Raw genomic sequence first — 55,917 nt, forward strand, 5'->3', positions numbered from 1 at the left:
CGTGAAACCCGCCCTCGCCGCCCTCGCCGCCCTCGCACTCACCGCCCTACTCCTCCCCGCCGCCGCCCGCGCCGCCGACGGCTTCGAGACCGAACGGCTCGAACGATCCTGCGCCCTGCAACGCGAATCCCTGCTGCGCGAACGCAACGGCACACCCGCCTGCGACGCGCTCAAACGCGCCAAAACGGCCAAGGCCAAACGGCAGGCCGAAGCGTCCGACAGGCCGTCTGAAAAAAGCAGACGCGGCGGTTCGCGCAAGAAACCGCGCTGACACGCAGCACGGGTTTCAGAAACGTCATTCCCGCGCAGGCGGGAACGGCCTCCGTGCTAAAATCTGCCGCTTCCACATACCGCATTCCGCACACCGCAAAGGAACACAACATGGCAGGCAACACTTTCGGACAACTCTTCACCGTAACCACTTTCGGCGAGAGCCACGGCGCGGGCTTGGGCTGCATCATCGACGGCTGCCCGCCCAATCTCGCATTAAGCGAAGCCGACATCCAGGCCGACCTCGACCGGCGCAAACCCGGCACCAGCCGCCACGTTACCCAGCGGCGCGAAGCCGACCAGGTGGAAATCGTCTCGGGCGTGTTTGAGGGAAAAACCACCGGCACGCCCATCATGCTGCTTATCCGCAACACCGACCAGCGCAGCAAAGACTACGGCAACATCGCCGAACAGTTCCGCCCCGGCCACGCCGATTACACCTATTGGCACAAATACGGCATCCGCGACTATCGCGGCGGCGGCCGCTCCTCCGCTCGCGAAACCGCCGCGCGCGTGGCGGCAGGTGCGGTGGCGAAAAAATGGCTGCGCGAGCAGTTTGGCACGCACATCACCGCCTACGTTACCCAAGTCGGCGAAAAAGAAATCGCCTTTGAAGGCTACGAATTTATCGCGCAAAACCCGTTTTTCGCCGCCAACCAATCGCAAATCGCCGATTTGGAACGCTATATGGACAGCGTACGCAAATCGCTGGATTCCGTTGGCGCGAAATTGAGCATCGAAGCGCGTAATGTGCCGGTGGGCTTGGGCGAACCGGTGTTCGACCGCCTCGATGCCGACATCGCCCACGCCATGATGGGTATCAACGCCGTGAAAGGCGTGGAAATCGGCGACGGCTTCGACGCGGTGGCGCAGCGCGGCAGCGTGCACGGCGACGAGCTGACGCCGCAGGGATTTTTGTCCAACCATGCGGGCGGCATCCTAGGCGGCATCAGCACCGGGCAGGACATTCGCGTCAACATCGCCATCAAGCCCACCAGCTCCATCGCCACGCCGCGCCGCAGCATCGACATCCACGGCAACGCGGTGGAAATCGCCACCCACGGCCGCCACGACCCCTGCGTCGGCCTGCGTGCCGCGCCGATTGCCGAAGCCATGCTTGCGCTGGTACTCATCGACCACGCCCTGCGCCAGCGGGCGCAAAATGCCGACGTGAGCGTGGATACACCCGACATCGCGCGGCGTTAGAGATTAGAGGCCGTCTGAAAACCTTTTCAGGCGGTCTTTTCTTGTCCCCCGCCGCCGAAGAAATTAATATCCCGCCTTTCTTTCCACCTCACGAAAGCCCAATATGAACAACGATCTCATCTGCTACAAACAAATGCCCGTGTGGAGTGCCGACACCGTACCGCCCGCCTTCCTCGCCCGCCACAACACGCAGGAAGGCACATGGGGCAAACTGCGCGTCTTGTCAGGCCGTCTGAAATTCTACGAACTGGACGAAGCGGACAATGTGTTGTCCGCCGTCGAAATTACCCCCGAAAGCGGCGTGCACACCATCGAGCCGCAGCAGTGGCACAAAATCGAACCTTTGGGCGGCGATTTGTCGGTGCAGCTCGAATTTCATTGCGACAAGGCCGACTATTTCCGCAAAAAATACGGCATGACCGCCACCCACTCCGCCGTGAAAGCCGCCGCCGCGCACGTTCCGCCCGGCAAAGCGCTGGACTTGGGCTGCGGCCAGGGGCGCAACGCGCTGTATCTCGCCCTCAAAGGCTTCGACGTCACCGCCGTCGACCAAAACCCCAACCCGCTCTACGCGCTCTCCGACATGGCGGCACAGGAAAACCTGCCCGTGCTGGCGGCGGGCTACGATATCAACGCCGCCGCCCTCGACGAGCCTTACGACTTTATCGTCGCTACCGTCGTATTCATGTTCCTGCGCCCCGACCGCGTCCCCGCCGTGATTGCCAACATGCAGGAGCACACCGCACGCGGCGGCTACAACCTCATCGTCTCGGCGATGGACACCGCCGACTACCCCTGCCCCATGCCCTTTCCCTTCAAATTCCGCGAAAACGAGTTGCGCGAATATTACGCAGGCTGGGAGCTGGTCGAATACAAGGAAGAACCCGGCGCCATGCACGCCACCGACGACGCGGGCAACCCGATACGCTTCAAATTCGTCACCATGCTGGCGAAAAAGCCCGAATAAGGCCGCCGGCAAAAGGCCGTCTGAAAGCACGTTTTCCCGTTTTCAGACGGCCTTTTGCTTTTCACCGCGCTTTCAGACGGCCGCAAGCGCATCAGGCCGTCTGAACAGAAACACCCCGCCCGTTCGGCTATAATCGCCCGTCTTTTCCTTTTCAGACGGCCTCCCCATGAGCATCTACGCCCTCAAACCCCGATTCCAAAACCTGCTGCGCCCGCTGGTGCGCCGCCTGCACGCGCGCGGCATCACCGCCAACCAAGTCACCCTCGCCGCCTGCGCCGCCTCCGTCCTGCTCGGCCTGCTGCTGGCCGCCGCCGCGCAACACCGCATCCACGCCCTCTTCTGGCTGCTGCCCGTATGGCTAATCGTACGCATGGCGCTCAACGCCGCCGACGGCATGCTGGCGCGCGAATTCGGCCAACAATCGGCGCTGGGCGGCTATCTCAACGAAATCACCGACGTCGCCGCCGACGCCGCACTCTACCTGCCCTTCGCCTTCGTTGCCCCCTTCGGCGGCCTCGAAACCGCCCTCTTTGTCTGGCTCGCGGCACTGAGCGAACTGTGCGGCGTACTCGGCCAGGTACACGGCAGCGGCCGCCGCTACGACGGCCCGCTGGGCAAAAGCGACCGCGCCTTCCTCACCGGCCTTCTGGCCGTGTGGTATGCCGCCGCCGGCAGCCTGCCCGCCGCCTGCTACTGGCTGATGTGGCTCGCCTGCGCCCTGCTCGTCCTCACCTGCCTGCGCCGCGTGAAAAGCGGCCTGGCCGACGCAGACGAATCCTGAACATCCGTTCCGCCAACCCGCCCACACCATAAGGAAACCCGCATGACCCTCACAGCCGCCATCATCGGCGCCACCGGCGCCACCGGCCGCGAACTCACCGCCCTCCTGCTCGACGATCCGCGTTTTGGCGAAGTGCACATCTTCGTGCGCCGCGAACCCCGAATCAGCCACGACAAACTGCGCGTGCACATCATCGACTTCGCCCGCCCCGCCGACTGGGCAGCGCAAGTGCGCGGCGACATTCTCTTTTCCTGCCTCGGCACAACGCTGAAAGACGCGGGCAGCCAAGAGGCGCAGCGCCAAATCGACTATCAGGCCGTTATCGACACCGCCCGCGCCGCCCGCGCCAACGGCGTGCCGACCTTTGCCCTGCTCTCCGCCGCAGGCGCCGACCCGCAGTCGCGCATCTTTTATTCACGCCTCAAAGGCGAACTCGAACGCGACAGCGCCGCGCTCGCTTTCCCGCAACTGCTCGTCTTCCGAGCGCCCCTGCTGCTGCGCCCCGACAGCAAGCGCCCCGCCGAAGTGTGGAGCGCACGCCTGCTTAGCGCCCTCAACGCCATCGGCATCCTGAAAAGCCAGCAACCCCTGCCCGTCGCCGACCTCGCCCGCGCCATGGCCGACGCCGCCGTGCAGGCGCACACGCAGGCAGAGCACGGCGAAACCGTTTTCCCACCCGCCGACATCCGCCGCCTGCTCGGACGAAACTGAGGCCGTCTGAAAACCCAAAGGCCGTCTGAAACCCGATTCGGGGTTTTCAGACGGCCTCTTGTTTGTCTGCCCTTACCTGTCTCCCGCCCCAAACAGGAAAACGCCGTCCCGATTTGCGGGGCAACGGCACAGAGACCGTCTGAAAACAGAGTTGCAAACGAAGCGGCAAATTTCTTCCGTTAATCAAGAAAGGCCGTCTGAAAACCCCGAATCGGATTTTCAGACGGCCTCTCGTTTTGCCAAACCTGCCCATTCGGGAATTTCCACCTGCGCCATCGGGAATCACGCCGCCAGCCGGCTGGGCGGGGCAGGGGGTTTCGGTTTTAAATCGCGCTTCCCGCAACAGCAAGGAGTGCCGCGATGAAGCGTTTTTTCCCGACCGCCTGCGCCCTGGCGCTGGCCGCCTGTCTGCCCGCCGAGCAGGCGCAGGATGTTCCGCCTGCCGCAGCAAATGCCGCATCCGCCGCCGCAAGCGCGGACACGCTCGCCGTGCCAACCGTGCGCGGCGAAATTGTCGTGCCCAGGCAGCCTGAAAGAGTGGCGGTGTACGACTGGGCGGCTTTGGATGCCTTGAACCAATTGGGCGTGAACGTGGACGCGACCACCGCGCCGATGCAGATTGATTACCTGTAACCCGTGTTTGCCCGCGCGATAACCGTAGGCACGGTGTTCGAACCCGATTACGAAGCGCTAAACGCCTACCGCCCGCAGCTCGTCATCACCGGCGGGCCGAACGCAGAAGCCTATCCCAAGCTCGCCAATATTGCGCCGACCGTCGATCTGACGGTGGACAACGCCAATATCCGCGAAAGCGGCGGGCAGCAGATGGACGCGCTGGCGCGGATTTTCGGCCGCGAAGCCCAAGCGGCCAAGCTCAAAGCCGAAATCGACGCGCTGTTTGCCCAAACCCGCACCGCCGCCAAAGGCCAAGGGCGCTGCCTGGTGCTTTCCATACCCTGCTGGCCGCCGCGCTGCTGCCGTTTTACGCGCAGGCCGATACCGTTGCGCCGGGCGATAGCGCCGAGCTGGAAACCGTTACCGTAACCGCCGTGCGCGGCGGCGCGGTGTCGGCTTCGCCGCTGGGTCTGCCGATGACGCTGCGCGAGCTGCCGCAGAGCACCAGTATCATTGGACAACGTCAGATGCGCGAGCAGAACATCCGCACGCTTGACGATGCGCTGGTACAGGCCAACGGCGTCAGCCGCCAGATTTACGGCTCCAACCGCGCGGGCTACAACTATCTGTTTGCACGCGGCAGCCGCATCACCAATTTCAGCATCGACGGCCTGAACGCGGGCGACTCGCTGCAAGACGCGGGCAATGCCGCCACCGCCGCCTACGAGCGCGTGGAAGTGGTGCGCGGCGCCAACGGCCTGCTTTACGGCGCGGGCGAGCCGTCGGCTTCGGTGAACTTGGTACGCAAACGGCCGACGCGCACGCCGCAGGCGCAAATCGCGCTCCATGCTGGCAGCTACCGCCAAAACGGCGCGTCGGCCGACGTTTCAGGCAGCCTGAACGATGCCGGCACGCTGCGCGGCCGCGCCGTGGCCGATTTCCACCACGGCCGCACGTGGCGTGAGCGCGAAAAAAGCCGCGATTTCTCGCTCTATGGCATCGCCGAATACGACGTAACGCCCGCTACCCGCCTGCATGCGGGCGCGCATTACCAGCAGGCCAGAGAAACCGCCGCCTCTTCGCACAGCACCGTTACCTATGACAACGCAGGTTATGCCACCCCGCTGGGCGTGCATTACAACCCGTCGGCAGACTGGGCATACAGCCGCACGCGCACACTGAACCTGTTTGCGGGCGTACAGCATCAGTTCCGAAACGGCGTGCAGGGCAAAGTGGAATACAGCTACACAAAACGCGATTGGGATCATCCCTACGGCGTGGCGGGCATACTCGGCATCAACCACAACACCGGTGCCGCCGACATGATTACCGGCTACTGGCGCGACCGCCCGCACACCCACAGCCTTAACGCATCGCTCAACGGCAGCTACCGCCTGTTCGGCCGCGAACACGACTGGACGGCGGGCATCGGCGGCAGCCGCAGCAAAAGCAGCCGCCACGGCGCGCGCAATATCGCATTCAATGCCGTTGCCAATCTTGATGATTTCTCGCGCAGCGGCAGCTATCCCGAGCCTGCGTCCTAGTCCTATATGCAGCAGATACACGGCGAAAGCGACAAACGCCAAAGCGGCGGCTACCTCGCCACCCGTATCAGAGCAACAGACAAACTCTCGCTTATCGCCGGCGCGCGCTACAGCCGCTACCGTGCAGGCAGCTACAACACCCGCAGCCAAAGCATCGAACACGTATCCGGCGGCCGTCTCACCCCCTACACCGGCATCGTTTACGACTTCCATCCCAACTTCAGCGCCTACGCCTCCTACAGTAGCCTGTTCGTGCCGCAAACCCAGAAAGACCGAGACGGCGGCTACCTCAAACCCCTTACCGGCAGCCATCTCGAAGCCGGCATCAAAGCCAGCTGGCTGCAAGGCCGTCTGAATGCCTCCGCCGCCCTCTACCGCGCCCGCAAAAACCACCTGGCCGTAGCCGCAGGCCGCGACGCCAACGGCGACACCTACTACCAAGCCGCCGATCAAGCCGCCCACCACGGCTGGGAAGCCGAAATCAGCGGCCGCCTCACGGAAAGCTGGCAATTACAGGCAGGCTACAGCCAAAGCCGCACCCGCGACCGGCAAGGCAAACGGCTCAACAGCGACAGCATCCCCGAGCGCAGCTTCAAACTCTACACCTCCTACACCACGCAGCCTGAAAACCCGCGCGGCTGGACAATCGGCGGCGGCCTGCGCTGGCAGAGCGAAACCCATACCGACCCCGACACCATCCGCATGGACGACCCCGCCGCCAAAGCGCGCGCCGCCGCCAACAGCCGCCAAAAAGCCTACGCCGTAGCCGACCTGTTCGCCCGCTACCGCATCAGCCCGCAGGCCGAAGCCGTCAACGCACATTTCCAGCGCCAAATGCCGCTGCCGAGCGCCCGAGCGCAGACGGCGGCCGTCTTCGCCCAGCTGCCAGCCCGAGCCGGCGGCTTGGAAGTAGTTGCGGTATTGGTGGTAAAGGGTGTCGGTGTTCATAAAACGCTCCTGCGGATGAGATTTTTCCGACCTGTGATTAAGGCCGTCTGAAATCAATAAAACAGATTTCAGACGGCCTTTTAAGCCTTTTCAGGCTGCCTATTTCTTCAGCCGCCGATGCAACTCCTGCACGCTGTACACGCCTAGGTGGTCGCGGCTTTTTGCGCCTTCGCTCATGGCTTCGCCGCCGGCGATGGTGGTGTATTGCGGCACACGTTGGGTGAGGGAGGTGCGGCGGATGCTGTGGCTGTCGGTGATGGATTGCGCCGAGCTGCTGACGGTGTTCACCACCAGCGCGATTTCGCCGTTTTTAATCGCGTCCACGATGTGCGGGCGGCCTTCCTGCACTTTGTTTACCGCCTGCACGATGATGCCGTGCTCTTTCAGGTATTCGGCGGTGCCGCGTGTGGCGCAGACGCCGTAGCCGAGTGCTTGGAAGTTTTGCGCGGTTTTGACGATAAGCGGTTTGTCTTCGTCGCGTACGGCGAGGAAGATTTTGCCGGTCGGGTTCAGGCGTTCGCCTGCGCCGAGTTGGGCTTTGTAGTAGGCTTCGCCGAAGCTTGCGCCCACGCCCATCACTTCGCCGGTGGAGCGCATTTCGGGGCCGAGAATGGTGTCCACGCCGGGGAATTTGATGAAGGGGAACACGGCTTCTTTAACGGCATAGAAATCGGGGACGACTTCTTTTTCCACGCCTTGCTCTTGCAGGGAAATGCCCGCCATGCAGCGCGCGCCGACTTTGGCGAGCGGCACGCCGGTGGCTTTGGAGACGAAGGGAACGGTACGGCTGGCGCGCGGGTTCACTTCCAATACGAACACCACGCCGTCTTGCACGGCAAACTGTACGTTCATCAGACCGACCACGCCCAGCGCGTAGGCCATGGCTTTGGTTTGGCGGCGGATTTCGTCTTGGATTTCTTCGCTGAGCGAGTAGGGCGGCAGCGAGCAGCCGGAGTCGCCGGAGTGGATGCCTGCCTGTTCGACGTGCTGCATGATGCCGCCGATAACCACGTCTTTGCCGTCTGAAACGCAGTCCACATCCACTTCAATCGCGTTGTTCAGGAAGAAATCGAGCAACACGGGGCTGTCTTCGGATACCTGCACGGCTTCGCGCATGTATTTTTGCAACTCTTCGGCGGAATGGACGACCTGCATGGCGCGGCCGCCGAGGACGTAAGACGGGCGCACGACCAGCGGATAGCCGATTTCTTCGGCTTTGACGAGCGCTTCTTCTTCGTTGTGGGCGATGCGGTTGGGCGGTTGGCGCAGGCCTAAGTCGTTCAACACTTTTTGGAAACGTTCGCGGTCTTCGGCGGCGTCGATGCTGTCGGCGGACGTGCCGATGATGCTCACGCCGTTTTCAACCAATGCGTTGGCGAGTTTGAGCGGGGTTTGGCCGCCGTAATGCACAATCACGCCCCACGGGTTTTCGGTGCGGACGATTTCCAACACGTCTTCCAGCGTCAGCGGTTCGAAATACAGGCGGTCGCTGGTGTCGAAGTCGGTGGACACGGTTTCTGGGTTGCAGTTGACCATGATGGTTTCAAAGCCCGATTCGCGCAGGGCGAGCGCGGCGTGAACGCAGCAGTAGTCAAACTCGATGCCTTGACCGATACGGTTCGGGCCGCCGCCGAGAATCATCACTTTTTTACGGTCGGAAGGACGCGCTTCGCATTCCTCTTCGTAAGTGGAATAGAGGTAGGCGGTTTCGGTGGCGAACTCGGCGGCGCAGGTATCGACGCGTTTATAGACGGGATGCAGCTTCAGCGCGTAGCGGTGTTCGCGCACTTCTTTTTCTTTTACGCCTAAAAGCTGCGCGATGCGTTTGTCGGAGAAGCCTTTGCGTTTCAGACGACGTAAGGCGGCGAAATCCAAATCTTGCAGGCAGCCTGCACTTACTCGTTGCTCTTCTTTCACCAAGTCTTCGATTTGTGCCAAGAACCAAGGGTCGATGGCGCAGATTTCGTGGATTTCTTCCAGCGTGAAGCCCGCGCGGAACGCGTCTGCCACAAACAGCATGCGCTCAGGGCCCGGGTTTGCCAGTTCGCGGCGGATTTCCGCTTTGTCTTCGCTGCGCGGATTGAAGCCGCACAAGCCCGTTTCCAAGCCGCGCAGGGCTTTTTGGAAACTTTCCTGAATGGTGCGGCCCATCGCCATCACTTCGCCCACCGATTTCATCTGTGTGGTCAGGCGGTCGTCTGCGGCGGGGAATTTTTCAAACGCAAAACGCGGGATTTTGGTCACGACATAGTCGATGGAAGGCTCGAACGACGCGGGCGTGCGGCCGCCGGTGATGTCGTTGCGCAACTCGTCCAGCGTAAAGCCGACCGCCAGCTTCGCCGCCACCTTCGCAATCGGGAAGCCCGTTGCTTTGGAAGCCAGCGCGGACGAACGGCTCACGCGCGGGTTCATCTCAATCACAATCATCTCGCCGTTTTCAGGGTTTACTGCAAACTGCACGTTCGAGCCGCCCGTGTCCACGCCGATTTCGCGCAATACCGCCAAGCTTGCGTTGCGCATGATTTGGTATTCCTTGTCAGTCAATGTTTGTGCAGGCGCAACCGTAATCGAGTCGCCCGTATGCACACCCATCGGGTCGAAGTTTTCAATCGAGCAAATAATGATGCAGTTGTCGGCCTTATCGCGCACGACTTCCATCTCGTACTCTTTCCAGCCGAGAACGGACTGCTCAATCAGCAGCTCATGCGTGGGCGACGCATCGAAACCGCGTTCGCAAATCGCCAAAAACTCGTCTTTATTGTAGGCAATGCCGCCGCCCGAACCGCCCATCGTGAAAGACGGGCGAATCAGCGTCGGAAAGCCGACCTGTTCCTGCGCCGCCAAGGCTTCGTTCATCGTGTGGCAGACAAAAGATTTCGGGCAGGAGAGGCCGATTTTTTCCATCGCTTCCTTAAAGCGGCCGCGGTCTTCCGCCTTGTCGATCGCGTCTTCCGTCGCGCCGATCAGCTCGACATTGTATTTCGCCAGCACGCCGTTGCGCGCCAAATCCAGCGCACAGTTCAGCGCGGTCTGGCCGCCCATCGTGGGCAGAATCGCATCGGGCCGCTCCTTGGCGATAATCTTCTCCACCGTCTGCCACATAATCGGCTCGATGTAGGTAACATCCGCCATTTCAGGGTCGGTCATAATCGTGGCGGGGTTGGAATTCACCAGAATGACTTTATAGCCTTCTTCACGCAAAGCTTTGCAGGCCTGTGCGCCCGAATAGTCAAATTCGCAGGCCTGACCGATAACGATAGGGCCGGCGCCGATGATAAGGATGGATTTTAGGTCGGTACGTTTGGGCATGGGTGGGTCTTTCGTTTCGAGTTTATCTTGAAGAAATAAAAAATTAATGTAGTAGTTACCAATGAATAGTTTCTAGATCTAATTCAAATACGCTGGGTTCATACTCTTCAAAATTAACTGTTCTATCGGAAAAATAAGGGGAGAATGATTGAATCGTTCGTAATAATGCGGAAGTGCGCTTAGTTTTATTGTTTAATTTTAAAAAATAATTAACTCTACTAGGGAGTATTTCTGGAATTATGGAGGAATTTAAATAGGGCAAGCTTTGCATACTAGCTAAAATATCAACAGAAGTTTTGGGAAATACTTTATGCAAACAAGATTCTAAATAATACTCTAGAAGATACATGTATGATTGCTCTTTTTTAGAAGTATCTACATAGGCCATACAGAATCTCATAAATGAAATATCTAACAATAAATCAATCCAATTAATATGCACTCCATAAATAGGAATATGTTGGTTATGAAAGTCTATTAACTTATTACTTTCTCTTTTATTTTCATAACATTTTCGAACATCATATGAGAAAGACATTAAACATTCTCGAAGATCCTCGTCAGCAATAACAGAACTTTGCCATAGTTTATGACTTAATTCATGTATTGATTGCAAGGTAATTGTATCTCCCCATAAAATGACTCCAGCACTTTTAGGGGTATTCTCCATAAATAACATACAGATATTCTCCAAAATTATAATTTAGCAAGCGTAGGTTGGGGCGCGACCCAACAAAAAACCGTTAAATCATCTGCTCCATGCTGGGTTTGCAACCCAACCTACCCTACTGCTCCCGCTCGGGCTGGACGGCGGTTTCCCGCTCCGCCATAAAATCTTCGCTGACGCCGGCGGCGTTAAAGAAGCTGTCCCATGTTTGCGCGGCAGGGCTGATGATGCGCTCGTTGCCGACCACGCGCACGCTCACGGTTTTCACATGGCTGCCAAACTGCGCCTGCTCGGGCAGTCTGACGCTTTGGCCGTCGGCGGCGAATGACAAACTGACTCGTGTCATGGTGCCCTCCTTAATGTTGGTGCGGATTCGGGAATCCGGTTTGTCGGCCAAAGGCCGTCTGAAAACCTCAACTCCATCCCGCCGCTTTTCACTTCCCCGCCAACGACCCGAAGTTCTGCACCCAATAGACACCGTATTTGGAATGCCGGTTGGCGGCGTAGGCCATGCCGACTTCGGTGTAGGCGGTGTCCATGATGTTTTTGCAGTGGCCGGGGGCGGCCAGCCAGGTGTCGAGGCGGCGCGGGCGGTGGGTTCGCCGGCGAGGATGTTTTCGCCGACGGCGCGGTAGCGGTAGCCTGCTTGTTCGACGCGCCCGGCCATGTCGCGGCCGTCGGGGCTTTCGTGGCGGAAGTAGTTTTTGTCGGCCATGTCCTGCGCGTGGGCGGCGGCGGCTTTCTCAAGCAAGGGATTCCATTTCAGCGGCGGCGCGGCGGGGTGGTAGGTTTTGCCGCAGGTTCTGCCGAGGGTACGGGCTTGGCTGATTAAGTCGGCCATTTGCTGCGCGGTGGCCGGTTCGGCGGCGGGCGGCGCGGCGCAGGCAGCCGCCGACAATGCGGCGGCCAAGAGTGCGGTGTGGCACGTGTTCACGGTTTTCCCTTTTGTTTTATCTGCGCAACCGTCGAAAGGATTTTCAGACGGCCTCTACCCTTTGCGCTTTCTGCGGGCAAACGGGCGCGATTATACTGCAAACCGTTTGCACGGGTGCGGGTTTTGCCGCTCGGCTGCGGCAATAAAGAGGCCGTCTGAAACGCCTTGGCGGGGTTTCAGACGGCCTCTTGCGCGGCTCACAGGTTCTTACAGAGGCAGCAGCGGCATAACAATCACGGCCATCACGGCGGCGATGATGCCGTAGATGAACATGGGCACGACGGTTTTTTTGATGATCGCGCCTTCGGCGTTGTTGACGTTCAACACGGAGCAGACGGCGATGATGTTGTTGATGCAGACCATATTGCCCATTGCGCCGCCGACGGATTGCAGGGCGAGGATGAGGGTGACGGAGAGGCCGGTATCGACGGCAATCTGCTGCTGGATGGCGCCGAAGGTGAGGTTGGACACGGTGTTCGAGCCCGAGAAGAAGGCTCCGATGGCACCGAGGTAGGAGGAGAAATAAACCCAGTGCTGCCCGGCCATGTCGGCGAATTCTTTGCCGATGGTTTTCACCATGGAGTTGTCGCCGCCCACCATCATGAGTTTGACCATGATGAGGGCGCCCATCAGGGCGAGCAGGGGTTTTTTGGTTTGGTTGAAGGTGGCGACGTAGAAGCTCCAGGCGTCTTTGAATTTGGTTTTGTAGAGCAGGATGCAGATCCAAACGGTAATGACGAAGGGTATCCACGCGGGCACGTAGAGGGTTTGGTATTTTTCCGTTACGCCCGTGCCGAAGATGTTGCCGAAGACAAAGGTCAGCGATTGGGTGACGGTAATGTCGGACAGGCCGAAGGGCAGGGAGAAGGAAAACCAGGGTTCGGTGCTAGTCATCAGGCCTTTGAGGCCGATTTGTTTGATGCGGGTGACGACGAGCATGCCGATCAGCATGCCCAGCGGGGCAAGGGCTTTGGCGACCTGGCCTGCGGACACTTTTTCCGCGTTCGGGTCTTTGGCGTGTTCTTTGCTCAAGCCCCAGCCGTGGTTGGCGGCGAACACGGAAACCAAGAGGCCGATGGCGCCGGCGACAAGCGAGGGAAACTCTTCGTTCACCTGCGCCAAAATGACGTAGGGGATGGTGCAGGAAAGGATGGCGATGTAGATGAAGCCGAGGTTTTTGCGGATTTCCTGCCATGACACGATAAAGCTGAGGCCGATCAGCGGGATGATGAAACCGGCAACGAAGTGGATGATGCCGGTTTGGCGGCCGATGGCGAGGATGTCTTCATGCGGCAGGTCGAGCTGGCCGAAGCCGAACCATGTGGGCGTGCCGACCGCGCCGAAGGACACGGGCACGGAGTTCATCACCAGCGTGAAGATGGCGACGCGCAGCGGATTGAAGCCGAGGCTCATCAGAATCGGGGCGGCGATGGCGGCGGGCGTGCCGAAGCCCGATGCGCCTTCAATCATAAAGGCAAACGACCAGCCGATAATCATCAGCTGGGCGACGGGGTTGGGGCTGATGGTGGCCAGCCATTTGCGGATGACGTCGATGCAGCCGGTGGTTTCCATCATGCGGTTGAACATAATCGCGCCGAAAATCACGGTAATCGGCGTCAGCGTAGCGACAAGGCCGGCGGCCACGTTGGCGTTGAGCAGGACGAACGGGTTGTCGAAATAACTGATTTGCAAAACGTAAATCAGCAGCGCAGTGGCCGGCAGGGCGATATACGAAGGAACGCTGTTTTTCTTCACCATCAGCCAGATAAGCAGCACGATGGGGAAAATGCTTAAAAATAAAGCCATTTTTCAATCCTTTGCGGACGGGTTGTTGTGAAGGGTATGCTCGTGCATACGGTTTTTTTGCCGGCGCTCTGTCGCACGGCTTTTTTCAGACGGCCTCACGGTATCGCTGGGGCGTGTTGGCACTCAGCTTGCGAGGCGGTTTTTTGAGGAAAAATCCACGTTTGCAAGAAAAAAAGCACAGCAAGATTGGACATCTTGCGGGCATTTTTGACGCAGCAGGCGTGGATTTTTACCAAAAATACCGCCGCAAGGCTGAATATCAACACGCCCAGAGCCGTCTGAAAAATCGGAGTCGGCCGCCTGTGTGTTTCAGACGGCCTTCGATATGGTTTCTGCATCAGGGGGCAAACCCGCCCTGCCCTGCGCCTGTTTTGAGGCCGTCTGAAAGCGGGGCTTCGGCGAAGTCAAAACACGGCGACCGTGTTTGGCGGCCGACGGTTTCGCCGCAGCGGGTTTGAACGTGCGCCGCAACTCTGCTTTCAGACGGTCTCGCGGCAGGAAAACACGCGGCAGGCCGCCCATGTTCACTTCGTTGAAGCTGCATTTTCAGACGGCCTTGATGCTGCGGCGGGAAGTTTTCTGTCTGCCTCCCGCCCGCAGGCGTTTTCCAAACAGGCCGTCTGAAAGCGGGGTTTTACGCCTGTGGCGGCAAAACGGGTTTTCAGACGGCCGCAAAGGCAGGCGGCGCTATTTGCGCTTTTCCCTTTCCTTCATCAGCTCGTGCAGCGTTTTGGCGGCGGGCTTCATCGGCTTGCGGTGATCCGTCCAGCCCAGCTGCGAGGGCGGCGTGAGGGCGCGGAAGGTGGTGGCCGCCCAACCGAAGGCGCGGTAGGCTTTTTTGCCGCTGAAAATGCCGTTGTAGGTGCGCCAGGCCAGCGTTTCGCCCAAGGTGTGCGACGCGCCCTGCCCGCGGATCGGGTGCGGCACTTTTTCGTCGCGCGGGCGCTGCGCCTCTTCGCGCAGGCGGCGCATCTGCGCGGTGATGGGAATGCGCACGGGGCAGACTTCGTCGCAGGCGCCGCACATGGTGCAGGCGGTGGGCAGATCGCGCGTGGCATCGAGGCCGAGCAGGTGCGGCGAGACGATTTCGCCGATGGGGCCGGGATAGGTCGTGCCGTAGGCCGCGCCGCCGATGCGGGTGTAGACGGGGCAGTGGTTCATGCACGCGCCGCAGCGGATGCATTGCAGGGTGCGGCGCATCTGTTCTTCGGCATAGGCCTGGCTGCGGCCGTTGTCCAAAAGGACGAGGTGCATTTCCTGCGGGCCGTCGAGTTCTTCGCCGCGGCGCGGGCCGGTAATCATATTGAAATAGGTGGTTATCGGCTGGCCGATGGCGCTGCGCGGCAGCAGGCTGTACAGCGGCGGGATGTCCGACAGTTTGGCCACGACTTTTTCAATGCCGGTGATGGCGATGTGCACGGGCGGCACGGTGGTGGAAAGGCGGCCGTTGCCTTCGTTTTCCACCAGACAGAGCGTGCCGGTTTCGGCAACGGCGAAGTTCACACCGGAGAGGCCGACGTCGGCCGTGCGGTAGACGTCGCGCAGCGCCTGACGGGCGATGCCGGTGAGCTCGTCCACATCGTCGGTGAGCGGCGTGCCGAGGTTTTTGTGGAACAGCTCGCTCACCTGCTCTTTGGTTTTGTGGATGGCGGGCATCACGATGTGGGTAGGCTTTTCGCCTGCCATCTGCACAATAAATTCGCCCAAATCGCTTTCCACGGCCTTCACGCCCTGCTCTTCCAAATAATGGTTCAGCTCGATTTCCTCGCTGACCATCGATTTGCCTTTCACCATCAGCTTGCCGTTTTTGGCGGTAATGATGTTGTGGATGATTTGACAGGCTTCGGCCGGGGTTTCCGCCCAATGCACTTTCACACCCAAGCGGGTCAGGTTGGCTTCAAGCTGTTCGAGCAGCTCGGGCAGACGGGCGAGCGAGCGCTGGCGGATGTGTTCGCACAGGGTACGCAAGAGTTGCAGCTCTTCTTCGTCGGACAACACGCTTTTGCGGCGGGTCATCAGCATATCCATGGCCGTGCGCAGGCTTTTGCGCAGCGGCTTGTCGGCCAGCGCCTCGCGGGCGTTTTGCTTGAAGGTTTCGGGTTTCGGGTGGAAATGTACAGTTTGCGTGCTCATGCGGCGTCCTCCAAGTCGGCGGGGGCGATGTGCTCGGGCAGGACGGCCAGCACCACCAAATCGCGCGGGCCGTGTGCGCCGTAGGCCAGCGTGAGCTGGATGTCGGCGGTTTTCGACGGGCCGGACACCAGCACCACGTTGGTGGGCATCCCGGCGGCCATGTTTTCGCCGTGCATGGCGTGGTGAAAGGTGTCGTACATTTTCGCCGTGTCAAACAGGCAGAAATGCACGGGCGGCACCAGGCTCTGGCTGCGCGGCTCTTGCGGCGTCGGCCACAGCATCAGCGTGCCGGTGTGGGCGATGCCGCAGCGGGCGGAGGTGAAGCCCGCGTCGATATCCGCAAAATACTCGTCTTTCCAATCTTCTATCGGCTTGTCGAAGCCTTTGGTTTCTATGTTTGAGGCCGTCTGAAAAACCCGGGCGGCAGCGCGGCCGTGTTCGGTTTGCAGCGGCAGCAGGATGTTTTTCAGCCCTTTGCCTTCGGCCGCTTCGAGCATGACCTGCGGCCAGTTGTCGCGCGTCACCCAATAAATTTCCGTTTTCACCGCCCGCATGGCCTTCGCCCAATGTTTCAGGCGTTCGGTTTCGCTGTCCCATACGGGCGACATTTCACGGTAAAACTCTTCGACGCGCGGCTCCATCATCGGATAGGCGTCGGCCTTTTTCAGTTTGGCCAAAATGTTTTCGCGCGCGCTCATGCCTTGCCTCCCGTGCGTTCCAGAAGGAAGGTGGCGATGTGCTTGGGACGCGGCATCTGCGGCTCGTCTTTGGCGATTTTGCCGCCGATGTTCATCATGCAGCCGGCGTCGGCGCTGACGATTTCCACCGCTTCCGTGGCTTTGAGCGAAGCCACTTTGTCGGCCACCATCGCGCCCGAAATGTCGGGCTGCTTCACGGAAAACGTGCCGCCGAAACCGCAGCATTCGCTTTCGTGGTCATGCACCACGCGTTCGACGTTTTTCAGGCTGTCCACCAGCTTCCAGCCCGTGAGGTGCACGCCCATTTCGCGCCGCGCGCCGCAGGAAGTGTGCACCGCCACCCTGATGCTGTCGCCCTTGTCTTCAGGCGCATAGCCGATGTCGAGCAGGAAATGCGTAAATTCCACCACCCTGTCCGCCACCTCGCAGGCTTTTTCCTCATGGGCGCTGCCGGCAAAAAGCTGCGGCCAGTGGTGTTTCATCATGCCGCCGCACGAGCCCGAGGGCACGACAATCGGCCAGTTTTCGGGAAACAGATCAAGCTGGGCGGCGGCGATGTCGGACGCTTCCTGCGGATGGCCGGAAGTGTAGGCCGGCTGGCCGCAGCAGCTCTGTCCCATCGGAAAATGCACGCGGATGCCCTGCTGCTCGATCAGCGTCACGGCATCCAAACCCGCTTCGGGCATGAAAATGTCGAGCAGGCAGGTGCCGAAAAAATACACATCGGCGGGTTTGCCGCCGATGTCGGATTCGGAGTTTGTGTTCATAAATTGGCTTTTGGTTTGTGTTTTGCTTGTTTTTTATGCAAACCGTGCTAACGGTTGCGGGGCGGCACTTTAAGTAATCTGATGTAAGCGGTCAAGGAAAAAATGACAAACACACCTGTTTAACCGCATCAAAAATAAGGTTTTTCCCATACGGAAAGTAAAATTGGCGACAATCTGTCCGAACAGCGGCTGCGGCGGCAAAAAACGGCGTTTTCCCCGCCGCACAGCAGGAAAACGCCGCCTGCAAGAACAAAACAAACGCGCCTGCCCTACCCTGCCAGCGCAACATACCTGCCCGTCAGCCGTGCCACGGGGAGGCTGTCTGAAAAGCCCTCCACCGCCAAATCGATTTTGCCCTTGCCGCGCTGCGCCAGCATTTCGCGGCAGCGCGTCCACCCGGCGGCGGGACTTTTGGCAGACAGCAGCAAATCGCCGTGCGCGGGGGCGGTGTAACGGATTTCGCTGCTTTGTATCACGATGTTGCCCGCCGCTTCGGGGCAGTTCAGGTGCACCAGCGCCCAGCCGCACACGGTCGCGCCCAGCGCGCTGCTGCCACCGAACACGGTGTTTTTGTGGTTGCGGTTGGGTGCGTGCGGCATCAAGAGTTCCACGCCGTCTGTGCCGCAGGAAAGCACGCGGATGTGCAGCGCGGCGGTGGCGGGGATGCAGCGGTGTAGGAAGTCTTGCAGTTCTTGCGCGGTCATGGTTCGGTCTCCTTGGTTGGCTTGGATAAAAGGCCGTCTGAAAAAACGGGCTCGCCGCTTTCAGACGGCCTTAAGATTGACACGGGAGGCCGTCTGAAAAGGTTTCGGCTTCGCTTGTTTTAACCTCGTTGCAGCTGCGCTTTCAGACGGCCTTTCCGTTGCTCACGTCCATTCCTGCATTATCAGCGCGGTGCGGCTTGCGGGTTCGTAGAACAGAATCAGCCAGTTCGCGCCGTTGCAGCCGTAGTGGTAGGCGGGGACGGCAGCGGCCTGGAAGAAGGGTTTGCCGTCGCGGCTGATGCGGATGTTGCCATTGGGGTCGCTGTCGTCGGTCACGGTTTGTCAAAATCCAGCGCGTAGGCGGCAGGAGCGGTTAAGCCGTCCGTCCAGTTGCCGTACCAGCAGGCGCCGCCGAGTTGTTCGATAAAGCTGTAAGTGCCGCTGTAATTGGGCGGTTTGTGCAGGCTTGCAAAAGCGTGCGCGGTTTGCAGGTTTTTCAGATGCGGAAAACGTGCGATGTCGATTTCCCTGTCCGGAAGCCAGCGCAGGCTGTGCAGGTTTTCCAGCGCGTAAACGGGCGACAGGTCGGTTTGCGGGTGCAGGCGGCAGCACAGTTCCAATTCGCGTATCTGCGCAAAGCGCGCCAGAGAAGACAGGTCTAAGCGGTAGGCTTTGCCGTCTTCGGCGGCAATACCGAGTTTTTGCTGCTTGGGATGGCAGCGGATAAAGGTTTCAACCGCTGCGGGCAGTTGGGCGGCGTTTAAGGTCAGCACGCCGTCGGCACGCTTGAACAGTCCGTTGGGGTCGAATAAAGCCATTTTGTTTTCCTGTTGTGTTCAAGGCAGCCATTGGCTTTCAGACGGCCTTTATCGCGCCGCATCAGTCTTCAAACGCAAACTCCCCGCAGTAATACAGCCGCCCGCCCTTATCCTTGCCGTATTGCGCCGTCAGCGCCGCCAAGGCTTCGCGGGTGCGTTTTTGTTCGCAGAAAATATCGGCGCGTTGCAGGGTGGGGTTTTGCAGCGAGGGGGTGTAGATTTGGATGTCGGGCGGGGTGAAGTTGTTGTTTTCAATCAGAAGCTGGCGCAGCGCGGGCGCGTGTTGCAGCCCGCGAAAATCGGTGATGTTTTTGCAGGCGACGATGTCTATGCGGCGCAGTTTGGCGGCGCGGGAAAAATCGGGCAGCGCACTGATGCCGTTCATGGTTTCGATAAACAGGTATTGCAGGTTCGGCAGCGCGGCGATGGGGCTCAGGCTGCTGATTTTGGGCGTGCGCCACAGTTGCACATAGCGCAGGCGGGGCAGACGGGCGAGCGCGTCAAGATTGCCGACGCCGCACAGTTGCAGGGTGAGGCTTTGCAGTTTTTCGGATTGGGCAAGGAAATCCAGATTGCTGATTTTGTTGGAAATGCTGCGAAGATGCAGGGTTTCCAGCCCGGGCAGTCGGGGAATCAGCTCGGGCAGGCCTTTTTCGCAGTTGCCGATGCTGAGGAATTTGAGTTTTTGCAATCGGGCAACGGGGGCAAGGTTGAATTTGGCTTTGTGATAGTCGCACCGCAGCAGGAGTTTTTCCAAATCGGGGCTGACGTGCTGCAAGAAATCCAAGTTGTCCAAGCCGTCGGCCGTGAGCACGAGGCTTTTGAGCTTGGGCAGGCGGGCGAGTGCTTCAAGGTGGGTGGCGGGGTGTTCGTTGTCGTTTTCCACCCAAAGGTTTTGCAAATCGGGCAGATGGCGCAACAGGGTAAGGTTGGGCTTTTTTTGCCAATACAGGCGCAGGGCAATATGGGGGTGTTTGGCGAAAATCCGCTCGTTGAGTTTTTTCAGGTTATCCGCGCCGATTTTGGCAAGGCTGCGCGCGGTCTGCACATAGGCGCATTCGGCAAGCTGCGTTTCCCATTCGGCAAATTCTTGTTCGCTGAATTCGGCATCGCTCAAATCAATGGATTCTTGGTAAGTGATGTATGAGCCCATTGGTTCTCCTTAATGGAAATTGAAAATAAAAGGCTGTCTTGGTACCCGCAGCCGCGTCGGCCGTATTTGTCGTAGCCAATCAGGATAGCGGGCTGCCGGGTTTTCGTCCAACGGGTGTCGGTTTTGACGTGTTTGGCGCGTACCGGTTTGCAGAGGCCGTCTGAAAGGCGTGTCCGCTATGGAACAGGCTTTTCAGACGGCCTTTTGTCTGTTTTCAGACGGCCTTTTTTCAGACGGCCTATCTGCGGGCGAGGATGGCGACGGAGAGGTAGGCTTTCACGCCTGCGGTGATGGCGTCGGCGCATTGGTGGCGGAAGGTCATGCCGCTGAGTTTGCGCTCTTCTTCGGGGTTGGAGAGGAAGGCGGTTTCGACGAGGATGGAGGGGATGTCGGGCGCGCGCAAAACGGCGAAGTTGGCCTGGTCGAGACTGCCTTTGTGCAGCTTGTTGTATTTGCCCAGTTCGACGAGGACGCGTTTGCCGAGGATTTCGCTGTCTTTGTTGGTAACGGTCTGGGTCATGTCGAGGATGGCGCTGTCGACGTCTTTGTTGCCGACGGTGCGCACGCCGCCGATGGCGTCGGCGTTGTTTTGCGTTTGGGCGAGGAATTTGGCGGCCGCGCTGCTGGCGCCGCGGGTGCTGAGGGTGTACACGCCGGTGCCGCGCGCGCTGGGGCTGGTGAAGGCGTCGGCGTGGATGGAGATGAAGAGGTCGGCACGCAGTTTGCGCGCTTTGGCCACGCGCACGCCCAGCGGGATGAAGACGTCTTCGTTGCGCGTCATGTGGACTTTGTAGCCGAGGCTTTCCATGCGTTTTTTGGTTTCGCGGGCGATGGAGAGGACGACGTCTTTTTCGCGCAGGCCGCTTTTGCCGATGGCGCCCGGGTCTTCGCCGCCGTGGCCGGGGTCGAGCACGATAACGGGCTGGCGGCTGTGCCTGCGGTCGGGCGCGGCCGGCGGGGTGTTGTCGGCGCGGGCGGGCGGTTCGGGCGGTTTTTTGACGGGCGGGGTGTCGGCTCCCGTGCCCCTGCTGCTGATTTTGCCGTTGGAGTAGTCTTCGAGCAGCGCCATCAGGGGGTCGTTGGCGTCCTGCGCGTGCATGGGGTAGAGGTCGGCGACAAGGCGGTGTTTGAAGTTGGCGACGGGCGCGAGGGTGAAGAGCTGCGGGTTGACGTCGGTTTTCAGGTCGATAACGATGCGCACGGTGTCGGCGGTGTTTTGGCCGACGCGGATGGTGCCGATGTAGGGGTCGCTGCGCTGGACTTTGCTGTTGATTTCCTGCAAAACGGAATTGAGCTGCACGCCTTTGAGATCGAGCACGAGGCGGCGCGGATTGTCGAGGGTGAAGTAGTTGTATTGCAGCTTTTCGGTGGATTCCAGCGTGATGCGGCTGTAGGCGCTGGCCGGCCAGATGCGCACGGCGACAAACTGCGGCACGCCTTTGGCAAAGGCGGCGGGGGTGACGGTAAACAGCAGGCCGGCGGCGGCGCTGCGGATTATTTGGCGGCGGGTAAATTTCTTATCCATGCTTCTAAACTTTTTCTGCCGTGGGTGGTGTGGGAATACAGGCGGGCGTTGCGCCCGCCGTCGGCGTGTCCGAGTGCGAGGGTGATGTCGGGCGGCGGCGTGTATGCGCCGCCCTTATCCGGCCATTCGATGAGGCAGATTGCGCCGTCGGATGCCAAATCGTCCAAGCCCGCGTCTTCCCATTCTTCGGGCGAAGAGAAGCGGTAGAGGTCGAAATGGTGGAGGGGAAACTGCGGCAGCGGATAGGATTCGGCGATGGCGTAGGTCGGACTTTTCACCGCGCCGGCAAAACCTAGCGCGCGCAACAGGCTGCGTGCAAACGAGGTTTTGCCCGCACCCAATCCGCCTTCGAGCCACAGCACCAAAGGCGGGCTGAGGCCGTCTGAAAATACGGCGGCCAGCGCCTGCGCCAAAGCGGCGGTGGCGGACTCGTCGGGCAGGAAAACCGTGTGGGAAACAGCGTTCATGGGCGGGAAGCGGCGAAAAAGCGCGAATTATGCGGCAAACCATGCCTTTTGCAAACCTTGCGCGTCCGAACGCGGTATTTGCCGCGCAAACGGCAGCAGGCGCACCTTTCAGACGGCCGGATACGGGCATAAAATACGCTCCCTTCCCTGTTTCCCCGACCAATCACCCCCCCCGCCATGCAGCCGCGAAAAATCATCCACATCGACATGGACGCCTTCTACGCCTCGGTAGAGCTGCGCGAGCGTCCCGAACTGCGCGGCCTGCCCGTCGTCGTGGCCTGGGAGGGCGCGCGCTCCGTCGTCTGCGCCGCCTCCTACGAAGCGCGCAAATACGGCCTGCACTCTGCCATGCCCGCCGTCACCGCCCGCCGCCTCTGCCCGCAGGCCGTGTTCGTTGCGCCGCGTTTCCCCCTCTACCGCCAAGTCTCGCAGCAGATACACGGCATTTTCAGACGGCATACCGACCTTATCGAACCCCTCTCCCTCGACGAAGCCTATCTCGACGTCACCCGCAACAAACAAAACCTGCCCTACGCCGGTGACATCGCCCGCCTCATCCGCGCCGATATCCGCAGCGAAACCGGCCTCACCGCCTCCGCCGGCATCGCCGCCAACAAATTCCTCGCCAAAATCGCCTCCGACTGGAACAAGCCCGACGGCCAGTTTTCCCTGCCGCCGCAAAAAAGCGAAGCCTTTCTCGCCACCCTGCCCCTGGGCAAAATCCCCGGCGTCGGCAAAGTCACCCTGCAAAAAATGCACCGCCTCGGCCTCTCCACCGCAGGCGATCTGCGCCGTTTCAGCCGCGGCGAGCTGGCCAACCTGTTCGGCAAATGGGGCTACCGCCTCTACGACCTTGCGCGCGGCACCGACAACCGCCCCGTCAAACCCGACCGCGAACGCCTGCAAATCTCCACCGAAACCACCCTTGCCCGAGACCTGCCGCTTTCCGCCGCCCTGCTCTGCCTGCCGCAGCTGGCAGAAGAACTGTGGGCGCAGGCCGAACGCAAAAAATGCCGCGCCCGCAGCGTCACCCTCAAACTGAAAACCGCCTCCTTCCGCATCCTCACCCGCTCCCTCACCTACTCCGCCGCTCTGCCCGATTCTGCCGCCCTCCTCGCCGCCGCGCACACCCTGTCCGCACGCATGCCCGACCCGCCCGAAGGCTGCCGCCTCATCGGCCTCGGCCTCTCGCATCTCGAACAGGAAAACCGCCAGCCCGATTTGTGGGAAAACGGCGGAGAAGACGAAGAGGCCGTCTGAAAGCTCAGCATGGGCAAAATGCCGTCCGCCATTCATTGCCGTCCATTAAAGAAAGAAGGCCGTCTGAAAGCCGTTTCCGCTTCGTTGAAGCTGCGCTTTCAGACGGCCTTTCATGCTTTCAGACGGCCTCCAAGCATCCCGAGCAAGTGCTCCAATCAAGCTATACAAAGGCCGTCTGAAAACGTACAATCCGCCGCCTTTACGCGCCAACGTTCAGCAAAACAAGATTTTATGACACAGCACAGCAGCCAAAACATCGTCGTCGGCCTCTCCGGCGGCGTCGATTCCTCCGTAACCGCCGCCCTGCTCAAACAGCAGGGGCATCAGGTGCGCGGCGTGTTTATGCAAAACTGGGAAGACGACGACAACGACGAATATTGCAGCATCAAACAAGATTCTTTCGACGCCATCGCCGTGGCCGACATACTCGGTATCGACATCGACATCGTCAATTTCGCCGCGCAATACAAAGACAAAGTGTTCGCCTACTTTTTGCAGGAATACGGCGCGGGCCGCACGCCTAATCCCGACGTATTGTGTAATGCCGAAATCAAGTTCAAATGTTTTCTCGATTACGCGATAGAGCAGGGCGCGGACGTGATTGCCACCGGCCATTACGCGCGTAAAGAAGTGCGCGGCGGCGTGCATCATCTGCTCAAAGGTCTCGATGCCAACAAAGACCAAAGCTATTTTCTCTACCGCCTGCGTCCGCACCAGCTCGAACGCGCCGTTTTCCCGCTCGGCGGCTTGGAAAAGCCCGAAGTGCGCCGCCTCGCCGCCGAATACGCGCTGCCCACCGCCGCCAAAAAAGACAGTACCGGCATCTGCTTTATCGGCGAGCGGCCGTTCCGCGAATTTCTGCAACAATACCTGCCCACGCACAACGGCGCGATGGTTACGCCCGAGGGCAAAACCGTCGGCGAACATGTGGGGCTGACCTTTTACACCCTCGGCCAGCGCAAAGGCTTGGGCATCGGCGGCGCGGGCGAGCCGTGGTTTGTGGTCGGCAAAAACCTGCCGCGCAACGAGCTGATCGTGGTGCAGGGGCACGACCATCCGCTGCTTTATACAAACAGCCTCGTGATGAACGATTTGAGTTTCACGCTGCCCGAACGCCCCGCGCCCGGCCGCTACACCTGCAAAACCCGTTACCGCATGGCCGATGCCGCCTGCGAATTGCGCTATTTGGACGATGACACAGCCGAACTGGTTTTCGAGGAGGCGCAATGGGCGGTTACGCCCGGCCAATCCGCCGTGCTTTACGACGGCGATGTCTGCCTCGGCGGCGGCGTGATTGTGTCCACCGACAAGCCCGTGATTGTGGCCGCGTAGGCATTTCAGACGGCCTTATTTGAAAACATACAAACGTATCGGCAATCGGTTTTTACAAGGCAAAAGACCGTCTGAAAAACCAAGTTCCCCAAGCAACATCATTCCCGCGCGGGCGGGAATGACGGTCTTAGGACATAACCTGATAATTCAAAGGCCGTCTGAAACGGGTTTTCAGACGGCCTCCAACCAAGAAAGACATATATATGGAAAAACTCTGGCTGAGCAGCTACGAAAAAGGCGTCAACGCCGAAATCGACATCACGCGCTACCAATCGATTACCGACGTTTTCAACCAAAGCGCGGAAAAATTCGCCGACCGACCCGCCTTCCAAAACATGGGCAAAACGCTCACCTACGCCGAAACCGCCAAGCTGATTACCGATTTCGCCTCCTATCTGCAAAACGTATTGAAACTGCCGCGCGGCGAGCGCGTCGCCATCATGATGCCCAACCTGCTGCAATACCCGATTGCCCTGTTCGGCGCCTTGCAGGCCGGCATGGTAGTGGTCAACACCAATCCGCTTTACACGCCGCGCGAACTCGAACACCAGCTCAAAGACAGCGGCGCCAGCGTGATTGTCGTGTTGGAAAACTTCGCCGACACGCTCGCATCGGTTTTGCCGAAAACCCAAATCAAACACGTCATCGTTGCCAGTGTCGGCGACCTGCTCGGCGCCATCAAAGGCCGTCTGATTAATTTCGTGCTGCGGCACATTAAAAAAATGGTGCCCGAATACCGCATTGACGGTGCTGTCGGCTTTCAGACGGCCTTAAAACAGGGCGCGGCGCAGCCGTTTCAAAAAACCGACATCAAACGCGAAGACACCGCCTTTCTGCAATACACCGGCGGCACCACCGGCGTGGCCAAAGGCGCGGTGTTAAGCCACGGCAACATCTGCGCCAATATGATGCAGGCGGCCGAATGGATTAAAAACCAACTGCGCCAAGGCGAAGAAACCGTTATCGCCGCCCTGCCGCTCTACCATATTTTCGCGCTCACGGTGAACCTGATGATTTTCACCAACGCCGGTTCGCGTATCATCCTGATTACCAACCCGCGCGACATGAAACGCTTTATCGGCGACATGAAAAAAGAACGCATCAGCGTGTTTATCGGCGTCAACACCCTGTTTAACGGCCTTACCAACCAGGCCGAATTTGCCGAAGTTGATTTTTCCAACCTGCGCCTCACCCTCGGCGGCGGCATGGCCACGCAAAAAGCTGTGGCCGAAAAATGGAAAAAAATCACCGGCACGCCCATCGTCGAAGCCTACGGCCTCACCGAAGCCAGCCCCGGCGTGTGCTGCAACCCCCTAAATATCGAAGCATACAGCGGCGGCATCGGCCTGCCCGTCCCCTCCACCGAAATCGAATTGCGCGATGCCGAGGGCAAAGAAGTCGGCGTGGGACAGCCGGGCGAAATGTGGATACGCGGCCCGCAGGTGATGCAGGGCTATTGGAACCGCCCCGAAGAAACCGCCAAAGCCATTGATGAGCGCGGCTTTCTCGAAACCGGCGACATCGCCGTAATGGACGAAAAAGGCTGGTTCAAACTGGTCGACCGCAAAAAAGACCTCATCGTCGTCTCCGGCTTCAACGTTTACCCCAACGAAATCGAAGAAGTCATCGCCCACCACGACAAAGTGATGGAAGTCGCCTGCATCGGCGTGCCCAACGACAAAACCGGCGAAGCCCTCAAAGTGTTCGTCGTAAAAAAAGACCCCAGCCTCACCAAAGAAGAACTCACCGCCTTCTGCCGCACCGAGCTAACCGGCTACAAAGTGCCCAAAGACATCGAATTCCGCGACGAGCTGCCCAAATCCAACGTCGGCAAAATCCTGCGCCGCGAGCTGAAAGAAACGCAGAAATAAAAACGCAAAAACAGCATAAGGCCGTCTGAAAACACTTTCAGACGGCCTCCCTTTTACCGCCAAACGCATGATTTGCCTTTCCCCCGCCCCGCGCATACAATCCGCCGCTTTTGCACCCACACAAGAAAGAACGCCATGACCGCCGTTTCCCCCATTCCCGAAATCCTCGCCGACATCCAGGCCGGCAAAATGGTCATCATCACCGACGCCGAAGACCGCGAAAACGAAGGCGACCTCGTCATGGCCGCCCAATTCGTCACCCCCGAAGCCGTCAACTTCATGATCAAACACGCACGCGGCCTCGTCTGCCTGCCCATGGCCGACCGCCTCGTCGACCGCCTCAACCTGCCGCAAATGACGCAGAAAAACGGCGCGCAATACGGCACCAACTTCACCGTTTCCATCGAAGCGGCCGAAGGCATCTCCACCGGCATCTCCGCCGCCGACCGCGCCCACACCATCCGCACCGCCGTATCCCCAGAAGTAGCGCCCCCCGACATCGTCCAGCCCGGCCACATCTTCCCCCTGCGCGCGCAAAAAGGCGGCGTGCTCGTGCGCGCCGGCCACACCGAAGCCGCCGTCGACCTCGCGCAAATGTGCGGCCTCATCCCTGCCGGCGTCATCTGCGAAATCCTCAACGACGACGGCACCATGGCGCGCATGCCCGAGTTGAAAACATTCGCCGCCGAACACAACATCAAAATCGGCACCATCGCCGACCTCATCGAATACCGCAGCCGCACCGAAAGCCTGCTCGAAGACATGGGCGACAACGAAATACACACCCCCTGGGGCGCGTTCCGCCAGCACGTTTACGTCGACAAACTCACCGGTGAAACCCACCTCGCCCTCGTCAAAGGCGAAATCTCCCCCGAACGCGAAACCCTCGTGCGCGTGCACGAACCCTTCGGCGCCATGGACTTCCTGCACACCGACCCCGGCCACTCCTGGCCGCTGCCCGCCGCACTCGAGCGCCTGCAACAGGCTGACAGCGGTGTCGCCATCCTCCTGCACCGTACCGAAGACGGCGCCGCCCTGCTCGAACGCACCCTGCTGAAAACCGACCGCCAAATCAAAAAATGGGATAGGAAAACCTACGGCATCGGCGCGCAAATCCTCGCCGCCCTCGGCGTAAAAAAAATGCGCGTCATGGGCAAACCCTCGTCGATGAACAGCCTCAACGGCTTCGGCCTGGAAGTCGAAGGTTTCGAAGAGGCAGACAAAGCCTGATCCAGCCGCCCTCTGCCGCAGACAAAAGGCCGTCTGAACGCCCGCTTGGGGTTTTCAGACGGCCTTTCTGCTTTCTGTTTGCCCGACACACTTTCAGACGGCCTCTAAGGCCGTCTGAAACCTATCGGACAGAAGAGTTCCTTCTCCTGCCCTGCGGGGAGAGAGCTAGCGTGAGGGCTTACGCCGCTGCGGTAACTTTTGCAGGACATCGGCGCAAATGCAGTTCTGCGAACTGCCCCCACCAACTCTGCCCCCTGCGCTTGGGCGCAGGAAGGCAGTTTGGTGCGTAGCGGGATTTTCAGTTTTTCAGACGGCCTCTGAGGCCGTCTGAAACTGCCGAGGCCGCCCGTTGCGGCAAAGTGTCGGATACGGATATCCGGCCTACAAGGCTTGATGCACCGATCGGATATATTCCACCGCCTGCCAATATCCTTTTTGCGCCGCTTTGTTTATCCAATCCAGCGCCTGATCGCGATGGTCTTGCAGCAGCAGAATACCCAGTTCGTGCATGGCTTGGGCATTGCCCTTTTCGGCAGCAGATGCCAACAAAGCGGTGCATTTGCCCAAATCGGCTTCGGTGCCTAAATCGCCTGTTTTATAGATTTCCGCCAGCGTGATAACGGCTTCGTCCCATCCTGCCGACGCACACTTTTGATAGATAAGCAGGGCTTTTTTATCGTCTTGGGCAATATGGTTGGCCGTATGGAATCTCAATGCGCCGGCCAGCTTCATGCCAGAGGGCAGATTGCCGCGACGGAAATCGTTTTCCAATGCTTCGTAATATTTTCCATAGGCTTCTTCTACGGTCTGCTTGTCGGGGCTGCCGAAATTTCGCCGCTTGTAATCATAGATATAGGCCAGCATGCCGTAGGCTTCTGCCACACCCGAACGGATCAGCGATTGAACCAGCGGCAAAGCACGGTCGACTTCGAGATTGTCTATCAGCTCTTCGGCCGTTTTTAACATTTCATCATTCACCATAGGATTTCTCAATTTCGCAGGTCGAATTACCGAATCCGACAGCTGTTTGCCAAACGGCAGAGGCCGTCTGAAGCCGAAACGACGCAGTGAAAATGTTGGGTTTTCAGTCCAAGCTGCCTCTGAATAAATGCAAAGGCCGTCTGAAACCTCCGTAGGCTGTCTGTTGGCCAGGGTGTCGGATACAAGTATCCGACCTACGGTTTTTTTCAGACGGCCTCAATGCAGGTGCTCATAAATCTTTTCGGCCAGTGCTTTGCTGATGCCTTCGACTTGTTCCAAATCTTCTTTGCTGGCGGCAACGACGCCGCGCAGGCCGCCGAAGCGGGTGAGCAGGGCTTGGCGGCGTTTGCTGCCTACGCCGGGGATGTCGCTTAAGGAGGAGGTAACACGGGCTTTGTCGCGTTTTTTTCGGTGGCCGGTGATGGCGAAGCGGTGCGATTCGTCGCGCACGGTTTGCAGGAGGTGCAGGGCGGGGCTATTGGGCGGCAGGCGGAAGGTTTCGCCGGTGAACGGGAGAATGAGTTCTTCCATGCCGGCTTTGCGTTCCGGGCCTTTGGCGATGCCGACCAAGGGAATGTGCAGACCGAGTTCTTCCCATACGGATACGGCGATGCTGATTTGTCCTTTGCCGCCGTCAATCAATACGACATCGGGCCATTTGACGGCCTCGCCGTTGGCTTCGGCTTCCTGCATTTTGCCGTAGCGACGGGTGAGGACTTCGCGCATGGCGGCGTAGTCGTCGCCGGGTTTGGCGGTGGTGATGTTGTAGCGGCGGTATTGCGAGGGCTGGATGTTGTGCTCGTCGTACACGACGCACGATGCGATGGTGGCTTCGCCTTGGGTGTGGCTGATGTCGAAGCATTCGAGGCGGTTTAGGCCGTCTGAATCCATGTTGAGGATTTTGGCCAGCTCGCTGATGCGCTGCTGCTGGCCGGTTTGTTGCAGGCGGCGTTGGGCAATCGCCATTTGTGCGTTTTGTTCCGCCATTTTCAGCCAGACTTTGCGTTCGCCTATGGTTTTGGTTACGAACTGCATTTGTTTGCCGTGTTCGCCCTCTAAGGCTTCTTTCAATGCGTCGGGGACGAGGAAGTTGCTGATGATGATGTCGGGTTTGCTTTTGCCCAGATAGTGTTGGGCGACGAAGGCTTCGGCGTAGTCTTGCCCGTTTGGTTCGGGGTCGTTTTTGGTGTCGGGGAAGAAGCTTTTGTCGCCGACGTGCCGCCCGCCGCGTATGCTGACCCAGTGTACGCAGACAAGGCCGTCTGAAACGGCGAGCGCGAGCAGGTCGATGTCGTTGGGGTTGTTGGGGTTTTTGCTGTCGATGAACTGGTTGCTCTGCATGACGCCGAGTGCTTGGATTTGGTCGCGGTAGCGGGCGGCTTCTTCAAATTGCAGGTTGGCGGCGGCGGTCTGCATTTTGTGTTGTAAGGTGCGGGTCAGTTCGTCGGTTTTGCCGTTGAGGAAAGTGGCGGCTTGGCGCACGCTGTCGCGGTAGTCTTCTTCGCTGATGTGTCCGACGCAGGGCGCGGTGCAGCGTTTGATTTGGTAGAGCAGGCAGGGGCGGTCGCGGTGTTCGAACACGCTGTCTTCGCAGGTGCGCAGCATGAACACTTTTTGCAGAACCTGAATGCTGTCCCGCACGGCGTTGCTGTTGGGATAGGGACCGAAATATTGGTTGGGCTTTTTGAGCGTGCCGCGATAGTAGGCCATCTGCGGAAAGGCGTGGCCGCTGAGCATGAGATAGGGGTAGCTTTTGTCGTCGCGGAAGAGGATATTGTATTTGGGCGACAGGGCTTTGATGAAGTTGTTTTCGAGAATCAGGGCTTCGGCTTCGGAGCGGGTAACGGTGGTTTCGATGTGGTGCACCTGTTTTACCATCAGCGCGATGCGCGGCGAGTGGTCGTTTTTCTGGAAATAGCCCGACACGCGCCGCTTCAGGTTGACGGCTTTGCCGACATACAGCACGTTGCCCGAGCGGTCGAAAAAGCGGTACACGCCGGGTAGCAGCGGCAGGTTTTTGAGAAACAGCGGAATGTCGAAATGGTCTTGCATGGCGTGGCGGAGATTTTTTGTTTTTCAGACGGCCTGCATTATACCGAGGCAGCGAAAGGCCGTCTGAAAGCACACAACCGGGCTTTCAGACGGCCTTTTGGGTTTGATATGGAAACTTAACGCTTGCTGTGTTTGCGGAAATATTCCCACTCTTCCACCACACTGCCGTCGGGCAGGTGGCACATGGCGTATTCGTTGCCCTCTGCGTCCTTGCGCGGCTCGAGTTTGCCGCCGCGTTCGACGCAGAACACGGAAGCGGGATTGGCCATACCGACGGCGGGCGGCGGCGCGTCGGTGGTTTTGCCGTTTTTTTTGGCACAGGCCGACAGCACGGCGGCGGCGAGAATCAGGGCGAGAGCGGTTGCGGGTTTCATGGCGGGATACCTTTCTTTTTAACGGATTAATGACGGGAAAGATCAGAAGGGCGGCGGGCATCGCGGGCAAACTGCTGCGCGCAGTAAGCGCTGCCGCCCGCGCGGTATTTGTTACCCTCAATTCCGCCCAAAGGCTCGGAACACGACGGGGAGCCGCCCGCCACACCCTGCCACGGCGCGGCGCAGGCGGACAAAACGGCAGATGCGGCCAGCAACAGCAAAACGGTTTTCATATGATTCCTTTCAGACGGCCTTTTTAAACGGGCGGATTGTACCGTCAAACGCCGCCCTTCTGCCGCCGTTCGCGGAAAAAAGCCCGCAGCAGGGCGCGGCTCTCGTCGGCCAGAATGCCGCCGAACACCGCCGTATGGCTGTTCAGACGGCCATCGGCAAACAAATCGCACACACTGCCCGCCGCGCCGCTTTTGGGCTCGGCCGCGCCGAACACCACCCTCGCCACCCGCGCCTGCAACAGGGCGGAAGCGCACATCGCGCACGGCTCGAGCGTCACATACACATCGCAGCCGTCCAGCCGCATACTGCCGAGCCGCCGCCCCGCCGCCGAGAGCGCACGGATTTCCGCGTGCGCGCTGACATCGCAGTCGGCCAGACAGCGGTTGTGTGCCGCCGCCAGCACCTCGCCGCCGCGCACCACCACCGCCCCCACCGGCACTTCCCCCAACGCCGCCGCCGTTTGCGCCTGCCGCAACGCCTGCCGCATAAAGCCTTCGGCCTCTGCGGCATCGGGCGGCAGGGCGGCGGGCGGGCGGCGTTTCACCTCCTCCCACAGCGCGGCCTTGTCCGCCTCCGTCAACGCGCGCGCGTCCGTGCCCGCGCATTCCGCCGCCAGCTGCCACAACACACTGCGCGTTACCGTGCAGCCCGCCGCTTTAAGCAGCAAAAAAGCCTGCGCCGCTCCCGTCCGCCGCAAATCCCCGCGCGTCAGCATGCCCAGCGCATTGAGGGCGCGGACGACGGAAGGGGCAAAAGGCGGCGTGGCAAGAAGCATGGTTTCGGAATTGTTTGGAAAAAAGTCGGGAAACGGGTTTGCGCGGCTTGAGGCCGTCTGAAACTTAGCGGATTGCCGTGTCCCCGTTAGGGTGGGGTTTGCGCCGCTGCGGCGACTTTGACAGGACATCGGCGAAATGCGGTTCTGCCAACTGCCCGCGCTTGAAGCGCAGCGGAGAGTTTGATTGGCGGCGGGATCGGCAGTTTTCAGACGGCCTCAATACTAAATACGGGGCAAAACAAAAGCCAAGTCGGCAAACTTGGCTTTGGCTTTTTTGAGTTGGTGGGTCCGGTGGGGATCGAACCCACGACCAAGGGATTATGAGTCCCCTGCTCTAACCCCTGAGCTACAGACCCTGCATGCCGCTTGGGCAGCAAAGCGCGGCATTCTAGCGGCAATTGTTGCCGAAGACAAGGGCGGCGGGAATTTTATCGGCAAAAGGCCGTCTGAAAACGAAGTTTCGACGACGTTAAAACTTTCAGACGGCCTTTCCCTACCCTATCACCGCGTTACAGGCTTGTAGCGAATCCGTTTCGGTTTCGCTCCCTCTTCGCCCAAACGGCGTTTTTTATCGGCTTCGTATTCCTGATAGTTGCCGTCGAAGAACACCCATTTGGAGTCGCCCTCGCAGGCGAGAATGTGCGTGGCAATGCGGTCGAGGAACCAGCGGTCGTGCGAAATCACCATCACGCTGCCGGCAAATTCCAAGAGTGCGTCTTCCAGCGCGCGCAGGGTTTCTACGTCCAGGTCGTTGGACGGTTCGTCCAGCAGCAAGACGTTACCGCCGCTCAATAAGGTTTTTGCCAAGTGCAGACGGCCTCTCTCGCCGCCCGACAGGTTACCGGCGATTTTACTTTGGTCGCTGCCTTTAAAGTTGAAGCGTCCCAAATACTGCCGCGCAGGGATTTCAAACTGGCCGACCTGCAAGATATCGCGGCCTTCGGCGATGTTGTCGAACACGGTTTTGTCGTTTTGCAGGCCGTCGCGGCTTTGGTCGATGAGCGACATTTTGACGGTTTGTCCAATCTTGACTTCGCCGCTGTCGGGCTGCTCTTTGCCCGCAATCAGTTTGAATAAAGTAGATTTGCCCGCGCCATTCGCACCAATCACGCCGACAATCGCGCCTGCTGGGATTTTGAAACTCAAATCGTCGATTAAAACGCGGTCGCCGAAGGATTTGGATACGTTCACAAATTCAATCACTTCGTTGCCCAAACGCTCGGCGACGGGGATGAAGATTTCCTGCGTTTCGTTGCGTTTTTGGTATTCGTAGTTGGACATTTCTTCAAAACGCGCCAAGCGGGCTTTGGATTTGGCCTGGCGGCCTTTGGCGTTTTGGCGCACCCATTCCAATTCCTGCTTCATGGCTTTGACGCGGGCGGCTTCGGATTTGGCTTCGTTTTCCAAGCGTTTTTCTTTTTGCTCCAGCCACGAAGAGTAATTGCCTTTCCACGGAATGCCGTGGCCGCGGTCGAGTTCCAAAATCCATTCGGCGGCGTTGTCGAGGAAATAGCGGTCGTGTGTTACGGCGACGACGGTGCCGGGGAAGCGCACGAGAAATTGTTCCAGCCATTCGACGGATTCTGCGTCCAAGTGGTTGGTCGGCTCGTCCAACAGCAGCATATCGGGCTTGGAAAGCAGGAGTTTGCACAGGGCGACGCGGCGTTTTTCACCGCCCGAAAGCACGCCGATTTTGGCATCCCAATCGGGCAGGCGCAGCGCGTCGGCGGCGATTTCCAATTCGTGTTCCGCGCCGCCGCCGGTGCTGCTGCCCGCCGCGATGATGGCTTCCAAACGGCCTTGTTCTTCGGCCAGCGCGTCAAAATCGGCATCGGGATTGGCGTATTCGGCATACACTTCTTCCAAACGCTTCTGCGCGGCGGCCACTTCGCCCAAGCCGCTTTCCACTTCTTCGCGCACGGTTTTTTCTGGGTCAAGCTCGGGCTCTTGCGGCAGATAGCCGATTTTGATACCGCCCATCGGCACGGCTTCGCCTTCAAATTCGGTGTCCACGCCCGCCATAATGCGCAACACGGTGGACTTGCCCGCGCCGTTCAAGCCGAGCAAACCGATTTTCGCGCCGGGGAAAAATGACAGGGAAATGTCTTTGATGATGGTTTTCTGCGGCGGCACAACCTTGCTCACGCGCAGCATGGAATAGACGTATTGTTGGGACATGGGGGCTCCTTATATGAAACGGGGAAAGGTTGGAAGGCCGTCTGAAAACGGATTCGGGGTTTCAGACGGCCTGACTAAAAGAATGCCTGCAAACGGCGTTGAGGCCGTCTGAAAGCGGTTTTTTACGCTCGGCGGCATACGGCATCAGCCGCGTGCCATCAACAAAACAAAAACCAAGCCGAACAGTATCGCCAGCAGCACGCCGACGGTGGCGGCAATCATGGCTCTGCTGTCGGCGCGGACTTTTTCCAGTCGGGTTTGCGCCTCGATCAAACGGGTTTCCGCCTCGGTGAGCGCCGTCTGCGCCCGCATCATCTCGGCTTTGGCGGCGCACTCTTCGGGCGTACCGTTCTGTTGTTCGTCCATGCTTTTCTCCTTTCGGCATCTGCTTTGAGGCCGTCTGAAAGCCGAAGGATTCGGTTTTTCTGTTTTCAGACGGCCTTTTCAGACGGCCTTTACCGTGTTTATTTCTCCAAAGCGTCGTTCAGCCGTTTTTCAATCAGATCGGCGTCGAAAGATTTGGCAATCAGCTCGAAGCGGCTGTCGCGCCGCCAGGCGACTTGGTTGGCACCCCATTTTCCGTCCACCCAGTTGAGCCACACCCATGTGCCGAGCACTTGGAACACGCCTTTGGCGCGCACCAGCCCTTCGGTGAGTTTGGGCAGCTCGTCGAAGAAGGCGGTGAGCCGTTCGCCGTCGAAATCGCAGCCTGCGGGGAAGGTGTAGCCTTGCGACTGGAAGCCCATGGTGTTGTCGGGCAGCGATTCGCTTTTCAGACGGTAGCGCGGTTTTTCGATTACGGGGATGTCGAGCCAGGCGATGTCGAGCTGCGCGTTCTGCACTTCGGCCACTTTGGCCTTGGGCGGGAAGAGTTTGCCCGCTTTGTCGCGGAAGACGGCCAGCTCTTCTGCGGTGCAGAGGTCGGTTTTGCTGGCAATCAGGATGTCGCACACGCTGACCTGGTCTTTATAGAGAGCCTGGTTGGCGTAATCGGGGTTGACGAACTGGCGCGGGTCGACAACGGTAAACACGGCGGCGATGTCGATTTGCGGCGCAAACGGAGCGGCTTTGAGTTCATCGATCACGCTGGCGGCATGGGCGAGGCCGCTGGCTTCGATCATCACGCGGTCGGGCTCGTTGCGCAGCAGTTTGGCCAGCGCGCTGCCCATCTGCGGGCCGGCGGCGCAGCACAGGCAGCCTCCGGCGATTTCGGCCACGGGGATGCCTTCGTCGCTCAAAACCGCGCCGTCGATGCCGATTTCGCCGAACTCGTTAACCAGTATCACCCATTTTTCGTCGGGATTTTTTTGCGCCATCAGGCTTTTGAGGGCGGTGGTTTTGCCCGTGCCGAGAAAGCCGGAAATCAGATGGATTTTGGTTTTTTTCAATGACATTTTGCGCACACTCCCGTCAATACCAAATGTTCTTCGGTCAGCTCGAAACCGCTTTCGCCCAAAGCACGCTGCAAATCCGCCCACTGGCGGCTGAGCGTTTGTTCGTCCACCGCTCCGCACTCGGTGCAGACCAGGATAAAGGCACTGTGGCTGTGGCCGTTTTGTTCTTCATGGCCGTGCTCGCGGCAGTTGTGGCGGGCGTGGCTGCACAGCACATAGCCGTTTACTGCCGCGATTTTGTGCAAAACGCCCTGCTCCACCCAGAAATCGAGGGCGCGGTAGGCCGTGGGCGGGGCGACGGGGCTGCTGCTGGCCTTCTGCATGGCCGAGAGCACCTGATAGGCTTTGATAACGCCTTCCTGTTCCAACACGATGTCGAGCACCTGCTCGCGCAGCGCAGTAACCTGCGCGCCGTTCAGCCGCGCCTGATCGATAATTTTCTGCTTCATGGTTGTCCGTTCCTATTTTCAGACGGCCTCGGGCGCCGCCTTTAAAAAATTATAGCGGCAGCAAACAGATGATTACTGCCGAAACGGGTGGATTATACCCGAAAGGCCGTCTGAAAACGGCGCGCCCCGCAGCGGCGGGCGATATAATGGCGGCCGTCTGAAACACACGGAACAAACGCCATGCCGAAAATCACCCTGATTGCCGCCCGCGCCGCCAACGGCGTGATCGGTGCGGACAACAAAATGCCCTGGCACCTGCCGGAAGACTTCGCCTTTTTCAAAGCCCGCACGCTGGGCAAGCCCGTTGTGATGGGGCGCAAAACCTGGCAGTCGCTGCCGAAAAAACCGCTGCCCGGGCGGCGCAATATCGTTGTCACGCGTCAGGCGGACTTTGCCGCAGAGGGCGCGGAAACCGCCGCTTCCCTTGCCGCCGCGTTCGCTTTGTGTGCCGGTGAAGAAGAAACCATCGTGATGGGCGGCGGCGAGATTTACGCGCAGGCGATGGCGCAGGCTACCGATTTGCGTATCACCGAAATCGCGCTGGAAGCGGCGGGCGACGCGTTTTTCCCAAACATCGATCCCGCGCTGTGGCATGAGGCGGAACGCACGGAACACGTCTCTGCCGACGGCCTGCGCTATGCTTTCGTGCATTATGTGCGCACGCCTTCGACGGAATAAGCCGCCGAAGGAACAAAAGGCCGTCTGAACAAAGGCCGTCTGAAAGCGTGTTTCCGCTTTGTTGGAACGCGCTTTCAGACGGCCTTTTTCCGTTTGCCAAACCAGGACGCGCAGACAAAAAGTGCTAGAATGCGCGGTTTCTTTTCACTTTTCAGACGGCCTCACCATGTGCAAAAACCATCACGACAACGACACTATCCGCATCCGCGGCGCGCGCACGCATAATTTGAAAAACGTCGATTTGGACATTCCGCGCCACAAGCTGGTGGTGGTCACGGGGCTGTCGGGCAGCGGCAAGTCGTCGCTGGCGTTTGACACGCTGTATGCCGAAGGGCAGCGGCGTTATGTCGAGAGCCTGTCCGCCTATGCGCGGCAGTTTTTGCAGATGATGGACAAACCCGACGTCGATTTGATCGAAGGCTTATCTCCCGCGATTTCCATCGAGCAGAAATCCACCAGCCACAACCCGCGTTCCACCGTCGGCACGGTTACGGAAATCCATGATTACCTGCGCCTTTTGTACGCCCGCGTCGGCACGCCGTATTGCCCCGAACACAATCTGCCGCTGTCGAGCCAAACCGTGTCGCAGATGGTCGATGCCGTGTTGAAGCTGCCGGAAGACACGCGCGTGATGATTCTGGCGCCGGCGGTGCGCGAGCGTAAGGGCGAGTTTGTCGATTTCTTTGCCGACTTGCAGGCGCAGGGTTTTGCGCGGGTACGCGTGGACGGCGAGGTCTATCAGCTTGACGAAGTGCCGAAGCTGGAAAAAAACATCAAACACAATATCGACGTGGTCATCGACCGCGTGAAAGTGAAGGCGGACATCAAGCAGCGGCTGGCGGAAAGTTTTGAAACCGCGCTGCGCCACGGCAACGAGCGCGCGCTGGCGATGGAGATGGACAGCGGCGAAGAACATTGGTTTTCCGCACGTTTCGCCTGCCCCGTGTGTTCGTACAGCCTGCCCGAATTGGAGCCGCGCCTCTTTTCGTTCAACAACCCGATGGGTTCCTGCCCCACTTGCGACGGCTTGGGCAACACCAATTTCTTCGACCCCGAAAAAGTGGTCGCCCATCCCGAATTGTCGTTAGCTTCGGGGGCGATTGACGGCTGGGACAAGCGCAATCAGTTCTATTTCCAAATGATTCAGTCGCTGGCGCGGCATTATGGTTTCGATGTGCAGGCTGCTTGGGAAACGCTACCTGAAAAAGTGAAAAAAGTCGTGTTGCACGGCTCAGGCAAGGAAGTCATTGATTTTACTTACCTGTCCGAACGCGGCACCACCTTTAACCGCAGCCACGCCTTCGAAGGCATCATTCCCAATCTCGAACGCCGCTATCGCGAAACCGACAGCGAAACCGTGCGCGAAAAACTGCGTGAATACCAAAACCACCGCGCCTGCCCGAGCTGCGGCGGCGCACGTTTGCGCAAAGAAGCGCGCTACGTTTACGTCAGCGGTGAACCCTTGCACGAAGTTTCCGCCTGGCCGCTGACCAAAACCCACCAATTCTTTGAAACGCTGGATTTAGACGGCAACAAAAAACAAATCGCCGAAAAAATCCTCAAAGAAATCACCGAGCGGCTCGGCTTCCTGATTAACGTCGGGCTGGATTACCTGAACTTGAGCCGCTCCGCCGAAACCCTTTCCGGCGGTGAAGCCCAGCGCATCCGCCTCGCCAGCCAAATCGGCAGCGGCCTGACCGGCGTGATGTACGTTTTGGACGAACCTTCCATCGGCCTGCACCAGCGCGACAACGACCGCCTGCTCGCCACCCTCAAACGCCTGCGCGATTTGGGCAACAGCGTGATTGTGGTCGAACACGACGAAGACGCCATCCGCGAAGCCGATTTCGTCGTCGATATGGGCCCGGGCGCAGGCGAACACGGCGGTAACGTATTGATTGCCGATACGCCCGAAAACGTCGCCAAATGCGAAAAATCCATTACCGGACAATACCTCAGTGGCAAAAAATCCATTGCCGTGCCGTCTGAACGCACGCCCGTCAATCCCGACCGAATGCTCGTCCTCAAAGGCGCACGCGGCAACAACCTCAAAAACGTTACCCTCGAACTGCCGCTCGGTTTGATTACCTGCATCACCGGCGTATCCGGCAGCGGCAAGTCCACCCTGATTAACGACACCCTCGCCAAAATCACCGCCCGCGAACTCAACCGCGCCCAAGAAGAACCCGCCCCATACGACGACATCCGCGGCCTCGAACATCTCGACAAAGTCATCAACGTCGACCAATCCCCCATCGGCCGTACCCCGCGCTCCAACCCCGCCACCTACACCGGCCTGTTCACCCCCATCCGCGAACTCTTCGCCGGTGTCCCCCTCTCGCGCGAACGCGGCTACAACGTCGGGCGTTTCTCCTTCAACGTCAAAGGCGGCCGCTGCGAAGCCTGCCAAGGCGACGGCGTGATTAAAGTCGAAATGCATTTCCTGCCCGATGTGTACGTCCCCTGCGAAGTCTGCCATGGCAAACGCTACAACCGCGAAACCCTCGAAATCCAATACAAAGGCAAAAACATCAGCCAAGTCCTCGACATGACCGTCGAAGAAGCCCGCGAATTTTTCGACGCCGTCCCCACCGTATCGCGCAAACTGCAAACCCTGATGGACGTAGGCTTAGGTTACATCCGCCTCGGCCAGTCCGCCACCACCCTCTCCGGCGGCGAAGCCCAACGCGTCAAACTCGCCCTAGAGCTATCCAAACGCGACACCGGCAGAACACTCTACATCCTCGACGAACCCACCACCGGCCTGCACTTCGCCGACATCGCCCTGCTGCTGGAAGTCATAGGCCGTCTGAAAGGCAAAGGCAACTCGATTGTGATTATCGAGCATAATCTGGATGTGATTAAAACCGCGGATTGGATTGTGGACTTAGGGCCGGAAGGCGGCGATGGTGGTGGTATAATTATTGCTTCAGGTAGCCCTGAACAGGTGGCAAAGGTTAAGGGGAGTTATACTGGGAAGTATTTGAAAGTGGTTTTATAATTTCAATATTGATAAGGAAACATAAATGGAATTTAAGGATATCGAATTTGGCAAAGCATCAGGAGAAACAGAGGGATCTCGTTATCCAGAATTGCTAAAAAAAGCCTATTTAGATTATAAAAACATATACCAAGAAATTGAATCTGGTAACAATTTCCTTGTATTAGGTCATAAAGGATGTGGCAAATCAGCCATTGCAGAAAAACTACGTTTAGAAGCAAAAGAAAAACGAGTTTCTGTCATCAGATTGCAAGAATTCCCTTTTAAATCTTTTGGAAAGATTTTTTCAGGTCAAGCTGAACCAGAAGCCAAATACCCAACATCTTGGTCTTGGCTGCTTCTATTGGCAATAATTGATGAACTAAGACATGATCATGGGGCAAGAGATGCAGTAAATATTGAGTACAATAAAGCTATTGATAAACTTGATGAGTTTGGACTTCTTTCATCATCAGATTTAAAAAGTGTTGCGGTAAAATCTAGTAAAAAAGAATTTAAAATTCAAATCCCTAAAATTTTAGAGTATTCTACCGCTGGCTCAACTCAAGGCAACTCATATGAAACAATTTTTACGGATTTAGTTTCTTTTTTAAAAGAATTAGTTATCAATTATTCTACTGAGGGTGGTCTAATTCTAATAATTGATGGTTTAGATGATATTCTAACTTCTAGAGAAGTACAATATCAAGCTCTATCAGCACTAATTTTTGAAGCTGAGAGGCTTAATTTATTATTTTTTTCTAACAAAAAAAAAATTCATATTGTTATCCTTTGTCGAACTGAACTATATGAAAAACTACCAAACCCAAATAAAAATAAATTAAGAAAAGACTTTGGATTTGAATTAAACTGGTATCAAGATACTGATTATGCTGAAGGGTCTAACTTAGTAAAACTAGTAAACTTAAGAGCAAAATTATCTTTTAATAAAGAAATTGATATTTTTAAGAATTTTTTCCCTGATACTATTAAAGGAAAGCCATCTCTGCAATATTTACTAGAGATGACAAGACATACACCTCGAGACTTTATTAGCATGATGAACTGCTTAAAAGAAATTGAGACAAATGGAAAATTCACAGAAAACCTTATCATGCAAGGACTAAAAAGATATTCAATAGACTATTTTGAACCTGAGATACGTGATGAAATTGTTGGTTACATCGATATTCATGATTATGAAAGGTTCTATGAAATAATAAGCAAAATTAAACAAAGAGAATTTCCCTATAGTAAATTAAAAGAAATAAGTGAAGTTTCCAAATTAACTGAAGATAATCTGAAAAAGTTGATGAATGTTTTATACGATTGTGGGGCAATCGGAAATAAGTGGAGCAATGGAACATCTAATAGATATGAATTTAAATTTAGAAATAAAAATTCACACTTTAATTCTACTTATACAGTTGTTTTACACAAAGGATTATGGAAGGCATTAAATTTAATATAACTCCTTAGCAGACCGTAGCCTGTAAACCCAACCCACAAGCAAGCCGTAGCCTGCATACTCAAGCAACCGCGTGCGTGGCTGCGCCACACACCCTACCTGTGAATCACACGAAACTTCAAAGCCAATACGTAGGGTGTGTGCGGTACGCACGCACGCGGTTGCTTGATTGACGGTTTACCGTTTCAACTTTTAACTTCGTTGAAGCTAGCGCTTTCAGACGGCCTCCAATGTCGTCTGAAAGCGTCAGCTTCAACAAAGTTTTAAAACCTTAAACAACAAACCATTCCTTCTCCAACACCCAAACCACAAACAAAAATCCTATGGCGCGTTATCGCAGAAACTTCATTGCCAGCGGCACATTCTTTTTCACCGTCAAACTCGCCGACCCAAAATCGCGCCTGCTTGTCGAACATATGACTTATTGCGTGCGGCTTATATTGATGTGCAAAAACAATATCCCTTTGAAACCGTCGCCGTATGCGTGCTGCCGAACCATATTCACGCCATTTGGACGCTACCGCCCGATGATGCGGATTATTCCCTGCGCTGGCGGCTGATTAAAACCAAATTCTCCGCACATTTCCCTCGTACCGAAAACCTGTCCGCCAGCAAACAGCGGCGGCACGAACGCGGTATTTGGCAACGGAGTTTTTACGAACACACCGTGCGCGACGAAATCGATTTGCAGCGTTGCACAGACTATATCCATTTCAATCCCGTCAAACATGGATTATGCGGCAATGTCCGCGATTGGCCGTTTTCGTCGTTTCACCGTTATGTGCGGGATGGATGGCTGCTATTGGATTGGGGCGGAACGAAAGAAACGGCGGTAATGAGTTTTGGAGAGTGAATGCCATAATAAAAAACTACCTAGTGCTGTACCGCCAATTTCCGGAAGGCGAAGATTTGCAGGCTGCCTGAAACCCTCAGCCTTTCGGCTGCCCTGCCAGCGCCATCGGCAAAATAATTAACTGTGCGGGGAAGGTAATAATATCCGCCCCCACCGCAAACGGCAGCATCAACACCTGCGCCGCTCTGGCACTTCTGCTGTTTAAAATCACATCTTTGATGCGGACGGAAACGGTATGAGGCAGCCGCGTTCCCGAAATCCGTTTTTCAGGCTGCCGGTACAGCCGGACTCGGTCCCCGATGGTAGAGTCGCTCATGCACAGGCGGTAGGCATAGGAATCGCGGTACTGCGGTTCGAAACCTAGCTCGGTCAGTATTTTCCGCTCGCTCGCCTGCTGCGCCGGCGAAAGTGCGGGGTCTGGGGAATAGCAAGCGTAGGGTGTGTGGCTCTGCCACGCACGCGGTCGCCAAACACTCCGTGTATGCCGGCTTTTTCAGCCCGCCGTTCAATCCGCCAAACAAAACAGCCTGCGCAACAAAGCGAAGTTGCGAAGCTAAAAAACGATACGGAACACTGAACCCTCTAACCGCGTGCGTGCCTACGGCACACACCCTACAAAGCAGCCTGAAAACCAACCCTTTCAGACGGCCTCAAATGCCGTCTGAAAGCCCAAAAAGCAGCCTGAACCTCCACTTTCAGGCTGCCTTTCCATCCACCACAAGCAAAGGACACCCCATGCCCGCCATTATCACCGACCCCGCCCAACTCGCCACCGCCCAAGCGCGTTTTACCCAAGCCCTGCAAGCCGCCCTCAGCCAAAAAATCCCCTGCACCATCGCCGCCGTCAACGGCGGTTTTGACACCGAAGCCGCCTACTCGCCCGAGCTGGATTTGTGGTACGCGCAAACGCAAGACGGCAAAAAATGCTGGAACGGCTTCGGCATCGGCGCGCCCGCCGCCGGCAAAAAAGCCGCCCTCGCCGCCGAAATCAACTTCCCAGCCGAGGGCGTCAACCGCGCCCTATCCGGCGCATTCGCCCAAGACGAAAACGGTGAAATCCTTGTTTTGCATCGCGGCAAAATCCGCGGCGGCAAAGCCCTGTTTTTCCAATACTACCAAGACGAAACCCTCACCGCAGACGACGGCGGCAAACCCGACACCTTCGCCCTAATCGGCAGCCTGAACGATGCCGACTTCCCCGCCCAACTCGCCGCCTTCGTGCGCCAACTCCTAGAAATCAAAGCCGCCGCCAAACGCGATGCGTGTTGAAACCCGATCGCAGCCCACAATCAAACCGAATAATATGAATCGGCATAAAACGGTTTGGTATAATTTTGCCGCCCGAACTCCTGAGGCCGTCTGAAAACCCTTTCAGACGGCCTCAGCAAAATGCAACCTCTCCGTATCCGTTTCCAAACACCCTTTTCAGACGGCCTCCACAGACCGCCTGAAAACCCACCCCACAGGAGAAATCCCATGAAAGGCATCATCCTTGCCGGCGGCTCCGGCACCCGTCTTTACCCCATCACCCGCGGCGTTTCCAAACAGCTGCTGCCCGTGTACGACAAACCCATGATCTACTACCCCCTGTCCGTGCTCATGCTCGCCGGCATCCGCGACATCCTCGTCATCACCACCCCCGAAGACAACCCCGCCTTCCGCCGCCTGCTCGGCGACGGCAGCCGCTTCGGCATCCATATCGCATACGCCGAACAGCCCAGCCCCGACGGCCTCGCCCAAGCCTTTATCATCGGCGAAGAATTTATCGGCAGCGACAGCGTCTGCCTTGTGCTCGGCGACAACATCTTCTACGGCCAGTCCTTCACCCAAACCCTGTGCCAAGCCGCCGCCAAAAGCCACGGCGCCACCGTCTTCGCCTACCAAGTGCGCGATCCCGAACGCTTCGGCGTCGTCGAATTCGACCAAAACTTCAAAGCCCTTTCCATCGAAGAAAAACCGAGCGAACCCAAATCCGACTGGGCGGTAACCGGCCTTTATTTCTACGACAACCGCGTGATCGACTTCGCCAAACAGGTCAAACCCTCCGCACGCGGCGAACTCGAAATCACCGCCGTCAACCAAATGTATCTCGAAGACGGCAGCCTTTCCGTGCAGCTGCTCGGACGCGGCTTCGCCTGGCTCGACACCGGCACCCACGAGAGCCTGCACGAAGCCGCCGCCTTCGTGCAGACCGTGCAAAACCTGCAAAACCTGCAAGTGGCCTGCCTCGAAGAAATCGCCTGGCGGCAGGGCTGGCTGAATGCCGGCCGGCTCGCAGAACTTGCCCGCCCCATGGCCAAAAACGAATACGGCCAATACCTGCTGCGGCTGTTGGACGGCAGGCAATAAAACGCCTTTGAGGCCGTCTGAAAAGTTTGTTTACTGCATTGCAGTACGCTTTCAGACGGCCTCAAGGCTACCTGAAAGCGCAGCTTCAACGCAGTTAAAGCAAAAGGCCGTCCGAAAACACAGCAGGACAGATCGGACATTGATACTCGGCCTGTGCCCCAAGCAACCAAGGAAGACCATGCAGAAATACAGCAAAATCAACCATGAATACAAATATGTCCTCGTCCACTTTGAGGAAATAGACGACCTGCCCGCTTTATTGAAAAACATAGATTTGAACGAATACGAAATAGGCATCGGCTTCGGCCGCCTCCAACATTATGAATACAAACAGATGATGCGCGAGCAATATCCGAACGACACCAAAAAAAAGCTGGATGCAGATGGATTTGTCCCCGCTTACCGACTATCCCGAAATCAGCAGCCTCTATTTGGAAAACGGCTTTACCGTCCGCAACCTTGATGCCCTATACACGCTCAATCTGCATACTTTGCACTTTGAACCGATGGAAAAAAACGAAATCAAAACCAAAGAAAAGCTGGATTTGTCGCGCCTGAAACACCTGAAATACATAGACGGCGGCTGGGCAAATTTATGGTGAACCTGGGCGGCTGCAAAACGCTGGAAAAAATGAAAATCTGGTTTTACCCCGACCAAGATTTCAGCGAAATCGGGCAACTCAACAGGTTGGAAGAATTAACCATGATCCAATGCAAAACCCTCACCCTGGACGGCATCACCGACATGCCCGCCCTGAAACAAATCGAGCTGAAATACTCGCGCACCCTGCAAAACATCGACGCGCTGGCCAACTGCCCGAACCTAGACCTGGTTTGGATTGAAAAATGCTCCCAACTCATCAACATCAACCTGAAATCCGCTTCCATCAGCCGGCTGCTGCTCGACCGCGTGGCAAATCTCAACTTCCTGCCGCAGCTGCCTAATTTGAAGCGTTTGCTTATTGCCGATTTGAAAGACGGCAATATGCAGCCGATTTTGGATTGTGCAGACCAATTGGAATCAGTCGGCCTATACCCGACCAAACGCCCGCATTACCAATATTCCGAAAGGGAACTGCACGCCCTGCTGGATGCCAAAAAAGCCCGATAAACCGTAGGGCGTGTCGGCATCCAACTTTCAGGCAGCCTCCTACCCCCAACCCGAAAGAACAAACCTATGAACATCCTGATTACCGGCGCCGACGGCCAAGTCGGCCGCGAACTGGTTTTGCAGCTTCAAAACCGCGCCACCGTCCTTGCTGCCAACCGCGCCGCGCTCGACATCACCGATTCCGCCGCCGTCGAACGCACCGTTGCCGGTTTCCGTCCCGACGTCATTATCAACGCCGCCGCCTACACCGCCGTCGATAAAGCCGAAAGCGACGCCGACACCGCCTACGCCGTCAACCGCGACGCCGTACGCCATCTGGCCGAAGCCGCCGCCACACATAAGGCCGTCCTGCTGCACATTTCCACCGATTATGTGTTCGACGGCACGGCCGACGCGCCCTACCGCGAAACCGATCCCGTCAACCCGCAAAGCGTGTACGGCAAAAGCAAACTGGCAGGCGAACAGGCCGCTGCAACCTGTCCGCGCCACATCATCCTGCGCACCGCCTGGGTGTTCGGCGAGTACGGCGGCAACTTCGTCAAAACCATGCTCCGCCTCGGCCGCGAGCGCGACAGCCTCGGCATCGTTGCCGACCAACACGGTGCGCCCACCCCCGCCGCCGACATCGCCGCCGCCCTGATTGCCATCGCCGAACGCAGCCAAGCTCCCGGTTTCGCCGACTGGGGCGTCTATCATTTTTCAGGCTGTCCCTACACCAGCTGGCACGGCTTTGCCGAGCAAATCTTTCAGGCTGCCGCCGCGCAAAACCTGATGCCGAAAATCCCCGAGATCAAAGCCATCGCCACCGCCGACTACCCCACCCCCGCCCGCCGCCCAGCTAACTCGCGGCTGGACTGCACCAAAATCCAAAACACCTTCGGCATCGAAGCGGCAAACTGGCAGGCCGCGCTGGCTGATTTGCAGCCTTACTGCCGATAAACCGCATACTGGCCAACCCTGCCGCCCGTTAAAACGTTTAGGCCGTCTGAAAATACAAAACAGGCATCCGAACCATTGTTCCAAATGCCTGTTTTGTATTTTCAGACGGCCTCAGTCGAGCAATCCGAGCCTCCGGGCCGAATCAAATCAGCGTTTTTCCTTCTTTTGGCAGTTGCCGCACACGCCGTACATATAAAGCGCGTGGTCGACGATGCGGTAGCCGTGTTCTTCGGCCATTCTGTCCTGCAACTCTTCGATTTCCTCGCTGTGGAACTCGGCCACGGCGCCGCATTTGACGCAGACGATGTGGTCGTGGTGGCCGCCGGTGTTGAGTTCGTACACCGCCTTGCCGGTTTCGAAATGGTGACGCAGCAGGATGCCGGCCTGTTCGAACTGGGTCAGCACGCGGTAAATCGTGGCAACGCCGATTTCGATACCGTTTTCCAGCAGCACGCGGTACACATCTTCCGCGCTCATGTGGTCGTCGGGGTGTTTCTCGAACAAATCGAGGATTTTCAAGCGGGGGCCGGTGACTTTCAGGCCGTTGTCCCTGAGTTGAGCTACATTGCTGTCTATAGTCTTTTCCATACCGTTCATACCTTAGTGACGTAATTGCCGCTATAATACGCACTTTTAACGGCTTTGCCCACTAGCAGAATGATAAAAATTTTCAAATGAGAATTTTGTTGTGTCATACTGCCCCTCCCACCCATTCGGAAAGGTTCAATCCGTGAACAAATTTGCAGTTTTGCTGGCCGCAACGGCACTTTTCAGCCTCTCCGCCTGCTCGTCCGAGCGGGTTTCCCATTTCCCCTCCTACAAACTGAAAGTCATTCAGGGCAACCAGCTCGACGCACGCGCCGTCTCCTCCCTGCGCCCCGGTATGAGCCGCGACCAAGTGCAGCTTCTGCTGGGCACGCCGCTCTTACGCTCCGCTTTCCACCAAAACCGCTGGGACTACACCTACGAAATCAGCCGCAACGGCATCATCAACCAGGCCGAAACGCGCAACCTCACTGTCTGGTTTGAAAACGACCGCCTCGTCAAAGCCGAAGGCAACGCCGTCGACTACGCCCGCGAGCAGCTCCAAGCCGCCACACAACAGCCGCAACAATAAGGAGCGAGCGCCATGAATCCCCTGAAAATCGCCATTGCCGGCGCAGACGGCCGCATGGGGCGCGTCTTAATCGAAGCCGTAAACAAACACCCCGATACCGTATTGAGCGGCGCACTCGAACACGCCGCCTCACCCGCGCTCGGCCGCGACGCAGGCTACGCACTCGGCCTCAACACCGGCATTACCATTACTGATGATGCCGAAGCCGTGATTGCCCGAAGCGACGTACTCATCGACTTCACCCGCCCGGAGTCCACCCTCGCCCACCTGCAAAAATGCGTCGCCCACGGCACCAACATCGTTATCGGCACAACCGGTTTTGACGACGCGGGCAAAGCCGCCATTCAGACGGCCGCCGAAAAAATCGGCATCGTCTTTGCCGCCAACTTCAGCGTAGGCGTCAACCTCACATTCCACATTCTCGACACTGTCGCCCGCGTGTTAAACGAAGGCTACGACATCGAAATCATCGAAGCACACCACCGCCACAAAGTCGATGCCCCCAGCGGCACCGCCCTGCGTATGGGCGAAGTGATTGCCCACGCGCTCGGCCGCGATCTCAAAGAATGCGCCGTTTACGGCCGCGAAGGCCACACCGGCGAGCGCGACGCGCAAACCATCGGCTTTGCCACCGTGCGCGGCGGCGACATTGTCGGCGACCATACCGCCCTCTTCGCCGCCGACGGCGAGCGCGTCGAGATCACCCACAAAGCCTCCAGCCGCATGACCTTCGCCTCCGGAGCAGTACGCGCCGCCGTCTGGGCACAAGGAAAAACCGGCCTCTTCGATATGCAGGACGTACTCGGTTTGAAAAACACTTCACAATAAAAATTGCTGCACAGAGGCCGTCTGAAACCCCGTTTTCAGACGGCCTTAAACACTCCCAACCCTTTTCAGACGGCCTTTGCCATGAACCCCCTAATCCCCACCGACCGCAATACCGCCTGCGAATGGCGCAGCGAAAGCACGCAGAAACCGCCGAAAAACGCCGTTTTCCTGCGTGAAACCAACGCCGCCGCCGTCCTGCAAAACGCCCGTGCCGACACCGCCACCGTCTTTACCGGCGACTTCCACAACGGCAAACAAATCCTCGCCGCCCTGAAAAAACGCCTGCGCGGCGGCAGGCCGTCTGAAAAACGCAAACCAAAGGCCGACACGCCAAACGCCGACCCCGCCGCCGCCTTCCACCGCCACCGCCTGCGACAAGCGCAGCAAAGCCGCCTCACCAATATGCTCGCCGTCGAAATCGGCACGGATTTCACCCTCGGCCTGTCCCGCGCCCCCGACATCCGCGCCGCCCTCGCAGACGTCTATGACAGCGCCAACAACGCCCCCTTCCTGCTGCCCCTAAATCTCCTGCTCGGCTTTATCGGCGCGCACGAATGGCACAAAAAAGGCGTCGACATCCCCGCCCTCGGCGGCCGCATCCACGTTCCCTTCGGCGTTTTCTCCCCCCTGCGCGGCGAATATCTCGACCTCGTCATGCAGGCCGAACTCCCCCCGCACTTTCAGACGGCCTTCGACATCGGCACAGGCTCGGGCGTAATCGCCGCCCTACTCGCCAAACGCGGCATCGCCCGCATCACCGCCACCGACAACAACCCCCGCGCCCTCGCCTGCGCCGCTACCAACGCCGCCCGCCTCGGCCTCGCGCGGCAAATCGCCGTCGAAGCCGCCGACCTCTTCCCCGCCGGACGCGCCGACCTCATCGTCTGCAACCCGCCCTGGCTGCCCGCCAAACCCACCTCCGCCGTCGAAACCGCCCTCTACGACCCCGGACACGCCATGCTGCGCGGCTTTCTCGGCGGCGCACGGCAGCACCTGAACGAAGGCGGCGAAATCTGGCTTGTCATGTCCGACCTGGCCGAACACCTCGGCCTGCGCAGCCCCGACCTTCTGCCCGCCCTCTTTCAGACGGCCTCCCTCGCCCTAGTCGAAACCCTGCACACCCGCCCCGCCCACGCCAAAGCCGCCGACCCGTCCGACCCGCTCGCCTTCGCCCGCAGCCGCGAAACCACCACCCTCTACCGCCTGCGCCCGCTGTAAACCTCCGCCGCGAAAAGGCCGTCTGAAAACGAATGTATGGATTCTTAACCAATCCATGCATTCGTTTTCAGACGGCCTGTTTTTTATATCATTCTTTTCCATCGGAAAAATCCGTCTCCTTCCGTTTAACTGATGGCTGCCATCACCATTTTGGATTACACGCGATTACACAAATTAACTATACTGCTTTTCAGACGGCCTCCATGCAACCGCGGCAGGCCGTCTGAAACAGACAAACGGAGAAGAAAAATATGAGTGAGACCATCGAAAAAAGCTATTCGCAATTACACAAACCCGCCTCCGACTTCGCCACCCGCGAAGCCTATCTCGATCACGAACTGGAAATCCTGCAACCGAAGCGCTGGCGCGCCAACCTGCCGCTGCGCGATTTCCGCTTCGAATGGGAAGACCTGATTCCCGCGTTTGCCGGCACCATCGGCAAAGTGGTGATGGTGGGCGCGGTGGCCGCCGCCTTCGCCGGCCCCTTGGGGCTGCCCGAAGGCTTTATTTTGGAAAACGTGCGCTACGAGCTGCTCATCGCCTCGCTGTTCATCCTGCTCTTGTCGGGCTTTTTCCTGCCCACCGCCAACCTGCCCGGCACGCACGGCCCGCTGATTCCGCTGATTCCCGTCGTAGTCGCCGCAGGCGGACACCCGCTGGCCTTCGGCATCCTGATTGCCCTGTTCGGCTTCATCCTCGGCATCACCAAAGGCGGCAGCCTGATGGCGAAGCTGACGGGCAACGGCGTCTGCGGCGGCCTGCTGCTCTATCTGGGCTTTATCGGCACGACGGGGCAGGTGAAAAAACTGTTCGACTGGGCAGGCGGCTTCGGCATGCCGCACATCGCCTTCGTCGTGATACTGGGCACCATCGTGCTCTACGCCCTGCTCGAACACTGGCAGAAACGCTGGCTGGCCGTGCCGCTGGGCTGCCTTTTGGCAGGCGTCACCGCCTTCGTCCTCGGCGCACCTTTTTCGTTCAAAACCGCACCCGGCCTGCCGCCGATGAGCCCGTCCTACTGGTGGGGTGAAAACACGGGCTGGATGCTCGGCTGGCCGACGGCCGACAGCTTCCTCGTCGTTTTCCCCTTCGCCGTGCTCGCCGTCGCCATGTGGTCGCCCGATTTCCTCGGCCACCAGGTCTTCCAAAAACTGAGCTATCCCGAAAAAGCGGAAAAAGCGCACATGAACATCGACGACACCATGGTCAGCTGCGCCGTGCGCCAGGCCGCAGGCTCGTTCCTCGGCGGCGCGAACTTCACTTCATCGTGGGGCACATACATCGTTCCCGCCTCCATCGCCAAGCGCCCGATTCCCGCCGGCGCCATTCTCACCGCCCTCTTCTGCATCACGGCAGGCATTTGGGGCTACCCGATGGACTTGGCCGTGTGGCAGCCCGTATTGAGCGTGGCGCTCGTGGTCGGCGTGTATGTTCCCCTGCTTGAAGCGGGCATGGAAATGACGCGCAAAGGCAAAACCACCCAGTCCGCCGCCATCGTCGTTTTCTCCTCGGCGCTGGTCAACCCCGTGTTCGGCTGGTCGCTCACCATGTTGCTCGACAACCTCGGCCTGATCGGCTGCAAAGAACGCAGCGCCGGATTGGGCTTCGTCGGCCGCGTTATCGTGCCCGCCGCAGGCTTCGTCATCCTCTGCGCCGCCATGGGCGCGGTCGGCATGCTGCCCGGCATTCCCGCCTTCCTGCCGCACTTCCGACAGCTGTAAACCCGTAAAGCAAAAGGCCGTCTGAAACTTTTCAGACGGCCTTCATACGGCACAAAAGCGCTTCTAACGCCGCCAATAATAAGCGCGCGGCGGCGGCGCGGGACGGTAGCGGCGCGGCGGCGGATAAGCGTCTTCATAATAACCGTAGCCGCCAATACTGCGGCTCTCGACAGTATCCGGCGGGCTGTTGCTGAAACGGATGGTGTTTTGGCCGAACCTGATCGACTGCCCGCTGCCGCTGTCGTCGCGGAAATACGGACGCGGCGGCGGAGGCGGCGGATAAGGCATATAGCGCCCGCGCCCGTAGGGCTCGTGGATGATGATAACCGGCGGCTCGCTCTTCTCGCCGCTGATCAGATAATCGACCGCCCCCGCACCCGAAGACACAAACAGCGCGGCGGTCAAAACCAACATTTTTTTCATCGCTTTTCTCCTGCGTAAAACGGCGGATGCCTGCCGCATTATGCACCCGTCCCGCGTTAAATGCCGATATTCCCAAAGCACGGCAAGCCTGCTATCCTTACACACCCAAACAATTCTTAACCCTTAACCGGAGGACAAACCATGAGCAACATTCCCGCCGAACTCAGATATGTCGACAGCCACGAATGGCTGCGCCGCGAAGAAGACGGCACCGTCACCGTCGGCATTACCTTCCACGCGCAGGAACTTTTGGGCGACATCGTGTTCGTCGAGCTGCCCGAAACCGGCGCGAAACTCGCCGCCGGCGACCAGGCCGGCGTCGTCGAATCCGTCAAAGCCGCCTCCGACGTATACGTCCCGATTGCCGGCGAAATCATCGAAGTGAACGAAGCCCTCGCCTCCGCTCCCGAAACCGCCAACAGCGATCCCTACGGCGCAGGCTGGTTCTTCAAAATCCAACCCGACAACCCCGCCGACTACAACGCCCTGCTCACTGCAGAGCAATACGCCGAACTGGCAGGCTGACACCGCCCCTTTCAGACGGCCTGCATCCTGTTGCAGGCCGTCTGAAAACATCTTTGCCGCACACCGGAAACAGTCCTTCCCAAGCCTCCGCTCAACACGGCAGACAAACGCCGCAAAACCCGCCGTTTCCCAACATTTCGCTGGACTTTCCGCCGCATTTTGGTAAAAATGCGCGCCTATTTCCGCCTTGCGGGGCGCATTTTCCCGCCCCGCCCGCGCCGCAAAACACCCACTCTGCAACCGCACTTCGCGGCGGCACAACATTTTCGCAAGGAAAACACGAATGGACTTACGCAAACTCAAAAAGCTGATTGATCTGGTGGAAGAATCCGGCATCGCCGAAATCGAAGTTACCGAAGGCGAAGAAAAAGTACGCATCACCCGTTCCACCGTGGCGCAAACCGTTTACGCACCCGCCCCCGTCCAAGCAGCACCCGCCGCACCAGCCCCCGCGGCCGCAGCAGTGCCTGCCGCACCCGCAGCCCCTGCCGCGCGAGACTTGTCCGCCGCGCAGAAATCGCCGATGGTCGGTACCTTCTACCGCGCCGCCAGCCCCACCAGCGCCCCCTTCGTCGAAGTCGGCCAAAGCGTCAAAGCGGGCGACACCCTCTGCATCATCGAAGCCATGAAGCTGATGAACGAAATCGAAGCCGAAAAATCCGGCACAATCAAAGAAATCCTCGTCGAAAACGGCACACCCGTCGAATACGGCGAACCGCTCTTCATCATCGAATAAGCCGCTTTCAGACGGCCTCCGAACATACGGAGGCCGTCTGAAAACCTTTTCCCCACCCTCCGAACGCAAGGAAAACCATGCGCCTGCTCCTCGCCATCTTCCTGCCCTGGCTACAGTTTTTCACCATCGGCCGCCCGATTGCGGGCATCGTCTGCCTGATCCTGCAACTGACCGTCATCGGCTGGGTGCCCGCCGCCCTGTGGTCTGTGTACGCACTGAGCCAGTACAAAACCGACCAAAAAATCCGCGAAACACTCGGCCGCTGAGGCCGTCTGAACACGCAGCGCCGGCCAAACCGCAAGCGGCACGCCGCCGCGCCACACAGGAAAAGTCATCATGCTGAAAAAAGTCTTAATCGCCAACCGGGGCGAAATCGCCCTGCGCGTTTTGCGCGCCTGCCGCGAAATGGGCATTGCCACCGTCGCCGTCCACTCCGAAGCCGACCGCGACAGCCTGCACGTCAAGCTGGCCGACGAATCCGTCTGCATCGGCCCCGCCCCCTCGCCGCAAAGCTACCTGCACATCCCCGCCATCATCGCCGCTGCCGAAGTCACCGGCGCCGACGCCATCCACCCCGGCTACGGCTTTCTCGCCGAAAACGCCAGCTTCGCCCAACAAGTCGAAGAGTCCGGCTTCGTCTTCATCGGCCCTCGTCCCGACACCATCCGCCTGATGGGCGACAAAGTGTCCGCCAAACAGGCCATGCTCGAAGCAGGCGTGCCCTGCGTGCCCGGTTCCGACGGCGCCCTGCCCGACAATCCCGACGAAATCCTGAAAATTGCCGACAAAGTCGGCTACCCCGTGATTATCAAAGCCTCCGGCGGCGGCGGCGGACGCGGCATGCGCGTGGTCGAGAAAAAAGAAGACCTCATCAAATCTGTGGAAATGACCAAAGCCGAAGCGGGCGCCGCCTTCGGCAACCCCATGGTCTACATGGAACGCTACCTGCAACGCCCGCGCCACGTCGAAATCCAAGTGCTGGCCGACGAACACGGCAACGCCATCTATCTGGGCGAGCGCGACTGCTCCATGCAGCGCCGCCACCAGAAAGTGATCGAAGAAGCCCCCGCCCCCGGCATCACCGCCAAAGAGCGCGAAAAAATCGGCAAAGCCTGCGTCGAAGCCTGCAAACGCATCGGCTATCGCGGCGCGGGCACATTCGAATTCCTCTACGAAGACGGCGAGTTTTTCTTCATCGAAATGAACACCCGCGTCCAAGTCGAACACCCCGTTACCGAGCTGATTTCCGGCGTGGACATCGTGCAGGAACAGCTGCGCGTCGCCGCAGGCGAAAAACTGCAATACAAGCAGAAAGACATCGTCCTCGACGGCCACGCCTTCGAGTGCCGCATCAACGCCGAAGACCCGTACAACTTCATCCCCAGCCCGGGTCTGATCGAAAGCTGCCACCTGCCCGGCGGCTTCGGCATCCGCGTCGACAGCCACATCTACCAGGGCTACCGCATCCCGCCGAACTACGACAGCCTGATCGGAAAAATCTGCGTGCACGGCAAAACCCGCGAACAGGCGATGGCGAAAATGCGCGTCGCGCTGGCCGAGCTGGCCGTTACCGGCATCAAAACCAACACCCCGCTGCACCGCGACCTCTTTACCGACCCCGGCTTTGCCGAAGGCGGCGTCAGCATCCACTATCTGGAACGCTGGCTGGAAGAGCGCAAAGAGCGTCTGGCGCAGGAAAAACAGTAGGATAAGGCCGTCTGAAAGCAAAGCTTCAACGAAGTTAAAAACCGTTTTCAGACGGCCTTGATTGTTTTCAGACGGCCTCAAACCTGCATCTGCGACGCCTGAGGCCGTCTGAAAACGCCCACGGCCGAAAACGCCGTAGATTTTCCATTTTGCTTCACTATACAATGCCCGACGCCCCCGCACGGGCGCCCCACCCCAACGCACTTCAAAGGAGATACCATGTTCTCGAAAAGCCTCACCATCGAAAAATACGACCCCGAACTGGCCGCTGCCATCGCCGCCGAAAACCAACGCCAGCAAGACCATGTCGAGCTGATTGCCTCAGAAAACTACGTCAGCCCCGCCGTGATGGAAGCGCAGGGCAGCCAGCTCACCAACAAATACGCCGAAGGCTATCCCGGCAAACGCTATTACGGCGGCTGCGAACACGTCGATGTGGCCGAGCAGCTGGCCATCGACCGCGTGAAAAAACTCTTCGGCGCGGCCTATGCCAACGTGCAGCCGCATTCCGGCTCGCAGGCCAACCAGGCCGTGTACACTTCCGTGCTCAAACCGGGCGACACCATCTTGGGCATGAGCCTGGCGCACGGCGGCCACCTGACCCACGGCGCGAGCGTCAATATCTCCGGCAAGCTCTATAACGTGGTTGCCTACGGTTTGAACAAAGACGAGATTTTGGATTACGACGAAGTCGAACGCCTCGCGCTTGAGCACAAGCCGAAAATGATAGTCGCCGGCGCATCGGCCTACGCGCTGGAAATCGACTGGGCGCGCTTCCGCCAGATTGCCGACAAAGTGGGCGCATATCTGTTTGTCGATATGGCGCACTACGCCGGCCTGATTGCCGCCGGCGAGTATCCCAGCCCCGTGCCCTATGCCGATTTTGTTACCACCACCACCCACAAAACCCTGCGCGGCCCGCGCGGCGGCGTGATTCTCTGCCGCGACACCACCCACGAAAAAGCCCTCAACTCGGCAATTTTCCCCAGCCTGCAAGGCGGCCCGCTGATGCATGTGATTGCCGCCAAAGCCGTGGCCTTTAAAGAAGCGCTGCAACCCGAGTTCAAAACCTACGCCAAACAGGTGAAAGCCAACGCGCAGGCAATGGCCG

The 55,917-nt window shown here is 58.5% G+C and carries 54 protein-coding genes, 1 tRNA gene and 2 pseudogenes (1 of these 57 only partly in view); 30 read left to right on the forward strand and 27 right to left on the reverse strand.

Features of this window, described 5'->3' with window-relative positions:
- Position 1: 1 nt before the first annotated feature.
- The 8 genes and pseudogenes from ACG2K1_RS06930 (at position 2) to ACG2K1_RS06965 (ending at position 7,093) form a co-directional block, all read left to right on the forward strand.
- On the forward strand, positions 2 to 271 hold the full coding sequence (locus ACG2K1_RS06930; protein ID WP_395428581.1) for a hypothetical protein: 270 nt from the start codon (positions 2 to 4) through the stop codon (positions 269 to 271).
- A gap of 110 nt (positions 272 to 381) precedes the next feature.
- Positions 382 to 1,476, forward strand: a complete 1,095-nt coding sequence (gene aroC, locus ACG2K1_RS06935) for a chorismate synthase (protein ID WP_009425219.1) — start codon at positions 382 to 384, stop codon at positions 1,474 to 1,476.
- Positions 1,477 to 1,579: 103 nt separating this feature from the next.
- Positions 1,580 to 2,443: an SAM-dependent methyltransferase TehB gene (gene tehB, locus ACG2K1_RS06940; RefSeq protein ID WP_395428582.1), complete on the forward strand. Its 864-nt coding sequence runs from the start codon at positions 1,580 to 1,582 to the stop codon at positions 2,441 to 2,443.
- A 166-nt stretch (positions 2,444 to 2,609) separates the two neighbouring features.
- Complete coding sequence (locus tag ACG2K1_RS06945; RefSeq protein ID WP_395428583.1) at positions 2,610 to 3,224, forward strand: CDP-alcohol phosphatidyltransferase family protein; 615 nt, start codon at positions 2,610 to 2,612, stop codon at positions 3,222 to 3,224.
- Between the two features lie 42 nt (positions 3,225 to 3,266).
- Positions 3,267 to 3,935 carry an NAD(P)H-binding protein gene (locus ACG2K1_RS06950; RefSeq protein ID WP_395428584.1) on the forward strand — a complete coding sequence of 223 codons (669 nt, stop codon included), beginning with the start codon at positions 3,267 to 3,269 and terminating at the stop codon, positions 3,933 to 3,935.
- A gap of 360 nt (positions 3,936 to 4,295) precedes the next feature.
- Positions 4,296 to 4,889: pseudogene (locus ACG2K1_RS06955) on the forward strand (ABC transporter substrate-binding protein); the annotation flags it as partial.
- Between the two features lie 95 nt (positions 4,890 to 4,984).
- Positions 4,985 to 6,094, forward strand: a complete 1,110-nt coding sequence (locus ACG2K1_RS06960) for a TonB-dependent siderophore receptor (RefSeq protein WP_009425226.1) — start codon at positions 4,985 to 4,987, stop codon at positions 6,092 to 6,094.
- Between the two features lie 6 nt (positions 6,095 to 6,100).
- Positions 6,101 to 7,093: a TonB-dependent siderophore receptor gene (locus tag ACG2K1_RS06965; RefSeq protein WP_395428585.1), complete on the forward strand. Its 993-nt coding sequence runs from the start codon at positions 6,101 to 6,103 to the stop codon at positions 7,091 to 7,093.
- 48 nt (positions 7,094 to 7,141) lie between these two features.
- Here the strand turns inward: ACG2K1_RS06965 and carB are convergent, their stop codons facing one another.
- The 14 genes and pseudogenes from carB to tsaE all read right to left on the reverse strand — a co-directional run bounded on the left by carB (position 7,142) and on the right by tsaE (position 22,023).
- Positions 7,142 to 10,351, reverse strand: coding sequence for a carbamoyl-phosphate synthase large subunit (gene carB, locus ACG2K1_RS06970; RefSeq protein WP_395428586.1), 3,210 nt, complete (start codon positions 10,349 to 10,351; stop codon positions 7,142 to 7,144).
- Between the two features lie 55 nt (positions 10,352 to 10,406).
- Positions 10,407 to 11,030 (reverse strand): DUF6904 family protein, encoded by a 624-nt coding sequence (locus ACG2K1_RS06975; RefSeq protein WP_395428587.1) that lies wholly within the window; start codon positions 11,028 to 11,030, stop codon positions 10,407 to 10,409.
- A gap of 106 nt (positions 11,031 to 11,136) precedes the next feature.
- Complete coding sequence (gene vapB / locus ACG2K1_RS06980) at positions 11,137 to 11,364, reverse strand: type II toxin-antitoxin system VapB family antitoxin (protein WP_395428588.1); 228 nt, start codon at positions 11,362 to 11,364, stop codon at positions 11,137 to 11,139.
- A gap of 88 nt (positions 11,365 to 11,452) precedes the next feature.
- A pseudogene (locus ACG2K1_RS06985) lies at positions 11,453 to 11,859 on the reverse strand (CAP domain-containing protein).
- Between the two features lie 300 nt (positions 11,860 to 12,159).
- A complete protein-coding gene (locus ACG2K1_RS06990; RefSeq protein WP_395428589.1) occupies positions 12,160 to 13,758 on the reverse strand; it encodes an L-lactate permease in 1,599 nt (532 codons plus the stop codon).
- A 687-nt stretch (positions 13,759 to 14,445) separates the two neighbouring features.
- Entirely contained in the window at positions 14,446 to 15,891 is a 1,446-nt protein-coding gene (locus ACG2K1_RS06995; RefSeq protein WP_009425239.1) for a LutB/LldF family L-lactate oxidation iron-sulfur protein, read from the reverse strand.
- Positions 15,888 to 16,589, reverse strand: coding sequence for a lactate utilization protein C (locus ACG2K1_RS07000; RefSeq protein ID WP_009425240.1), 702 nt, complete (start codon positions 16,587 to 16,589; stop codon positions 15,888 to 15,890). The genes ACG2K1_RS06995 and ACG2K1_RS07000 overlap by 4 nt, the downstream gene beginning before the upstream one ends.
- A complete protein-coding gene (locus tag ACG2K1_RS07005) occupies positions 16,586 to 17,356 on the reverse strand; it encodes a (Fe-S)-binding protein (RefSeq protein ID WP_009425241.1) in 771 nt (256 codons plus the stop codon). Before ACG2K1_RS07005 ends, ACG2K1_RS07000 begins: the two co-directional genes overlap by 4 nt.
- 269 nt (positions 17,357 to 17,625) lie before the next feature.
- A complete protein-coding gene (locus ACG2K1_RS07010; RefSeq protein ID WP_009425243.1) occupies positions 17,626 to 18,060 on the reverse strand; it encodes a YiiD C-terminal domain-containing protein in 435 nt (144 codons plus the stop codon).
- 162 nt (positions 18,061 to 18,222) lie between these two features.
- Complete coding sequence (locus ACG2K1_RS07015) at positions 18,223 to 18,396, reverse strand: hypothetical protein (RefSeq protein ID WP_009425244.1); 174 nt, start codon at positions 18,394 to 18,396, stop codon at positions 18,223 to 18,225.
- A complete protein-coding gene (locus ACG2K1_RS07020) occupies positions 18,393 to 18,878 on the reverse strand; it encodes a hypothetical protein (RefSeq protein ID WP_395428590.1) in 486 nt (161 codons plus the stop codon). The genes ACG2K1_RS07015 and ACG2K1_RS07020 overlap by 4 nt, the downstream gene beginning before the upstream one ends.
- Positions 18,879 to 18,939: 61 nt before the next feature.
- Positions 18,940 to 20,031 (reverse strand): leucine-rich repeat domain-containing protein, encoded by a 1,092-nt coding sequence (locus ACG2K1_RS07025; RefSeq protein WP_036495520.1) that lies wholly within the window; start codon positions 20,029 to 20,031, stop codon positions 18,940 to 18,942.
- A gap of 238 nt (positions 20,032 to 20,269) precedes the next feature.
- Positions 20,270 to 21,556 carry an N-acetylmuramoyl-L-alanine amidase gene (locus tag ACG2K1_RS07030; protein WP_094031188.1) on the reverse strand — a complete coding sequence of 429 codons (1,287 nt, stop codon included), beginning with the start codon at positions 21,554 to 21,556 and terminating at the stop codon, positions 20,270 to 20,272.
- The gene (tsaE, locus tag ACG2K1_RS07035) at positions 21,526 to 22,023 is read right to left on the reverse strand and encodes a tRNA (adenosine(37)-N6)-threonylcarbamoyltransferase complex ATPase subunit type 1 TsaE (RefSeq protein ID WP_009425248.1); all 498 of its coding nucleotides are present in this window, start codon (positions 22,021 to 22,023) and stop codon (positions 21,526 to 21,528) included. Before tsaE ends, ACG2K1_RS07030 begins: the two co-directional genes overlap by 31 nt.
- Before the next feature lie 177 nt (positions 22,024 to 22,200).
- Here tsaE and dinB point away from each other — a divergent pair, with 177 nt between their 5' ends.
- The 4 genes from dinB (at position 22,201) to ribBA (ending at position 27,716) form a co-directional block, all read left to right on the forward strand.
- Positions 22,201 to 23,283, forward strand: a complete 1,083-nt coding sequence (gene dinB, locus ACG2K1_RS07040; protein ID WP_009425250.1) for a DNA polymerase IV — start codon at positions 22,201 to 22,203, stop codon at positions 23,281 to 23,283.
- Positions 23,284 to 23,514: 231 nt separating this feature from the next.
- Positions 23,515 to 24,615, forward strand: a complete 1,101-nt coding sequence (gene mnmA, locus ACG2K1_RS07045) for a tRNA 2-thiouridine(34) synthase MnmA (protein WP_009425251.1) — start codon at positions 23,515 to 23,517, stop codon at positions 24,613 to 24,615.
- 203 nt (positions 24,616 to 24,818) lie between these two features.
- Positions 24,819 to 26,486: an AMP-binding protein gene (locus tag ACG2K1_RS07050; protein WP_395428591.1), complete on the forward strand. Its 1,668-nt coding sequence runs from the start codon at positions 24,819 to 24,821 to the stop codon at positions 26,484 to 26,486.
- Between the two features lie 135 nt (positions 26,487 to 26,621).
- Positions 26,622 to 27,716: a bifunctional 3,4-dihydroxy-2-butanone-4-phosphate synthase/GTP cyclohydrolase II gene (ribBA, locus tag ACG2K1_RS07055; protein WP_395428592.1), complete on the forward strand. Its 1,095-nt coding sequence runs from the start codon at positions 26,622 to 26,624 to the stop codon at positions 27,714 to 27,716.
- 381 nt (positions 27,717 to 28,097) lie between these two features.
- Here ribBA and ACG2K1_RS07060 read toward each other — a convergent pair whose 3' ends face one another.
- From ACG2K1_RS07060 to ACG2K1_RS07105, 10 genes are all read right to left on the reverse strand, one after another.
- Entirely contained in the window at positions 28,098 to 28,682 is a 585-nt protein-coding gene (locus ACG2K1_RS07060; RefSeq protein ID WP_395428593.1) for a tetratricopeptide repeat protein, read from the reverse strand.
- Positions 28,683 to 28,913: 231 nt separating this feature from the next.
- Positions 28,914 to 30,749, reverse strand: coding sequence for an excinuclease ABC subunit UvrC (gene uvrC / locus ACG2K1_RS07065; RefSeq protein WP_395428594.1), 1,836 nt, complete (start codon positions 30,747 to 30,749; stop codon positions 28,914 to 28,916).
- Between the two features lie 116 nt (positions 30,750 to 30,865).
- Positions 30,866 to 31,123: a DUF333 domain-containing protein gene (locus ACG2K1_RS07070; protein ID WP_009425259.1), complete on the reverse strand. Its 258-nt coding sequence runs from the start codon at positions 31,121 to 31,123 to the stop codon at positions 30,866 to 30,868.
- Positions 31,124 to 31,149: 26 nt separating this feature from the next.
- Entirely contained in the window at positions 31,150 to 31,356 is a 207-nt protein-coding gene (locus ACG2K1_RS07075; protein WP_395428595.1) for a hypothetical protein, read from the reverse strand.
- Between the two features lie 44 nt (positions 31,357 to 31,400).
- The gene (locus ACG2K1_RS07080) at positions 31,401 to 32,132 is read right to left on the reverse strand and encodes a deaminase (RefSeq protein WP_395428596.1); all 732 of its coding nucleotides are present in this window, start codon (positions 32,130 to 32,132) and stop codon (positions 31,401 to 31,403) included.
- A 280-nt stretch (positions 32,133 to 32,412) separates the two neighbouring features.
- Positions 32,413 to 32,488: transfer RNA gene (locus ACG2K1_RS07085), tRNA-Ile, on the reverse strand.
- A 145-nt stretch (positions 32,489 to 32,633) separates the two neighbouring features.
- The gene (gene ettA, locus ACG2K1_RS07090; RefSeq protein ID WP_395428597.1) at positions 32,634 to 34,310 is read right to left on the reverse strand and encodes an energy-dependent translational throttle protein EttA; all 1,677 of its coding nucleotides are present in this window, start codon (positions 34,308 to 34,310) and stop codon (positions 32,634 to 32,636) included.
- Positions 34,311 to 34,454: 144 nt separating this feature from the next.
- The gene (locus ACG2K1_RS07095) at positions 34,455 to 34,676 is read right to left on the reverse strand and encodes a hypothetical protein (RefSeq protein WP_009425264.1); all 222 of its coding nucleotides are present in this window, start codon (positions 34,674 to 34,676) and stop codon (positions 34,455 to 34,457) included.
- 98 nt (positions 34,677 to 34,774) lie between these two features.
- Complete coding sequence (locus tag ACG2K1_RS07100; protein ID WP_395428598.1) at positions 34,775 to 35,704, reverse strand: CobW family GTP-binding protein; 930 nt, start codon at positions 35,702 to 35,704, stop codon at positions 34,775 to 34,777.
- Positions 35,695 to 36,153 carry a Fur family transcriptional regulator gene (locus ACG2K1_RS07105; protein WP_009425266.1) on the reverse strand — a complete coding sequence of 153 codons (459 nt, stop codon included), beginning with the start codon at positions 36,151 to 36,153 and terminating at the stop codon, positions 35,695 to 35,697. The genes ACG2K1_RS07100 and ACG2K1_RS07105 overlap by 10 nt, the downstream gene beginning before the upstream one ends.
- A 180-nt stretch (positions 36,154 to 36,333) precedes the next feature.
- Between ACG2K1_RS07105 and ACG2K1_RS07110 the strand changes: the two genes are divergently transcribed.
- The 4 genes from ACG2K1_RS07110 (at position 36,334) to ACG2K1_RS07125 (ending at position 42,132) form a co-directional block, all read left to right on the forward strand.
- Positions 36,334 to 36,831 carry a dihydrofolate reductase gene (locus tag ACG2K1_RS07110; protein WP_395428599.1) on the forward strand — a complete coding sequence of 166 codons (498 nt, stop codon included), beginning with the start codon at positions 36,334 to 36,336 and terminating at the stop codon, positions 36,829 to 36,831.
- 166 nt (positions 36,832 to 36,997) lie between these two features.
- Positions 36,998 to 39,832: an excinuclease ABC subunit UvrA gene (gene uvrA, locus ACG2K1_RS07115; protein ID WP_395428600.1), complete on the forward strand. Its 2,835-nt coding sequence runs from the start codon at positions 36,998 to 37,000 to the stop codon at positions 39,830 to 39,832.
- 25 nt (positions 39,833 to 39,857) lie between these two features.
- Entirely contained in the window at positions 39,858 to 41,282 is a 1,425-nt protein-coding gene (locus tag ACG2K1_RS07120; RefSeq protein ID WP_395428601.1) for a P-loop ATPase, Sll1717 family, read from the forward strand.
- A gap of 391 nt (positions 41,283 to 41,673) precedes the next feature.
- Positions 41,674 to 42,132 carry an REP-associated tyrosine transposase gene (locus ACG2K1_RS07125; protein WP_395428674.1) on the forward strand — a complete coding sequence of 153 codons (459 nt, stop codon included), beginning with the start codon at positions 41,674 to 41,676 and terminating at the stop codon, positions 42,130 to 42,132.
- Positions 42,133 to 42,208: 76 nt separating this feature from the next.
- Here ACG2K1_RS07125 and ACG2K1_RS07130 read toward each other — a convergent pair whose 3' ends face one another.
- Entirely contained in the window at positions 42,209 to 42,448 is a 240-nt protein-coding gene (locus ACG2K1_RS07130; RefSeq protein WP_395428602.1) for a hypothetical protein, read from the reverse strand.
- Positions 42,449 to 42,867: 419 nt separating this feature from the next.
- On the opposite strand from ACG2K1_RS07130, the gene ACG2K1_RS07135 reads away from it, so the two are divergent.
- The 5 genes from ACG2K1_RS07135 (at position 42,868) to rfbD (ending at position 46,531) form a co-directional block, all read left to right on the forward strand.
- The gene (locus tag ACG2K1_RS07135; RefSeq protein WP_395428603.1) at positions 42,868 to 43,401 is read left to right on the forward strand and encodes a restriction endonuclease; all 534 of its coding nucleotides are present in this window, start codon (positions 42,868 to 42,870) and stop codon (positions 43,399 to 43,401) included.
- A 207-nt stretch (positions 43,402 to 43,608) separates the two neighbouring features.
- On the forward strand, positions 43,609 to 44,481 hold the full coding sequence (rfbA, locus tag ACG2K1_RS07140) for a glucose-1-phosphate thymidylyltransferase RfbA (protein WP_395428604.1): 873 nt from the start codon (positions 43,609 to 43,611) through the stop codon (positions 44,479 to 44,481).
- Between the two features lie 377 nt (positions 44,482 to 44,858).
- Positions 44,859 to 45,083: a hypothetical protein gene (locus tag ACG2K1_RS07145; protein WP_395428605.1), complete on the forward strand. Its 225-nt coding sequence runs from the start codon at positions 44,859 to 44,861 to the stop codon at positions 45,081 to 45,083.
- Positions 45,077 to 45,592, forward strand: coding sequence for a hypothetical protein (locus ACG2K1_RS07150; protein ID WP_395428606.1), 516 nt, complete (start codon positions 45,077 to 45,079; stop codon positions 45,590 to 45,592). Before ACG2K1_RS07145 ends, ACG2K1_RS07150 begins: the two co-directional genes overlap by 7 nt.
- Positions 45,593 to 45,658: 66 nt before the next feature.
- On the forward strand, positions 45,659 to 46,531 hold the full coding sequence (gene rfbD / locus ACG2K1_RS07155; RefSeq protein ID WP_395428607.1) for a dTDP-4-dehydrorhamnose reductase: 873 nt from the start codon (positions 45,659 to 45,661) through the stop codon (positions 46,529 to 46,531).
- Between the two features lie 147 nt (positions 46,532 to 46,678).
- On the opposite strand, the gene fur is transcribed toward rfbD, so the two are convergent.
- Complete coding sequence (fur, locus tag ACG2K1_RS07160; RefSeq protein ID WP_009425611.1) at positions 46,679 to 47,128, reverse strand: ferric iron uptake transcriptional regulator; 450 nt, start codon at positions 47,126 to 47,128, stop codon at positions 46,679 to 46,681.
- 133 nt (positions 47,129 to 47,261) lie between these two features.
- Here fur and ACG2K1_RS07165 point away from each other — a divergent pair, with 133 nt between their 5' ends.
- The 4 genes from ACG2K1_RS07165 to ACG2K1_RS07180 all read left to right on the forward strand — a co-directional run bounded on the left by ACG2K1_RS07165 (position 47,262) and on the right by ACG2K1_RS07180 (position 51,415).
- Complete coding sequence (locus ACG2K1_RS07165; RefSeq protein ID WP_395428608.1) at positions 47,262 to 47,648, forward strand: outer membrane protein assembly factor BamE; 387 nt, start codon at positions 47,262 to 47,264, stop codon at positions 47,646 to 47,648.
- Between the two features lie 12 nt (positions 47,649 to 47,660).
- A complete protein-coding gene (dapB, locus tag ACG2K1_RS07170) occupies positions 47,661 to 48,476 on the forward strand; it encodes a 4-hydroxy-tetrahydrodipicolinate reductase (RefSeq protein WP_395428609.1) in 816 nt (271 codons plus the stop codon).
- Positions 48,477 to 48,557: 81 nt separating this feature from the next.
- The gene (locus ACG2K1_RS07175; protein WP_395428610.1) at positions 48,558 to 49,694 is read left to right on the forward strand and encodes a methyltransferase; all 1,137 of its coding nucleotides are present in this window, start codon (positions 48,558 to 48,560) and stop codon (positions 49,692 to 49,694) included.
- A 251-nt stretch (positions 49,695 to 49,945) separates the two neighbouring features.
- Positions 49,946 to 51,415 (forward strand): DUF3360 family protein, encoded by a 1,470-nt coding sequence (locus ACG2K1_RS07180; RefSeq protein ID WP_395428611.1) that lies wholly within the window; start codon positions 49,946 to 49,948, stop codon positions 51,413 to 51,415.
- A gap of 63 nt (positions 51,416 to 51,478) precedes the next feature.
- Here ACG2K1_RS07180 and ACG2K1_RS07185 read toward each other — a convergent pair whose 3' ends face one another.
- Positions 51,479 to 51,838 (reverse strand): hypothetical protein, encoded by a 360-nt coding sequence (locus ACG2K1_RS07185; protein WP_036495741.1) that lies wholly within the window; start codon positions 51,836 to 51,838, stop codon positions 51,479 to 51,481.
- A gap of 141 nt (positions 51,839 to 51,979) precedes the next feature.
- On the opposite strand from ACG2K1_RS07185, the gene gcvH reads away from it, so the two are divergent.
- The 5 genes from gcvH to glyA form a co-directional block, all read left to right on the forward strand.
- Complete coding sequence (gene gcvH, locus ACG2K1_RS07190; RefSeq protein WP_009425618.1) at positions 51,980 to 52,363, forward strand: glycine cleavage system protein GcvH; 384 nt, start codon at positions 51,980 to 51,982, stop codon at positions 52,361 to 52,363.
- A gap of 283 nt (positions 52,364 to 52,646) precedes the next feature.
- A complete protein-coding gene (gene accB, locus ACG2K1_RS07195) occupies positions 52,647 to 53,099 on the forward strand; it encodes an acetyl-CoA carboxylase biotin carboxyl carrier protein (protein ID WP_009425619.1) in 453 nt (150 codons plus the stop codon).
- A gap of 77 nt (positions 53,100 to 53,176) precedes the next feature.
- Positions 53,177 to 53,365, forward strand: coding sequence for a YqaE/Pmp3 family membrane protein (locus tag ACG2K1_RS07200; RefSeq protein WP_009425620.1), 189 nt, complete (start codon positions 53,177 to 53,179; stop codon positions 53,363 to 53,365).
- A 70-nt stretch (positions 53,366 to 53,435) separates the two neighbouring features.
- Complete coding sequence (gene accC, locus ACG2K1_RS07205; protein ID WP_009425621.1) at positions 53,436 to 54,806, forward strand: acetyl-CoA carboxylase biotin carboxylase subunit; 1,371 nt, start codon at positions 53,436 to 53,438, stop codon at positions 54,804 to 54,806.
- A gap of 219 nt (positions 54,807 to 55,025) precedes the next feature.
- Positions 55,026 to 55,917, forward strand: partial view of a serine hydroxymethyltransferase gene (gene glyA / locus ACG2K1_RS07210; RefSeq protein WP_395428612.1) — the 5' portion only. The gene runs 359 nt beyond the window's last position; the window shows 892 of its 1,251 coding nt (coding positions 1–892); the start codon lies at positions 55,026 to 55,028; its stop codon lies beyond the right edge, outside the window.

Origin of the sequence: Neisseria sp. 23W00296 (genome assembly GCF_044772855.1) — a bacterium.
Lineage (GTDB): Bacteria > Pseudomonadota > Gammaproteobacteria > Burkholderiales > Neisseriaceae > Neisseria.

Excerpts from the sequence above, each read along its gene's own strand:
- aroC (WP_009425219.1), top strand. The coding sequence starts at position 382 with ATGGCAGGCAACACTTTCGGACAACTCTTCACCGTAACCACTTTCGGC.
- tehB (WP_395428582.1), top strand. The coding sequence starts at position 1,580 with ATGAACAACGATCTCATCTGCTACAAACAAATGCCCGTGTGGAGTGCC.
- ACG2K1_RS06945 (WP_395428583.1), top strand. The coding sequence starts at position 2,610 with ATGAGCATCTACGCCCTCAAACCCCGATTCCAAAACCTGCTGCGCCCG.
- ACG2K1_RS06950 (WP_395428584.1), top strand. The coding sequence starts at position 3,267 with ATGACCCTCACAGCCGCCATCATCGGCGCCACCGGCGCCACCGGCCGC.
- ACG2K1_RS06965 (WP_395428585.1), top strand. The coding sequence starts at position 6,101 with ATGCAGCAGATACACGGCGAAAGCGACAAACGCCAAAGCGGCGGCTAC.
- carB (WP_395428586.1), bottom strand. The coding sequence starts at position 10,351 with ATGCCCAAACGTACCGACCTAAAATCCATCCTTATCATCGGCGCCGGC.
- ACG2K1_RS06975 (WP_395428587.1), bottom strand. The coding sequence starts at position 11,030 with ATGTTATTTATGGAGAATACCCCTAAAAGTGCTGGAGTCATTTTATGG.
- vapB (WP_395428588.1), bottom strand. The coding sequence starts at position 11,364 with ATGACACGAGTCAGTTTGTCATTCGCCGCCGACGGCCAAAGCGTCAGA.
- ACG2K1_RS06990 (WP_395428589.1), bottom strand. The coding sequence starts at position 13,758 with ATGGCTTTATTTTTAAGCATTTTCCCCATCGTGCTGCTTATCTGGCTG.
- ACG2K1_RS06995 (WP_009425239.1), bottom strand. The coding sequence starts at position 15,891 with ATGAGCACGCAAACTGTACATTTCCACCCGAAACCCGAAACCTTCAAG.
- ACG2K1_RS07000 (WP_009425240.1), bottom strand. The coding sequence starts at position 16,589 with ATGAGCGCGCGCGAAAACATTTTGGCCAAACTGAAAAAGGCCGACGCC.
- ACG2K1_RS07005 (WP_009425241.1), bottom strand. The coding sequence starts at position 17,356 with ATGAACACAAACTCCGAATCCGACATCGGCGGCAAACCCGCCGATGTG.
- ACG2K1_RS07010 (WP_009425243.1), bottom strand. The coding sequence starts at position 18,060 with ATGACCGCGCAAGAACTGCAAGACTTCCTACACCGCTGCATCCCCGCC.
- ACG2K1_RS07020 (WP_395428590.1), bottom strand. The coding sequence starts at position 18,878 with ATGGCTTTATTCGACCCCAACGGACTGTTCAAGCGTGCCGACGGCGTG.
- ACG2K1_RS07025 (WP_036495520.1), bottom strand. The coding sequence starts at position 20,031 with ATGGGCTCATACATCACTTACCAAGAATCCATTGATTTGAGCGATGCC.
- ACG2K1_RS07030 (WP_094031188.1), bottom strand. The coding sequence starts at position 21,556 with ATGGATAAGAAATTTACCCGCCGCCAAATAATCCGCAGCGCCGCCGCC.
- tsaE (WP_009425248.1), bottom strand. The coding sequence starts at position 22,023 with ATGAACGCTGTTTCCCACACGGTTTTCCTGCCCGACGAGTCCGCCACC.
- dinB (WP_009425250.1), top strand. The coding sequence starts at position 22,201 with ATGCAGCCGCGAAAAATCATCCACATCGACATGGACGCCTTCTACGCC.
- mnmA (WP_009425251.1), top strand. The coding sequence starts at position 23,515 with ATGACACAGCACAGCAGCCAAAACATCGTCGTCGGCCTCTCCGGCGGC.
- ACG2K1_RS07050 (WP_395428591.1), top strand. The coding sequence starts at position 24,819 with ATGGAAAAACTCTGGCTGAGCAGCTACGAAAAAGGCGTCAACGCCGAA.
- ribBA (WP_395428592.1), top strand. The coding sequence starts at position 26,622 with ATGACCGCCGTTTCCCCCATTCCCGAAATCCTCGCCGACATCCAGGCC.
- ACG2K1_RS07060 (WP_395428593.1), bottom strand. The coding sequence starts at position 28,682 with ATGTTAAAAACGGCCGAAGAGCTGATAGACAATCTCGAAGTCGACCGT.
- uvrC (WP_395428594.1), bottom strand. The coding sequence starts at position 30,749 with ATGCAAGACCATTTCGACATTCCGCTGTTTCTCAAAAACCTGCCGCTG.
- ACG2K1_RS07070 (WP_009425259.1), bottom strand. The coding sequence starts at position 31,123 with ATGAAACCCGCAACCGCTCTCGCCCTGATTCTCGCCGCCGCCGTGCTG.
- ACG2K1_RS07075 (WP_395428595.1), bottom strand. The coding sequence starts at position 31,356 with ATGAAAACCGTTTTGCTGTTGCTGGCCGCATCTGCCGTTTTGTCCGCC.
- ACG2K1_RS07080 (WP_395428596.1), bottom strand. The coding sequence starts at position 32,132 with ATGCTTCTTGCCACGCCGCCTTTTGCCCCTTCCGTCGTCCGCGCCCTC.
- ettA (WP_395428597.1), bottom strand. The coding sequence starts at position 34,310 with ATGTCCCAACAATACGTCTATTCCATGCTGCGCGTGAGCAAGGTTGTG.
- ACG2K1_RS07095 (WP_009425264.1), bottom strand. The coding sequence starts at position 34,676 with ATGGACGAACAACAGAACGGTACGCCCGAAGAGTGCGCCGCCAAAGCC.
- ACG2K1_RS07100 (WP_395428598.1), bottom strand. The coding sequence starts at position 35,704 with ATGTCATTGAAAAAAACCAAAATCCATCTGATTTCCGGCTTTCTCGGC.
- ACG2K1_RS07105 (WP_009425266.1), bottom strand. The coding sequence starts at position 36,153 with ATGAAGCAGAAAATTATCGATCAGGCGCGGCTGAACGGCGCGCAGGTT.
- ACG2K1_RS07110 (WP_395428599.1), top strand. The coding sequence starts at position 36,334 with ATGCCGAAAATCACCCTGATTGCCGCCCGCGCCGCCAACGGCGTGATC.
- uvrA (WP_395428600.1), top strand. The coding sequence starts at position 36,998 with ATGTGCAAAAACCATCACGACAACGACACTATCCGCATCCGCGGCGCG.
- ACG2K1_RS07120 (WP_395428601.1), top strand. The coding sequence starts at position 39,858 with ATGGAATTTAAGGATATCGAATTTGGCAAAGCATCAGGAGAAACAGAG.
- ACG2K1_RS07130 (WP_395428602.1), bottom strand. The coding sequence starts at position 42,448 with ATGAGCGACTCTACCATCGGGGACCGAGTCCGGCTGTACCGGCAGCCT.
- ACG2K1_RS07135 (WP_395428603.1), top strand. The coding sequence starts at position 42,868 with ATGCCCGCCATTATCACCGACCCCGCCCAACTCGCCACCGCCCAAGCG.
- rfbA (WP_395428604.1), top strand. The coding sequence starts at position 43,609 with ATGAAAGGCATCATCCTTGCCGGCGGCTCCGGCACCCGTCTTTACCCC.
- ACG2K1_RS07145 (WP_395428605.1), top strand. The coding sequence starts at position 44,859 with ATGCAGATGGATTTGTCCCCGCTTACCGACTATCCCGAAATCAGCAGC.
- ACG2K1_RS07150 (WP_395428606.1), top strand. The coding sequence starts at position 45,077 with ATGGTGAACCTGGGCGGCTGCAAAACGCTGGAAAAAATGAAAATCTGG.
- rfbD (WP_395428607.1), top strand. The coding sequence starts at position 45,659 with ATGAACATCCTGATTACCGGCGCCGACGGCCAAGTCGGCCGCGAACTG.
- fur (WP_009425611.1), bottom strand. The coding sequence starts at position 47,128 with ATGAACGGTATGGAAAAGACTATAGACAGCAATGTAGCTCAACTCAGG.
- dapB (WP_395428609.1), top strand. The coding sequence starts at position 47,661 with ATGAATCCCCTGAAAATCGCCATTGCCGGCGCAGACGGCCGCATGGGG.
- ACG2K1_RS07175 (WP_395428610.1), top strand. The coding sequence starts at position 48,558 with ATGAACCCCCTAATCCCCACCGACCGCAATACCGCCTGCGAATGGCGC.
- ACG2K1_RS07180 (WP_395428611.1), top strand. The coding sequence starts at position 49,946 with ATGAGTGAGACCATCGAAAAAAGCTATTCGCAATTACACAAACCCGCC.
- ACG2K1_RS07185 (WP_036495741.1), bottom strand. The coding sequence starts at position 51,838 with ATGAAAAAAATGTTGGTTTTGACCGCCGCGCTGTTTGTGTCTTCGGGT.
- gcvH (WP_009425618.1), top strand. The coding sequence starts at position 51,980 with ATGAGCAACATTCCCGCCGAACTCAGATATGTCGACAGCCACGAATGG.
- accB (WP_009425619.1), top strand. The coding sequence starts at position 52,647 with ATGGACTTACGCAAACTCAAAAAGCTGATTGATCTGGTGGAAGAATCC.
- ACG2K1_RS07200 (WP_009425620.1), top strand. The coding sequence starts at position 53,177 with ATGCGCCTGCTCCTCGCCATCTTCCTGCCCTGGCTACAGTTTTTCACC.
- accC (WP_009425621.1), top strand. The coding sequence starts at position 53,436 with ATGCTGAAAAAAGTCTTAATCGCCAACCGGGGCGAAATCGCCCTGCGC.